The sequence below is a fragment of the Streptomyces sp. NPDC059398 genome (assembly GCF_042751845.1).
GTDB lineage: Bacteria > Actinomycetota > Actinomycetes > Streptomycetales > Streptomycetaceae > Streptomyces.
On the sequence record NZ_JBHYWP010000062.1, the window covers coordinates 1 to 47,497 of the forward strand.

Annotated in this window: 36 protein-coding genes; 12 read left to right on the forward strand and 24 right to left on the reverse strand. The window is 72.0% G+C overall.

The window, feature by feature from the left end; genetic code table 11:
* Positions 1–44 precede the first annotated feature (44 nt).
* The 4 genes from ACFXBC_RS21500 to lipB all read right to left on the reverse strand — a co-directional run bounded on the left by ACFXBC_RS21500 (position 45) and on the right by lipB (position 3,323).
* Positions 45–740 (reverse strand): DUF4191 domain-containing protein, encoded by a 696-nt coding sequence (locus ACFXBC_RS21500; protein ID WP_385026603.1) that lies wholly within the window; start codon positions 738–740, stop codon positions 45–47.
* Between the two features lie 19 nt (positions 741–759).
* A complete protein-coding gene (locus ACFXBC_RS21505) occupies positions 760–975 on the reverse strand; it encodes a hypothetical protein (protein WP_385026606.1) in 216 nt (71 codons plus the stop codon).
* A gap of 405 nt (positions 976–1,380) precedes the next feature.
* Entirely contained in the window at positions 1,381–2,334 is a 954-nt protein-coding gene (gene lipA / locus ACFXBC_RS21510) for a lipoyl synthase (protein ID WP_266857759.1), read from the reverse strand.
* Positions 2,335–2,525: 191 nt separating this feature from the next.
* Entirely contained in the window at positions 2,526–3,323 is a 798-nt protein-coding gene (gene lipB, locus ACFXBC_RS21515) for a lipoyl(octanoyl) transferase LipB (protein WP_385026610.1), read from the reverse strand.
* Positions 3,324–3,544: 221 nt separating this feature from the next.
* Here lipB and ACFXBC_RS21520 point away from each other — a divergent pair, with 221 nt between their 5' ends.
* Complete coding sequence (locus ACFXBC_RS21520) at positions 3,545–5,041, forward strand: regulator (RefSeq protein WP_385026614.1); 1,497 nt, start codon at positions 3,545–3,547, stop codon at positions 5,039–5,041.
* A gap of 131 nt (positions 5,042–5,172) precedes the next feature.
* Here ACFXBC_RS21520 and ACFXBC_RS21525 read toward each other — a convergent pair whose 3' ends face one another.
* Positions 5,173–6,639, reverse strand: coding sequence for an FAD-dependent oxidoreductase (locus ACFXBC_RS21525; RefSeq protein ID WP_385026617.1), 1,467 nt, complete (start codon positions 6,637–6,639; stop codon positions 5,173–5,175).
* A gap of 357 nt (positions 6,640–6,996) precedes the next feature.
* Positions 6,997–7,884 (reverse strand): TIGR01777 family oxidoreductase, encoded by an 888-nt coding sequence (locus ACFXBC_RS21530; RefSeq protein WP_385026620.1) that lies wholly within the window; start codon positions 7,882–7,884, stop codon positions 6,997–6,999.
* Between the two features lie 70 nt (positions 7,885–7,954).
* Here ACFXBC_RS21530 and ACFXBC_RS21535 point away from each other — a divergent pair, with 70 nt between their 5' ends.
* Positions 7,955–8,473, forward strand: coding sequence for a GNAT family N-acetyltransferase (locus ACFXBC_RS21535; protein ID WP_385026623.1), 519 nt, complete (start codon positions 7,955–7,957; stop codon positions 8,471–8,473).
* A gap of 101 nt (positions 8,474–8,574) precedes the next feature.
* Here ACFXBC_RS21535 and ACFXBC_RS21540 read toward each other — a convergent pair whose 3' ends face one another.
* Positions 8,575–9,093 (reverse strand): DUF4240 domain-containing protein, encoded by a 519-nt coding sequence (locus tag ACFXBC_RS21540; protein ID WP_385026626.1) that lies wholly within the window; start codon positions 9,091–9,093, stop codon positions 8,575–8,577.
* 161 nt (positions 9,094–9,254) lie between these two features.
* Here ACFXBC_RS21540 and ACFXBC_RS21545 point away from each other — a divergent pair, with 161 nt between their 5' ends.
* Both ACFXBC_RS21545 and ACFXBC_RS21550 read left to right on the forward strand, forming a co-directional pair.
* Positions 9,255–11,249, forward strand: coding sequence for a hypothetical protein (locus ACFXBC_RS21545; protein WP_385026629.1), 1,995 nt, complete (start codon positions 9,255–9,257; stop codon positions 11,247–11,249).
* 93 nt (positions 11,250–11,342) lie between these two features.
* Positions 11,343–12,266, forward strand: coding sequence for an SDR family oxidoreductase (locus ACFXBC_RS21550; protein ID WP_385026632.1), 924 nt, complete (start codon positions 11,343–11,345; stop codon positions 12,264–12,266).
* A gap of 27 nt (positions 12,267–12,293) precedes the next feature.
* Here ACFXBC_RS21550 and ACFXBC_RS21555 read toward each other — a convergent pair whose 3' ends face one another.
* The 7 genes from ACFXBC_RS21555 to ACFXBC_RS21585 all read right to left on the reverse strand — a co-directional run bounded on the left by ACFXBC_RS21555 (position 12,294) and on the right by ACFXBC_RS21585 (position 22,753).
* On the reverse strand, positions 12,294–13,304 hold the full coding sequence (locus tag ACFXBC_RS21555) for a helix-turn-helix transcriptional regulator (protein WP_385026635.1): 1,011 nt from the start codon (positions 13,302–13,304) through the stop codon (positions 12,294–12,296).
* Between the two features lie 146 nt (positions 13,305–13,450).
* Positions 13,451–16,153 (reverse strand): pyruvate dehydrogenase (acetyl-transferring), homodimeric type, encoded by a 2,703-nt coding sequence (aceE, locus tag ACFXBC_RS21560; protein ID WP_385026638.1) that lies wholly within the window; start codon positions 16,151–16,153, stop codon positions 13,451–13,453.
* A 206-nt stretch (positions 16,154–16,359) separates the two neighbouring features.
* Positions 16,360–16,983, reverse strand: coding sequence for a GntR family transcriptional regulator (locus tag ACFXBC_RS21565; protein ID WP_385026641.1), 624 nt, complete (start codon positions 16,981–16,983; stop codon positions 16,360–16,362).
* A gap of 145 nt (positions 16,984–17,128) precedes the next feature.
* Positions 17,129–18,547 carry a 2-oxoglutarate dehydrogenase, E2 component, dihydrolipoamide succinyltransferase gene (gene sucB / locus ACFXBC_RS21570; RefSeq protein WP_385026644.1) on the reverse strand — a complete coding sequence of 473 codons (1,419 nt, stop codon included), beginning with the start codon at positions 18,545–18,547 and terminating at the stop codon, positions 17,129–17,131.
* 71 nt (positions 18,548–18,618) lie between these two features.
* Positions 18,619–20,007, reverse strand: coding sequence for a dihydrolipoyl dehydrogenase (lpdA, locus tag ACFXBC_RS21575; protein WP_385026647.1), 1,389 nt, complete (start codon positions 20,005–20,007; stop codon positions 18,619–18,621).
* Between the two features lie 306 nt (positions 20,008–20,313).
* The gene (locus tag ACFXBC_RS21580; protein WP_385026650.1) at positions 20,314–21,837 is read right to left on the reverse strand and encodes a leucyl aminopeptidase; all 1,524 of its coding nucleotides are present in this window, start codon (positions 21,835–21,837) and stop codon (positions 20,314–20,316) included.
* Between the two features lie 151 nt (positions 21,838–21,988).
* Positions 21,989–22,753 carry an adenosylcobinamide-GDP ribazoletransferase gene (locus ACFXBC_RS21585; protein ID WP_385026653.1) on the reverse strand — a complete coding sequence of 255 codons (765 nt, stop codon included), beginning with the start codon at positions 22,751–22,753 and terminating at the stop codon, positions 21,989–21,991.
* A 79-nt stretch (positions 22,754–22,832) separates the two neighbouring features.
* On the opposite strand from ACFXBC_RS21585, the gene ACFXBC_RS21590 reads away from it, so the two are divergent.
* Positions 22,833–23,612 carry a hypothetical protein gene (locus tag ACFXBC_RS21590; RefSeq protein ID WP_385026656.1) on the forward strand — a complete coding sequence of 260 codons (780 nt, stop codon included), beginning with the start codon at positions 22,833–22,835 and terminating at the stop codon, positions 23,610–23,612.
* Here ACFXBC_RS21590 and ACFXBC_RS21595 read toward each other — a convergent pair.
* The 4 genes from ACFXBC_RS21595 to ACFXBC_RS21610 form a co-directional block, all read right to left on the reverse strand.
* The gene (locus ACFXBC_RS21595) at positions 23,501–24,268 is read right to left on the reverse strand and encodes a hypothetical protein (protein WP_385026659.1); all 768 of its coding nucleotides are present in this window, start codon (positions 24,266–24,268) and stop codon (positions 23,501–23,503) included. The genes ACFXBC_RS21590 and ACFXBC_RS21595 overlap by 112 nt on opposite strands.
* Entirely contained in the window at positions 24,265–26,031 is a 1,767-nt protein-coding gene (locus ACFXBC_RS21600; protein WP_385026662.1) for a phosphatidylglycerol lysyltransferase domain-containing protein, read from the reverse strand. The genes ACFXBC_RS21595 and ACFXBC_RS21600 overlap by 4 nt, the downstream gene beginning before the upstream one ends.
* Before the next feature lie 75 nt (positions 26,032–26,106).
* Positions 26,107–27,387 (reverse strand): nicotinate-nucleotide--dimethylbenzimidazole phosphoribosyltransferase, encoded by a 1,281-nt coding sequence (gene cobT, locus ACFXBC_RS21605; RefSeq protein ID WP_385026665.1) that lies wholly within the window; start codon positions 27,385–27,387, stop codon positions 26,107–26,109.
* Between the two features lie 100 nt (positions 27,388–27,487).
* On the reverse strand, positions 27,488–28,690 hold the full coding sequence (locus ACFXBC_RS21610) for a bifunctional adenosylcobinamide kinase/adenosylcobinamide-phosphate guanylyltransferase (RefSeq protein ID WP_385026668.1): 1,203 nt from the start codon (positions 28,688–28,690) through the stop codon (positions 27,488–27,490).
* A 140-nt stretch (positions 28,691–28,830) separates the two neighbouring features.
* Between ACFXBC_RS21610 and ACFXBC_RS21615 the strand changes: the two genes are divergently transcribed.
* The gene (locus ACFXBC_RS21615; protein WP_385026671.1) at positions 28,831–29,079 is read left to right on the forward strand and encodes a hypothetical protein; all 249 of its coding nucleotides are present in this window, start codon (positions 28,831–28,833) and stop codon (positions 29,077–29,079) included.
* 120 nt (positions 29,080–29,199) lie between these two features.
* On the opposite strand, the gene ACFXBC_RS21620 is transcribed toward ACFXBC_RS21615, so the two are convergent.
* The 3 genes from ACFXBC_RS21620 to ACFXBC_RS21630 form a co-directional block, all read right to left on the reverse strand.
* On the reverse strand, positions 29,200–30,321 hold the full coding sequence (locus tag ACFXBC_RS21620) for a S1C family serine protease (protein ID WP_385026674.1): 1,122 nt from the start codon (positions 30,319–30,321) through the stop codon (positions 29,200–29,202).
* 171 nt (positions 30,322–30,492) lie between these two features.
* Positions 30,493–31,227 (reverse strand): methyltransferase domain-containing protein, encoded by a 735-nt coding sequence (locus tag ACFXBC_RS21625; RefSeq protein WP_385026700.1) that lies wholly within the window; start codon positions 31,225–31,227, stop codon positions 30,493–30,495.
* Positions 31,228–31,286: 59 nt separating this feature from the next.
* Positions 31,287–31,883 carry a DUF3043 domain-containing protein gene (locus ACFXBC_RS21630; protein ID WP_385026677.1) on the reverse strand — a complete coding sequence of 199 codons (597 nt, stop codon included), beginning with the start codon at positions 31,881–31,883 and terminating at the stop codon, positions 31,287–31,289.
* Positions 31,884–32,161: 278 nt separating this feature from the next.
* Here ACFXBC_RS21630 and ACFXBC_RS21635 point away from each other — a divergent pair, with 278 nt between their 5' ends.
* From ACFXBC_RS21635 to ACFXBC_RS21655, 5 genes are all read left to right on the forward strand, one after another.
* Positions 32,162–32,941 carry a PspA/IM30 family protein gene (locus tag ACFXBC_RS21635; RefSeq protein WP_164264226.1) on the forward strand — a complete coding sequence of 260 codons (780 nt, stop codon included), beginning with the start codon at positions 32,162–32,164 and terminating at the stop codon, positions 32,939–32,941.
* Between the two features lie 9 nt (positions 32,942–32,950).
* Positions 32,951–33,229 carry a hypothetical protein gene (locus ACFXBC_RS21640; RefSeq protein ID WP_385026681.1) on the forward strand — a complete coding sequence of 93 codons (279 nt, stop codon included), beginning with the start codon at positions 32,951–32,953 and terminating at the stop codon, positions 33,227–33,229.
* Positions 33,230–33,550: 321 nt separating this feature from the next.
* Positions 33,551–34,885, forward strand: coding sequence for a sensor histidine kinase (locus ACFXBC_RS21645; RefSeq protein ID WP_385026703.1), 1,335 nt, complete (start codon positions 33,551–33,553; stop codon positions 34,883–34,885).
* A complete protein-coding gene (locus ACFXBC_RS21650) occupies positions 34,882–35,562 on the forward strand; it encodes a response regulator (protein WP_385026684.1) in 681 nt (226 codons plus the stop codon). Before ACFXBC_RS21645 ends, ACFXBC_RS21650 begins: the two co-directional genes overlap by 4 nt.
* Positions 35,563–35,731: 169 nt before the next feature.
* Positions 35,732–38,905, forward strand: a complete 3,174-nt coding sequence (locus tag ACFXBC_RS21655) for an efflux RND transporter permease subunit (RefSeq protein WP_385026687.1) — start codon at positions 35,732–35,734, stop codon at positions 38,903–38,905.
* A gap of 131 nt (positions 38,906–39,036) precedes the next feature.
* On the opposite strand, the gene ACFXBC_RS21660 is transcribed toward ACFXBC_RS21655, so the two are convergent.
* The 3 genes from ACFXBC_RS21660 to nadA all read right to left on the reverse strand — a co-directional run bounded on the left by ACFXBC_RS21660 (position 39,037) and on the right by nadA (position 46,769).
* Positions 39,037–44,079, reverse strand: a complete 5,043-nt coding sequence (locus ACFXBC_RS21660) for a tetratricopeptide repeat protein (protein WP_385026690.1) — start codon at positions 44,077–44,079, stop codon at positions 39,037–39,039.
* The gene (locus ACFXBC_RS21665; protein ID WP_385026693.1) at positions 44,069–45,478 is read right to left on the reverse strand and encodes a hypothetical protein; all 1,410 of its coding nucleotides are present in this window, start codon (positions 45,476–45,478) and stop codon (positions 44,069–44,071) included. The genes ACFXBC_RS21660 and ACFXBC_RS21665 overlap by 11 nt, the downstream gene beginning before the upstream one ends.
* A gap of 100 nt (positions 45,479–45,578) precedes the next feature.
* Entirely contained in the window at positions 45,579–46,769 is a 1,191-nt protein-coding gene (gene nadA / locus ACFXBC_RS21670) for a quinolinate synthase NadA (RefSeq protein ID WP_385026696.1), read from the reverse strand.
* 324 nt (positions 46,770–47,093) lie between these two features.
* On the opposite strand from nadA, the gene ACFXBC_RS21675 reads away from it, so the two are divergent.
* Positions 47,094–47,450 carry an iron-sulfur cluster assembly accessory protein gene (locus tag ACFXBC_RS21675; protein ID WP_164264231.1) on the forward strand — a complete coding sequence of 119 codons (357 nt, stop codon included), beginning with the start codon at positions 47,094–47,096 and terminating at the stop codon, positions 47,448–47,450.
* The last annotated feature ends 47 nt before the right edge of the window (positions 47,451–47,497 follow it).

The window sequence follows — 47,497 nt, forward strand, 5'->3', positions numbered from 1 at the left end:
GACCAAGCTGGTCCGGGCCGCCCCGTCGTCGCGTATGGCGTGGGTCAGCGCATCTTTCCGCCGCGCGGGGCGCGGGCGCTCTTCGGCATGGGGCCCTTCGGGAGCGGCATGTTCGACATCAGGTCGCCCATCGCGCGCAGCCGGTCGTTGGCCGTGGTCACCTGGGCGCCGGTCAGGACGCGCGGCAGCTTCAGCAGCGTGGTGCGCACCTTCTTCAGCGGCACCTGGCCCTCGCCCTCGCCGACGATGATGTCGTGCACCGGCACATCCACCACGACGCGCGCCATCTTTCGCTTCTCGGCGGCCAGCAGGGACTTCACCCGGTTCGGGTTGCCCTCGGCCACCAGGACCACACCGGCCTTGCCGACCGCGCGGTGTACGACGTCCTGGCTGCGGTTCATCGCGACGGCCGGGGTCGTGGTCCAGCCGCGGCCCACGTTTTCGAGCACCGCCGCCGCGGCACCGGGCTTTCCTTCCATCTGTCCGAAGGCCGCTCGCTCGGCGCGGCGTCCGAAGACGATCGCCATCGCGAGGAAGGCCAGCAGGAAACCCAGGATGCCCAGGTAGATGGGGTGACCGATCAAGAAGCCGACACCGAGGAGGACGCCGAAGACGACGATTCCCAGGCCACCGACGACAAGACCGACCTTGGGATCGGCCTTGCGGGTCATCTTGTAGGTCAGGGCGATCTGCTTGAGTCGCCCGGGATTCTCAGAGTCTGCGTTTGCCTTCCTCGCCATGGCCAGAAGTTTACGCGGACTAGGAAGTGCGGGCCGCCACGGCCTCCAGTACGTGTTCGGCGTCGACCCGGTCCCTGGCCCGGCGTCGGTCCTCCAGGACCGACGTCCAGGCGTTGCGGCGGGCGGTGCGCTGCCCGTTGCTCAGCAGCAGGGACTCGACCGCGCGGAGAGCTCCGGCGACGGTCGGGATGGCGGTGGCGCGTACGGACTGGGTCGACTGGGTCGCGGCCTGCATGGTGGGGCCCCTCGGGACGGCAGCGGATACACGGCGGATACAGCGGGTGAAGCGGTACGGCGCGTAGTGCGGCGTGCTGCGCGCAGGGGTGCTGCGGGCGCACGCGGGACCGGCGGGTGAAACGTTGCTTCCCGGCCGGCGCAGACATCGCAACCGCTGTTCCGGGCCGGCACCGTGCCGCTCCCCGCATCGCTCCCCGGTCCGGTGTGCGGTCCGACGGCGCGGTGCGTCATTAAAGAGTCACTGATTGTTGTTACCAAGGCATGTCCGGGCGGTCAAACGCGCATGAAGGCCAGGCGCTCCCGGCGGAACGGCCGACGCGGCCCGTACCCGTCCCCGACCTGCGAGGACCGTACGAGCCGCGTCACACGGCGACTACCACACCGTAGGTGCTTGTGCGGAGATTCACACGGCGGCGGCGCCGCGCCGGTCCATCGCCTGGCGGAAGAGCCGGCCCGCCCGGTACGAGGACCTGACCAGCGGACCCGACATCACACCGGAGTAGCCGATCTCCTCGGCCTCCTTCTGGAGCTCCACGAACTCGGCCGGCTTCACCCACCGCTCGACCGGGTGGTGGCGCGGCGAGGGGCGCAGATACTGCGTGATGGTGATGAGCTCGCAGCCCGCGTCGTACAGGTCCTGAAGCGCCTGGCTGATCTCCTCGCGCTCCTCGCCCATGCCCAGGATGAGGTTCGACTTGGTGACCAGACCGGCCTCACGGGCCTTGGTGATGACTTCGAGCGAGCGCTCGTAGCGGAAGCCGGGGCGGATCCGCTTGAAGATGCGCGGCACCGTCTCCACGTTGTGCGCGAGGACCTCCGGGCGGGACGAGAAGACCTCGGCCAGCTGCTCGGGGACCGCGTTGAAGTCGGGGATCAGCAGCTCGACCTTGGTACGGCCTTCGGCCCGCTCGGCCGTCATCGCGTGGATCTGCCGCACGGTCTCCGCGTACAGCCAGGCGCCGCCGTCCTCCAGGTCGTCGCGGGCGACGCCGGTGATGGTCGCGTAGTTCAGGTCCATCGTGACGACGGACTCGCCCACCCGGCGCGGCTCGTCCAGGTCCAGCGCGGCCGGCTTGCCGGTGTCGATCTGGCAGAAGTCGCAGCGCCGCGTGCACTGGTCGCCGCCGATGAGGAAGGTCGCCTCGCGGTCCTCCCAGCATTCGTAGATGTTGGGACAGCCCGCCTCCTGGCAGACCGTGTGCAGCCCCTCGGATTTCACCAGGGCCTGCATCTTGGTGTACTCGGGGCCCATCTTCGCGCGGGTCTTGATCCACTCGGGCTTGCGCTCGATGGGGGTCTGGCTGTTCCGGACCTCCAGACGCAACATCTTGCGCCCGTCGGGTGCGACAGCGGACACGTCCGGCTCCCTACAGCTTCGATTCTTCGGCGAACACCAGGGTACGCCCGTCATATGTATGGCTTGTCTCTGGCCAAACCCTTGGCCGCTGAGGCGCATTCCCCCCAACGGCTGGAGCCGCCCCTTTTCCGGACGGGGACGGACCGTCCGGACGGAGCCCGCCGGGGCGGCCGGGGCCGCCGCCGACCGCGTTACGCGGTGGCACCCTCGACCGTACGCGGCGCCAGGGCCGCGTTCTCCAGCACGTCCCGCAGATGCTTCTCCACGACGGGCAGGACCTCGGCGATCGTGACCTCGCGGCCCAGTTCGTACGAGAGCGATGTCACCCCGGCGTCCCGGATCCCGCACGGCACGATCCGGTCGAACCAGGTGGTGTCCGGGTTGCAGTTCAGTGCGAAGCCGTGCATGGTCACGCCCTTCGCGACCCTGATGCCCATGGCGGCGATCTTGCGGTCCTCGCGGCGCTGACCGGCGTTGGACGGAGCGTACTCGGGACCGTTCATCCGCGGGTCGAACTCCTCGTCGTGCAGCCGCGGGTCCAGATCGAGCGAGAGCCCGCCGAGCGACGGACGCTGCTCCACCGGGTCACCGAGCACCCACACACCCGCACGCCCCTCGACCCGGCTGGTCTCGACGCCGAACTCGGCACAGACCCGGATCAGCGCCTCCTCCAGGCGGCGCAGATGCGCGATCACGTCCACCGGGCGCGGCAGCTTCTGGATCGGGTAGCCGATCAGCTGGCCGTAGCCGTGCCAGGTGATCTTGCCGCCGCGGTCCACATCCACCACCGGCGTCCCGTCGAGCGGGCGCTCGCTGTCGTCCGTGCGCCGCCCCGCGGTGTAGACGGGCGGATGCTCCAGGAGCAGCACGGTGTCCGGGGTCTCGTCGGCGAACCGCGCCGCATGCACCTCGCGCTGCTTCTGCCAGGCCTCCCGGTACTCGACGGCCTCTTCGCCGAACCCCAGACGGACAAACCGCAGCTCGCTCACGGCAGCTCCTCATCGCATACGGACAGCAACGCCCCGAAGGGCGCTCCCGGCAACTGTACGACCCGCATCGAACGGCACCTCTGGGCGGGCAGAAACGACACCTCCTCACACGATCGGATGAATCCGGGGCGAAGGTGGCGGAACGAGCTCCTGGGCCCGCTAAATTCGCGCCGTTCCATGAGGGCTGCTCCCGGCCCGGAAGGCAGGAGACCGCACAGCTGATGACGGAACGAACCCCGCAGCGCACGTCCAACCGCCAGCTCGCCGCGCTCATCGGAGAGGCAGGATTCTCCAACGCGGGACTGGCCAGAAGAGTCGACCAGCTCGGCCTTGAGCACGGTCTCGACCTGCGGTACGACAAGACGTCGGTGACCCGCTGGCTGCGCGGCCAGCAGCCGCGGGGCACCACACCCGCGCTGATCGCCGAGGTCTTCACCAGACGGCTGGGGCGCAGACTCTCCGCCCAGGACCTGGGGCTCGACGCATGTGCGCCGGTCTACGCGGGGCTGGAATTCGCCGGTACGCCCGAGGAGGCCGTCGACATCGTCAGCGGTCTCTGGCGCAAGGACTCCGGCAGCCATGCCGAACTGCGCAAGATCGCCTTCACCCCGGCGGGGCTGGTCGTACCCAGCAGGGACTGGCTGATCGGGCGCCCCGACGACTGGAGTGCGGCCGGTTCGGCGGGTCCGGCCGGTTCGGCCGGTGGAGTGAGGCCCGGGCAGGGCGGCCGCGCCGAGCCGCAGCGCCCCGGCGCGCGGGTCCCCTCGCAGTCCCGTCCGACCGTTCCCCGCCAGCGGCAGACCGACCGGCCGGGGCAGCGGGTCGGCGCCGGGGACATCGCCGCCCTGCGTTCGGTGGGCGAGCTGTTCCGCACCCTCGACCACGCGTACGGCGGTGGCCACGCCCGGCAGGCCCTGGTGCGCTATCTGGAGCACGAGGCGGAGCCGATGCTCCGCGGGTCGTACGGCGAGGCCACCGGCCGGCGGCTCTTCGCAGCCGCCGCCGATCTGACCCGTCTCGCGGGCTGGACCTCGTACGACATCGCGGCCCACGGGCTCGCCCAGCGCTACTTCGTCCAGGCCCTGCGGCTCTCGCAGGCGGCCGGTGACCGGGCGTACGGCTCGTACGTGCTCGTCACCATGAGCCGCCAGGCCGTCTATCTCGGGCACGGCCGGGAGGCGGTCCAGCTGGCGCGGGTGGCCCAGCAGGGCATCGGGACCTCGGCGCCGCCGGTCGTCCAGGCGCTGCTGCACGCCGTCGAGGCGCGCGGTCACGCGGTGCTCGGTGAGGTACGGGCCTGTACGGCGTCCCTGGCACGGGCCGAGCGGGTCATGGAGGCGGTGCGCCCCGGCGACGAAGTACCGTACTGGGCACGGTTCTTCGACGAGGCACAGCTGACGGACGACTTCAGCCACTGCCACCGGGATCTCCAGCAGTACCGGCCGGCGGCGCAGTACGCGGAGCGCTCGCTCCAGCTGCGGGCCCCCGCCTTCGCGCGTTCCCGGCTCTTCTGCCGGGTCGTGCTGGCCACTGCCCGGCTGGGCCTCGGCGAGCTGGACCAGGCGTGCCTGCTGGGGGCCGAGTCGGCGCAGCAGGCGGCGGAGATGCGGTCGGCGCGGGCGGTGGAGTACGTGCGCGAGTTCGAGCGGCGGCTTGAGCCCTACCGTGACGCGGCGGCGGTACGCGGATACCGGGACCGTGTCGCGGCGATGGGCTGAGGCGGGGCGCCGGGGTGGAGCAGGGCGCCGGGGTGCGGTACTGGGCTCAGGCGGGGTGCCGGGCCGAGGCGGCACTGCCGGGCTGAGGCGGTGCTGCCGGGCCGGGGCGGGGCGCGTCCGTCGCACGGGTGTCACGCGGCGAGCGGGAACCCGTCCACGGCGGCGTCCGGCTTGATGCCGAAGTCCCGCATGACCGCCTGCGCGGCCCGGCGGCCGGAGACGAGCGCGCCCTGGGCGGTGCTGGTGTCGCGGTGGTCGCCGCACACGTACAGCCCCGCGAGCAGCCGTACCGGACGGCGTACGTCGTGCGGCGGTGGCATCGCGGGGACCGCGTCGGGGGAGTGGTGGACGGCGAGGAGCTCCCAGTCGTCGGTCGGGGTGCCGTGGAGCGCGGCCAGCTGGCTGCGGGCCGCACGCTCCAGGCCGGACCAGGGGGCGCCGAGCACCGTCGACGAGATCAGCGCGCGGCCGTCCGGGGCCCGTGCGGGGTCGACCTCGCTCATCACCACGCTGTGCGAGACGGGGCCCGAGCGGTCGGCGTCCAGGACCAGCGACCGGCCGGTGCGCGGAGTCACCGGAGCGGAGTGGTGAAGGACCGTCACCGGGTGGAAGGCCGGGACCCGGAGTCCGGGCAGCAGCCGGGCCGCCGAGCGGGCATCGGTGGCCACGATGAGCGCACGGCAGCCCAGCGTGGACAGTTCAGCGGTGCTGACCGTGCTGATGGAGGCGGCGGTGACGGTCACCCCGGTGGTCACCGTGCCCGGCGGCAGCGTCGCGGCCAGCCGCTCGGGCAGCACGGACGCGCCGCCCGCCGGTACGCAGAGCCGGCCGCGGGCGAATCCCCGCAGGGCGAGATCGGCGCAGCGGCTCGACGTGGTCAGCCCGGGGTCGCTCAGCAGCGCGGCCAGCAGGGGCCTGAGGAAGGCGGCGGCGGCCCGCGGCGGGAGGCCGTACGAGCGGAGCGCGGCCAGCGCGGTCTGCTCGGGGCGGGCCAGCAGCCGCTCCACCGGGGTGGCCGCGAGACGGGCCAGCGCGGCGCCCAGCCTGGCCCGGTCGAGTGCGCTGCTCATGAACGCCCCGCTCACGAGTGCGCCGCCGGTCAGTCCGCCGGCGCGCAGTCCTGCGCCCGTGAGCCCGGTGCCCGGAAGCCCGGCGCTGGTAAGCCCGGCACCCCCGAGGCCGGCACCCCCGAAGCCGCTCAGGGGGCCGCCGTTCGACGCGCCACCGCTCAAGGGGGCGCGTGCGGCGCTTCGCAGGGCGCGTGCGGCGGTGAATGCGCCCCGTGTGCCCCGGGCCTCGCCCGTCCGGTGCAGACGGCCTCCGCTGTGCACGAGGACGCCCGGGGCGAACAGCCTGAGTTCCGCCTCGCCCAGACACGGGGCGCGGAGCAGTTCCGGGTACGAGGTGCTGAGGAGCCCCCCGGCGCGGTCCAGGCGGAAACCGTCGCTCACCTCGGTGGACATACGGCCGCCCGGCGACGGGGCCGCCTCCAGGACGCTGACGGACACACCGGCGCTGGTCAGCCGGTGAGCTGCTGACAGGCCGGCGAGTCCGGCTCCGACGATGATCACGTCGGCGTGGTGCGCGGTACTGAGCACGTGCCCCTCCCCGAGGTCGGCCCGGCCGCGGCGTTCCGTACAGGGGCTGATTCCCCCAACGGGCCGCGGAAATGCCCTGGTTCGGGTCGAGCGTAGGGAGTGGCGCGGCGCGGGGCAGGCGCGCGGGGCGGGGGCACGGGGGCGTGGGGTCGCACAGGTGGCACGGCGGCGCGATGGGGGGCGTGCGGGTGGGTGGTGCTGCGCGGCTGCGCTCCACGGGGCTCCGCCCCGGACCCCGCCCCTCACGGTCCGGCGAGGCCGACCGGGACCGGCTTCCGACCGGAAGGGGCTTCCGGCCGGAACCGGCTTCCGGTCAAGCGGGGTCCCAGCGGCCCCAACCGGCCCCGGGGCCGGTTGTCAGAGCGCCGCCCGGATCGCCTCGTCGACGTCCGGGAACGCGAAATCGAACCCTGAGTCCAGGAGTTTCCGAGGCAGGACCCGCTGGCTGCCCAGGACGTCTCCCGCGAACTCGCCCAGCGCCAGCCGCAGTGCGGGCGCCGGCGCCGTGAACAGGGTGGGGCGGTGCAGGACCCGGCCCATGGCCGCTGTCACCTCGCGGTTGGTGACCGGCTGAGGGCCTGTCAGGTTCACCGGCCCGGACAGTGATTCCGTGTCCAGGATGTGGCGCAGCGCCGCGACATGGTCGTGCAGCGCGATGAAGCTCCAGTACTGGCCACCGTCGCCCATCCGGCCGCCGAGACCCGCCTTGAACAGCGGGAAGAGCCTGCCCCAGGCCCCGCCCTCCTTGGCCACCACCAGCCCCGTACGTGCGAAGGCCGTCCGGATGCCCGCCTCTTCGGCCGTGTGCGCAGCGTCCTCCCACTCGACGCAGAGCGAGGCGAGGAATCCCTCACCTGGGGGTGCGCTCTCGTCGACCGGCTGGTCGCCCGTGTCCCCGTAGTACCCGACCGCACTGCCGCACAGGAACACCGCCGGCGGTACGTCGAGCGAGGCGACGGCATCGGCGAGCGTCGCGGTGCCCAGCACCCGGCTGTCCCGCAGCTCCTTCTTGTACGCGTCCGTCCAGCGATGGTCGCCGACCCCGGCCCCGGCCAGATTGACCACCGCGTCACAGCCGGCCAGACCCGCCGTGTCCACATGTTCCCGGCCGGGGTCCCACTCCACCTCGTCAGGCGCCTCGGCCGTACGGCGGACCAGCCGCACCACCTCGTGCCCGTCGGTGCGCAGGGAACGGCCCAGCGCCGTACCGATCAGTCCTGATGCTCCGGCAATCGCGATACGCATGGGCCCATCCTCACGCACCCCGGCGAAATCGCGCAGCGCCCTCGCGCGCGCCCGTGGCAGAGTGGCCCGCATGCCTGCCCCGAACACCCGTATGCCCGACCCGAACATACGCCTGGCCGTACCCGAGGACGGTGACGCCCTCGGCGAACTCGACCGGGCGACCTGGTCCACGCTGCACGCGGTCGTGCCGCCGCCCCGGCCCCCGTACCCGCCCTTCTTCGACGAACGGCACAGCCCGGCGGACCATCTGGTCGCCGAACTGGCGGGCGCGCTCGTGGGCTATATCCGGCTGGTGCGGCCCATCCCGATCGCCAGCAACGCCCATGTCCGCCAGATCCAGGGCCTGGCCGTCGCCCGCACGGCGCGCGGGCACGGTGTGGGCCGGGCGCTGCTGCGGGCCGCGTGCGCCGAGGCGAGGCGGCAGGGCGCCACCCGGATCACCTTGCGCGTGCTCGGGCACAACACCCCCGCCCGCGGGCTCTACGCCGCTGAAGGGTTCACCGTGGAGGGCGTGCTGCCGGGCGAGTTCCATCTGGCCGGCCGGTATGTCGACGACGTACTGATGGGCCGCGCTCTCACGCCGTACTGACCGGGCCTCCAGCGCACGCCGTACTGACCGGGCCCCCGGCGCACCCCGAACTGGCCGGCCCCGGCGCACCCCGAACTGGCCGGCCCCCGCCACGACGGGTCTCAGGAGCCGAACCGCTCCCACAGCCGGGGATACCGCTCGGCGAGCGCCTCGTCGTCGAAGTCGACCGGTGGGCCCTCCGGGTCGGCGGCCTGCGGCGGGATGCCGAGATCGGGCGTGGGCGCCCCGGTGAGCTGCTCGTACGCCTCGTCGGCCGCGTACCCCAGGTCCTCGCCGTCGCCGTCGATCTCCTCGTCGAAGTCGTCCAGGAGATCCGCCAGGGCGTCCGGGTCCTGGAGCGCGCCCTCGAAGATCTCCCGGCCCTGGCCGATGAGCCAGCAGCGGAAGTAGTCGAAGGAGTCGCTGTCGCTCTCGCGGAGCAGCACCACCGCCGCGCCCCACAGATCCCAGCGGTACGCGCGGTTGTAGCGGGCCTCGAAGTACCGGGCGAACTCCAGCACGGACTCCGGGTCGAGCTGCGCCAATCGCTCGGTGAGCAGGTCGGCATGGTCCTCGGGGTCGCCGTCGGCGGCCGCCCGAGTGCTGTCGATGGTCTCCCAGAACTCCGTCTCGTCCCTCACGCGTCCAGCATCGTGGTTGGCGGGGCGCGGCGCACGCGGAGCGCCGATCAGCGGCCCTCTTGTTACCAGGCGATGTGACCGTCCGATCATTCACTCGTTTGACGGTGCAGCGATTCCGATCACTCGCCCCGATCACTCACCCCAAAGGGGTCACCCCCGTCATGCGAACGCAAGAGCAACCGGAGAGTGCGAGGTCCGGCGCCGCCCGAGTGGGCGTGGAGCAGGCCGAGGCCGCACTCGTCGAGCACTATCCGCGGCTCGTCCGCCTCGCCTACATCACGCTGCCGCCGTCCCTGGGCCGCCACCGCCGGGTCCTCGCCGCCCATGCGACCGTCCAGCGCGCACTGCCCGCATCACGCGGCGGCGGACCGGACGGGCCGCGCGTGCCCGTCCAGCGCGGCGCCCCCGAAGACCCCGGGTACGCCCTGGTCAGACGGCGGGTGCTCACGGCCGTCCTGGCCTACGGGCAGCGCCCCGGCTGGTGGCCCCGGCGGCTGCCGGCGCCGCGCGCGCTGCGGCCCGCGCTGCCCGCCGTGTTCGGGCTCCGGGTCTTCCCCCGGTCCGGTGGCGCCGATCAACTCGCCCTGGAACAGGCCCTGTCGGGGGCCACGCCGGCCGCCAGAGCCGCGCTCGTACTGCACCGCGTCGAGGGCCTGAGCGAACAGGCAACCCGTACGCTGCTGACCGAGGCGGGCGCCACCGACGCCGGGTCCGCGCTGCGCACTGCGGCCCGGCTGGCCCGTACCCCGGCGGAGACCGGCGCCGACGCGCTGCTGGCCTCCGAGGAGTTCGACCCCTGTCTGGTGCACACCCGGCCCACCGATCTGATCCGGCGCAGACAGCGGATCAGGTTCGCGCGGTGCGTGGGCGCCCTCGTGACCGTGCTCGCGGTGGCCCTGGTGGTGGTGGACCGCGACGGCGGTTCACAGCCGTCCGCCGCGACCGGGCCGTACAACCCCGCCGTCGCCGCCCGCGCGCTCGATCCGGCGCTGCTGCTGCGCGCCCCGGCCCAGGAGTGGGCCGACACTTCACGCGTCGACTTCACGGTCTGGCCCGCCCGCGGGGCCCGCAAGGACGACAGCGCGCTGCTCGGCCGGGCGCTGAAGGTCTGGGCGAGCCCCGCCCGTACGGTACGGATCTCCGCCACCCCGGGCGCCGCGACCGTGCCGCCCGCACAGCCGCCCCGGCTGCTCTACGCGGGCGATGTGGACGGTACGGCCGTGGTGCTGTTCGCCGACGGGGACCGGGTCGTCCGGTACGCCGAGCCCACGCGTGGCGCGGGCGCGCCCGCGCTGGACTTCGCCCGCGCCGACGACGCCGACATCACCACCGGGGCCGCGGTCGTCGTCGGCCGCACCGACGGCAACGCCCGGTTCCTGCTGGCGCCGTGGGTCGCCGAGTCCGCCACCCGCGACCTCCTCGCCCCCGACACCCCGGCACGCCCGCTCGACGAGGGCAAGGACGGAGTGACCTCCCCGGTGTCGAGCCCGGCCATGGTCGTGGGCGGCAAGGGATGCGGCTCCTGGCCCGCGCTCCAGCTCCGCTCCTCCAGCAGGGTCGCTGAGAAGCACGCGTTCCTCCTCACCGACCTCGGTGACCTCACGCCCGTCCACCTCACCTACACCCCGCCACCGGGCGGCGGGGCCCCGGCACGCTCGCCCAGGGAGGCGACCGGCAGCCAGGCGCTGGTCAGCTGGGCGCACACCGCGTGTTCGCTGACCGGGGTACGCGGCAGTGGCGTACGTGCCGTGAACAACTGGGAGTACGCCCGCCAGCAACTCCCCGAAGACGGCGGCCACGCCTCCTGGGTGTGTACCAGGGCGGACACCTGGCAGGGGCCCGGCAGGGTCTCCGTACAGCTCCAGCTCCCGGGTGGCCCCGCGTCCAGGCCGGGCGCCCTCGTGGCGCAGCGGAAGAACACCGCGCTGTGCAGCCGCTTCGGCCAGAACGTCCTGGCGGGCGCCAAGTGGAAGGCGGAATCGGGCCGGTGGTATCTGCTCGCCGCGGGCAGCAGGGAGGTCCGCGAGATCGACGCGACCGGAGGCGTACGGGCTACGGCGCACGGTACGACGATGGCGGTACGGGCGGGCAAGGACGACCGGGCGGTCATGACGGCCCGGCTGGCGGACGGGGACACGCTGAAGGCACTGGGCTGAGGGACTGGGCTGAGCACCTGGGCTGAGCACCGGATCCGGAATTCCCCGGAAATCCGGACCGGGGTTGTCGGGTATGGGTGGCACGGTGGCCGTATGGAGACAGACAAGCCTTTGACGGGACGAATCGCCCTGGTCGCCGGAGCCACCCGGGGCGCCGGCCGGGCCATCGCCGTACAGCTGGGAGCGGCGGGCGCCACCGTGTACGCGACCGGGCGCACCACCCGCGAGCACCGCAGCGAAGTGGGCCGCTCCGAGACCATCGAGGAGACCGCCGAACTGATCTCCGCCGCGGGCGGGACCGGGTTCGCCGTGCCCACCGACCATCTGGAGGAGGAGCAGGTCCGCGCCCTGACCGAGCGGATCGACCGCGAGCAGGGACGGCTGGACATCCTGGTCAACAACATCTGGGGCGGTGACCATCTCGCCGGGATCGGCGAGGCGAGGAAGATGTGGGAGATCCCGCTGGCGGACGGGCTCCGGATGCTGGAGCTGGGCGTCAGGAGCCACATCGTCACCAGCAGCGTCGCGCTGCCGCTGCTGGTCCGCACCCGGGGCGGTCTTGTGGTCGAAGTGACGGACGGGACAGCTGAGTTCAACCGGGACTACCGGGAGAACTTCTACTTCGGCCTGGCCAAGAACGCACCGATCCGGATGGCCTCCGACCTGGCCCACGAGCTGACGTCCCTCGGGGGCACGGCGGTCTGTGTCACCCCCGGCTTCCTGCGCTCGGAGGCGATGCTCGACCACTTCGGGGTGACGGAGGCGACCTGGCGCGACGCCATCGCCGAGGAACCGCACTTCGCCATCGCGGAGTCCCCGGTGTTCGTGGGCCGCGCGGTGGCCGCGCTCGCGGCCGACCCGGACCGGGCCCGGTGGAACGGCCAGTCGCTCTCCAGCGGACAACTGGCCGCCGAGTACGGTTTCACGGACGCGGACGGCAGCCGGCCCGACGCCTGGCGGTACATCACCGAGGTCGCACTCGGCGGCGCGGACCGGGCCGCGGAGGAGTACCGGTAGCCACCGGCAGCGCGGGGGCGGCGCCGCTCACTCGTACAGCCGCGCCGCCGCCCGCAGCGCATCGGCGAACCGCGCCCGCAGCTCCGGCGGCTCCAGGACCTCCACATCCGGCCCCAGCGACAGCAGCTGCGCATACGCCACATCCAGCGACTCGACCGGCAGCGCGACCGTCACCCGGCCCAGCTCGTCAGGGGCGGAGGCCGCGGTCAGCGCCTCGTTGGCCGCCGCGCGGTCCACCGCGTACGGAAGGGACTCGGCGCCCGGCGCGGAGAGGCGGACCACCACATCGGCCGCGAGGAGCGACCGGGCGAAACCGGCGGCCCGCTCCTCCCAGAAGGCGGGCAGGTCGAACTCCTCGTCCCGGACGAAGGAGCCGTCCTCATGGAGCGTGAGGGCGGTGAAGCGGTCGATGCGGTACACCCGGAAGTCCCCGGGGCCGTCGTCGACGGAGCACCCGTCGCCGGAGCGGGGCTCCGCGCGGGCGCAGAGATACCAGACCCCGGCCTTCAGCACCAGGCCGTACGGCTCCAGGGTGCGCTCCACGGCCGAGCCGTCCCGGCGGCGGTAGCGCGCCGATATCCGGCTGTCCGCCCAGACCGCGCGGGCCAGCGGGGCCAGCAGCTCAGGGGTGCTCGGCTCCTGGTACCAGCCGGGCGCGTCCAGGTGGAAGCGCTGGGTGGCCGATGCCGGTGCGTCGCGCAGCGAAGGCAGCAGCGCGGCCGAGACCTTCAGCCGGGCGGCCGACGCGGCGTCGTCGAGCCCCATCTCCCGCAGCGCGCCCGGCAGTCCGGAGAGGAAGAGCGCCTCGGCCTCCGAGCGGGCCAGACCGGTCAGCCGGGTGCGGTAACCGCCTATCAGCCGGTAACCGCCCGACCTGCCACGCTCCGCGTAGACCGGGACGCCCGCCTCCGAGAGGGCGAGCGCGTCCCGGGTGACGGTGCGCTCGGACACGTCGAGCTCCTGCGCCAGCTCGGCCGCAGTCATCATCGGCCGGGACTGGAGCAGGAGCACCATCTTGATCAGGCGGGCAGCGCGCATGGCATCAGCATGCACGCCACCACTGACAACGGGCGTGTGACCTCGGGTACCCCCGGATCACACGCCCGTTGTCAGGACATCACCCCTGACGCGCGACGCTCACAGGCCGTAGCGCTCACAGGCCGTAGGGCTCACAGCCGTAGCGCTCAGAGGCCGTAGCGCTCGCGGGCCTCCTTGACCGCCGACACGGGAACCTCGCCCCGCTTGGCGAGCGAGGCCAGCGCCGCGACGACGACCGACTGCGCGTCGACACCGAAGTGACGGCGGGCCGCCTCCCGGGTGTCCGAGATACCGAAGCCGTCGGTGCCGAGCGAGGTCCAGTCCTGCTCGACCCACTGGCTGATCTGGTCCGGGACCTGCCGCATCCAGTCGCTCACCGCGAGCACCGGACCCGGGGCGCCGGCCAGCGCCTGGGTGACGTACGGGGTGCGCTGCTCACCGCGGAGCAGCGCCTCGTCGCACTCCAGCGCGTCACGGCGCAGCTCGCCCCACGAGGTCGCCGACCAGACATCGGCCGTCACACCCCAGTCGGCCGCCAGCAGCTCCTGGGCCTCAAGGGTCCAGTGGATCGCCGTACCCGACGCGAGCAGCTGGATGTGCGGGGAGCCGGCTGCCGCCGCGCCCTCCTTGAAGCGGTACAGACCGCGGCGGATGCCCTCCTCGACGCCCTCGGGCATCGCGGGCTGCTGCTTCGGCTCGTTGTAGACCGTCAGGTAGTAGAAGACGTTCTCCGCGTCCGGACCGTACATCCGGCGCAGACCGTCCTTGACGATCACGGCGATCTCGAAGGCGAACGCCGGGTCGTAGTTGAGCGACGCCGGGTTGGTGGAGGCGATCAGATGCGAGTGGCCGTCCGCGTGCTGGAGCCCCTCACCGGTCAGCGTGGTGCGGCCCGCGGTGGCGCCGACGATGAAGCCGCGGCCCAGCTGGTCGCCGAGCTGCCACATCTGGTCGGCGGTGCGCTGCCAGCCGAACATCGAGTAGAAGATGTAGAAGGGCACCATCGGCTCGCCGTGCGTCGCGTACGACGTGGCGGCGGCGATGAAGTCGGCCATGGCCCCGGCCTCGGTGATCCCCTCGTTGAGGATCTGGCCGTCGCTGGCCTCCTTGTAGTACATCAGCTGGTCGCGGTCGACCGGGTCGTACGTCTGGCCCTTCGGCGAGTAGATACCGGCCGACGGGAACAGCGACTCCATACCGAACGTACGGGCCTCGTCGGGGACGATCGGCACCCAGCGCTTGCCGGTCTGCTTGTCCCGCATCAGGTCCTTCATCAGCCGGACGAAGGCCATCGTGGTGGCCATCTCCTGCTGGCCCGAACCCTTGATGAGCGCCTTGAACGCACGCTCCTCGGGCTCCGGCAGGACGACCTGGTGCACCCGGCGGGCCGGGGCGGGGCCGCCCAGCTCGGCGCGGCGCTCCTGGAGGTAGCGGACCTCGGGCGAGTCCGCGCCGGGGTGGCCGTAGGGCACCAGGCCCTCGTCCAGCTTCGCGTCCGGGATCGGCAGGTCCAGCAGATCGCGCATGGCGCGGAACTGCTTGCCGTCCAGCTTCTTCATCTGGTGGTTGGCGTTGCGGGACTCGAAGCCCTCACCGAGGGTGTAGCCCTTCACGGTCTGCGCGAGGATCACGGTCGGGGCGCCCTTGAACTCCAGGGCCGCCTTGTACGCCGCGTACACCTTGCGGGCCTCGTGGCCGCCGCGCGAGGAGTGGAAACACTCGGCGATCTTCGCGTCGGTGAGCAGCTTCGCCAGCTCGGCGAGGGCGGGCTCGGCGCCGAAGAAGTGCTGGCGGATGTAGGCCACGTCGCGCGTCGCGTACGTCTGGAACTGCGCGTCCGGCACCTCGCGGAGGCGGCGGACCAGTGCACCCGTGGTGTCGAGCTGGAACAGCTCGTCCCAGGCGGACCCCCAGAGCGTCTTGATGACGTTCCAGCCGGCGCCGCGGAACTGCGCCTCCAGCTCCTGCACGACCCGGAAGTTGGCCCGCACCGGGCCGTCGAGGCGCTGCAGGTTGCAGTTGATGACGAAGGTGAGGTTGTCGAGGCCCTCACGGGCGGCCAGGGTGAGCGCGGTCGTCGACTCGGGCTCGTCCATCTCGCCGTCGCCGAGGAAGGCCCAGACGTGCGAGTTCGAGGTGTCCTTGATGCCGCGGCCGGTCAGATAGCGGTTGAACCGCGCCTGGTAGATCGAGGAGATCGGGCCCAGGCCCATCGAGACCGTGGGGAACTCCCAGAGCCAGGGCAGCCGGCGCGGGTGCGGGTAGGACGGCAGCCCGTCGCCGCCCGCCTCCTGACGGAAGTTGTCGAGCTGCTGCTCGCTGAGGCGTCCGTCGAGGAAGGCACGGGCGTAGATGCCGGGCGACGCGTGGCCCTGGACGTAGAGCTGGTCGCCCGAGCCTCCCCCGTTCTCGGCTCCGCTCGAACGGGAGGTGCCCCCTCCCTCCTTGCCGCGGAAGAAGTGGTTGAAGCCGGTCTCGTACAGCCAGGCGGCCGAGGCGAAGGTGGCGATGTGGCCGCCGACGCCGAACCGGGAGCCGCGGGTGACCATCGCGGCCGCGTTCCAGCGGTTCCACGCGGTGATCCGGCTCTCCATCGCCAGGTCGCCGTCGAAGGCGGGCTCGGCGGAAGTCGGAATGGTGTTGACGTAGTCGGTCTCCAGCAGCTTGGGCAGCGCGAGACCGGCGCCGTCGGCCCGCTCCAGCGTGCGGCGCATCAGATATGCGGCACGGTGGGGGCCTGCGGCCTTGGTGACGGCGTCCAGGGATGCCGCCCACTCGGCGGTCTCCTCGGGGTCGCGGTCCGGGAGCTGGTCGAGCTCACTGTGAAGCTTGCCTACGGGGTCGGTCATGGTCGCCGCCTTCCGGACAGAACAGGGGGTGAAGAAAGGCCCGGTCTGGCAGGACAGGGCGACGGGCTGGGTGAAGCCCTCCGGAGACTGTAAATCGCTGATCGATGATCGATCAAAGGGTAGAAGGAAAAATCTTTCCGTAACGTAAAAAGTCGGCATGCGGTGTCAGCAATGGGGGCACCCGGTGCCGCGAAAAGGGGCTCTGATCAGGCCCGCGGTGCACATCCGAGCACATGGTCCTTCACCAGAGGGCCGATCTGCGGGTCCCTCCGCCGGAACGCCTCGACCAGCTCCTCGTGCTCCTCCGCGTAGGACTTCTGCACCGTCCCCAGCCAGCGGATGGAGAGCGTGGTGAACACCTCGATGCCCAGCGACTCCCAGGTGTGCATCAGCACGCTGTTCCCGGCCGCCCGTACCAGCTCCCTGTGGAAGGCCACGGTGTGCCTGACCTGGGCGGCGCTGTCCTTCACCTGGTCGGCCCGGTAGAGCGCGGCCACCGAGGGCTCCAGGACGGAGACATCGGCGGCCAGCCGGTCGACGGCCAGTTCGGCGGCGATCTGCTCCAGACCGGCCCGGACGGGGTAGCTCTCCTCCAGGTCGGCCGCGGTCAGATTCCGTACGCGTACGCCCTTGTTGGGGGCCGACTCGATGAGCCGCAGCGACTCCAGCTCCCGCAGGGCCTCACGGACCGGCGTCTGGCTCACCTCCAACTCGACGGCGATCCGCCGCTCCACGATCCGTTCGCCCGGCTGCCACCGGCCGCGGACGATGCCCTCCACGATGTGCTCGCGAATCTGCTCGCGCAGGGAGTGGATGACGGGCGGCGTCATGGTGAGCTCCTTCGGACCGTATGGGTCTGGGCGGGGACGGTCGCACGGGCCCAGGGGCCTTTCGTCCGGCCCAGGCCCCCCAAGACAATACGGCGGCGCCCCCGTCCGGAAGGAGTCCGGACAGGGGCGCCGCAGGTGAGGCTGGTTACAGGCCGAGCTCGACCTCGAACTCGCCGGCCTCCAGGATCGCCTTGACCGTCGTCAGGTAACGGGCCGCGTCGGCGCCGTCCACCAGGCGGTGGTCGTAGGAGAGAGCCAGGTACGTCATGTCGCGGACGCCGATGACGGTGCCCTCGGCGGTCTCGATGACGGCCGGACGCTTCACGGTCGCGCCGATGCCCAGGATGGCGACCTGGTTCGGCGGGACGATGACCGTGTCGAACAGCGCACCGCGCGAACCGGTGTTGCTGATCGTGAAGGTCGCACCGGACAGCTCGTCCGGGCTGATCTTGCTGGACCGGACCTTGCCCGCCAGCTCCGCGGTCTTCTTCGAGATACCGGCCAGGTTGAGGTTGCCCGCGTCCTTGATGACCGGGGTCATCAGGCCCTTCTCGGAGTCCACCGCGATACCGATGTGCTCGGTGTCGAAGTAGCTGACCGTGCCCTCGTCCTCATTGATCCGGGCGTTGACGACCGGGTGGGCCTTCAGCGCCTGGGCGGCGGCCTTGACGAAGAACGGCATCGGGGACAGCTTGACGCCCTCACGGGCGGCGAAGGCGTCCTTGGCCTGGTTGCGCAGCTTCATCAGCTTGGTGATGTCCACCTCGACCACGGTGGTCAGCTGGGCCTGGCTGTGCAGCGCCTTCATCATGTTGTCGCCGATGACCTTGCGCATCCGGGTCATCTTGACGGTCTGGCCGCGCAGCGGGGACGCCTCGAGCTTGGGCGCCTTGGCGGCGGCCGGAGCCGGGGACGGCGCCGGGGAGGCGGCCTTGGCGGCCTCCGCGGCGGTGATGACGTCCTGCTTGCGGATACGGCCACCGACGCCGGTGCCCTTGACCGAACCCAGCTCGACACCGTTCTCGGCGGCGAGCTTGCGGACCAGCGGGGTCACATAGGCGCCGTCGTCACCGGAGGTCGCGGCGGGCGCCGGGGCCGGGGTGACGGGGGCCGGAGCCGGCGACGCGGCCGGAGCGGGCGCCGGTGCCGCCGGGGCGGCGGGAGCGGCCGGGGCCTGCTGGGCGGGCGCCGGAGCCGGGGCGGCCGGAGCCGGAGCCGCGGCGGGAGCCGGTGCCGGAGCGGCAGGGGCAGCCGGAGCGGCCGGAGCCGGGGCCTGCTCGGCGGGGGCCGGTGCCGGGGCGGCAGGCGCCGCGGCCGGGGCCGCACCCTTCGCACCGACGACGGCGAGCCTGGCGCCGACCTCGGCGGTCTCGTCCTCGCCGACCAGGATCTCCAGCAGGGTGCCCGCGACGGGCGACGGGATCTCGGTGTCGACCTTGTCGGTCGAGACTTCGAGCAGCGGCTCGTCGGCCTCGACGCGCTCACCCTCGGCCTTGAGCCAGCGGGTGACGGTGCCCTCGGTGACGCTCTCGCCGAGCGCCGGCAGGGTTACGGAAACCGACATGGTTTCAGTTGCTCCTAACGGAAAGTGAAGTGGTCGTCGCGGCCCAGGGACTCAGTGCCCGGGAGGGGCTGCTAGTCGTGGGCGTGCAGGGGCTTGCCCGCGAGGGCCAGATGGGCCTCGCCGAGCGCCTCGTTCTGCGTCGGGTGCGCGTGGATGAGCTGCGCGACCTCGGCCGGCAGAGCTTCCCAGTTGTAGATCAGCTGGGCTTCGCCGACCTGCTCGCCCATCCGGTCACCGACCATGTGGACGCCGACGACGGCACCGTCCTTGACCTGGACGAGCTTGATCTCGCCCGCGGTCTTCAGGATCTTGCTCCTGCCGTTGCCCGCGAGGCTGTACTTGAGTGCGACGACCTTGTCCGCGCCGTACACCTCCTTGGCCTTGGCCTCGGAGAGCCCCACCGACGCGACCTCGGGGTGGCAGTACGTCACCTTCGGCACACCGTCGTAGTCGATCGGCACGGTCTTCAGACCGGCCAGCCGCTCCGCGACGAGGATGCCCTCGGCGAAGCCGACGTGCGCGAGCTGGAGGGTCGGGACCAGGTCACCGACGGCCGAGATCGTCTCGACGTTCGTCCGCATGTACTCGTCGACCAGGACATAGCCCCGGTCCATCGAGACGCCCTGCTCCTCGTAACCGAGGCCCTGCGAGACCGGTCCGCGGCCGATGGCCACGAGCAGCACCTCGGCCTCGAACTCCTTGCCGTCGGCCAGCGTGACCTTGACACCCTTCTCGGTGTACTCGGCCTTGTCGAAGAAGGTGCCCAGGTTGAACTTGATACCGCGCTTGCGGAACGCGCGCTCAAGCAGCTTCGAGCTGTTCTCGTCCTCGACCGGCACCAGGTGCTTCAGCCCCTCGACGACGGTCACCTCGGTGCCGAAGGACTTCCACGCCGAGGCGAACTCGACGCCGATGACGCCGCCGCCCAGGATGATCGCGGACTCCGGGACCCGGTCCAGCGTCAGGGCGTGGTCGGAGGAGATGATGCGGTTGCCGTCGATCTCCAGGCCGGGCAGCGACTTCGGTACGGAGCCGGTGGCCAGGAGGATGTGGCGGCCCTGGACGCGCTTGCCGTCCACATCGACGGAGGTGGGGGACGAGAGACGCCCCTCACCCTCGATGTAGGTCACCTTGCGGGAGGCGACCAGTCCCTGAAGGCCCTTGTAGAGGCCCGCGACCACGTCGTCCTTGTACTTGTGCACCCCGGCGATGTCGATACCGTTGAAGGTGGCCTTGACCCCGAACTGCTCGCTCTCGCGCGCCTGGTCGGCGATCTCGCCGGCGTGCAGCAGGGCCTTGGTGGGGATGCAGCCGTTGTGCAGGCAGGTGCCGCCCAGCTTGTTCTTCTCGATCAGGGCGACGTCGAGACCAAGCTGCGCCCCGCGCAGCGCCGCGGCGTAACCGCCGCTACCGCCGCCGAGAATCACTAGGTCGAAAACGGTGCTGGCGTCGTTCGCCACGTCACGTCCTCCATGCATGGTGCGCCGGTGCCGGTCTTCCCTGACCGGGCGGCGGCGGGTGTACGGCCGCTTCTGTTCGGCCCTGTGGTGGGGGCCCTGTCCTGCCGAAGACCCATCTTCGCACTTGTCGGCCGCCGACGGGACGCCGGGCCGTAGTGCGGTACGTCCCATCCGCCGTCCGGGCCCCTCACCCGGGCGTACACACGTACGGATTTCGTTCAGGGCGAACACCGGCAAAGGCAGGGCAAAGCCGTACGGCCCCGGGCCGGGGAGCCGGGGGCCGTACGGGAGGAGCGGTGGTGCCGGTCAGCCGAGGTCGCCGTCGGCGGTGCGCTCCGCGAGGCGCACCAGGGTACGGATCGCCGATCCCGTGCCGCCCTTGGGGGTGTACCCGAAGGGGCCCGCCTCGTTGAAGGCCGGACCCGCGATGTCGAGGTGGGCCCAGGTGATGCCCTCGCCGACGAACTCCTTCAGGAAGAGACCCGCGACCAGGCCGCCGCCCATCCGCTCGCCCATGTTGGCGATGTCGGCGGTGGGGGAGTCCATGCCCTTGCGCAGGTCGGCCGGGAGCGGCATCGGCCAGGACGGCTCGCCGACCTCCTCCGCGATCTCGTGCAGCTCGGTACGGAAGGCGTCGTCGTTGGACATGATGCCGAAGGTGCGGCTGCCCAGCGCCATCATCATCGCGCCGGTCAGCGTCGCCACGTCGACGATCGCGTCGGGGGCGTCCTCGGACGCCTTCGCGATCGCGTCGGCCAGCACCAGCCGGCCCTCGGCGTCGGTGTTGAGGACCTCGACGGTCTTGCCGCTGTACATCTTCAGCACGTCACCCGGGCGGGTGGCCGAGCCGGACGGCATGTTCTCGGCGAGCGCCAGCCAGCCGGTGACGTTGACCCGCAGGCCGAGCCGGGCCGCGGAGACGACGGCGGCGAACACGGCGGCGGCGCCCGCCATGTCGCACTTCATCGTCTCGTTGTGGCCGGCCGGCTTGAGCGAGATGCCGCCCGAGTCGTAGGTGATGCCCTTGCCGACGAAGGCGAGCGACTTCTCCGCCTTGGAGTGGGTGTACGAGAGCTTCACCAGCCGCGGCGGGGCCTCCGAACCGACACCGACGCCGAGGATGCCGCCGAAGCCGCCCTTGGTGAGCGCCTTCTCGTCGAGCACCTGCACCTTGATGCCGTGCTCCTTGCCGGCCGCGGTGGCGACAGCGGCGAAGGCCGCCGGGTTCAGCTCGTTCGGTGGGGTGTTGACCAGGTCGCGGGCGCGGTTGATCTCCTCGGCGACGGCCAGGGCGCGCTCGGCTGCGGCCTTGTGCGCCTTGTCCCGCGGCTTGGCGCCCAGCAGGGCGGCCTCACCGAGCGGACCCTTGGCGTCCTTGGGGACGGCCTGGAACGCGGTGAAGGCGTACGCCCCGAGCAGCGCGCCCTCGCCGATCGCCTGGACGTCCTCGGCGGAGGCGACGGGCAGCGCGAAGGCGGCCTTCTTGGCACCGGCCAGCACCCGGGCGGCGACACCGGCCGCGCGGCGCAGCGTCTCCTCGGCGTACTCGCCGTCCCCGGCGTCCGTCTTGTCCGGTACGGCGCCGAGCCCGACGGCCAGGACGACCGGGGCCTTGAGACCGGCGGGGGCGGGGACCTTGATGGCCTCGCCCTCGGCGCCGGTGGCACCGAGGGTGTCCAGAACGCCGGCGAGCTTCCCGCCGAACGCCTTGTCCACGGCTTCGGCGCCGGGTGCGACCACGGGGCCCTTGGCGCCCTTCGCCACGCCTACGACGACGGCGTCGGCGCGCAGCGTCGCGGCGCCGGCCGTGCTGAGAGTGAGAGCAGTCACGGTGGTGAAATCTCGCTTCCGTTGAGTGTGTCGGTGGCCGGTGGATGGGGCCGCCCCGCCGCAGAGCCTACGCTCGGTGACGGAAATCGCCCACGCGGGCCGCTTATTAGACAGAGCGGTAAACACGGCGGGGACCGCGGGGCCGCTCGCGCTACCCGAACGTCAGCACCACCAGGGCCGCCGTCCCCGCCGTCTCGGCCAGCGCCCCGAAGACATCACCGGTCACCCCGCCGAACCGGTGTACGCAGTGCCGCAGCAGGAGTTGGGCCGCGCCGAGCGCCAGCAGCACCGCCAGCGCCTGGCGCAGTGCGCCGTACGTCCCGAGGCACGCGCCCGCCGCCGCGCACCCCGCGATGACGGCAACGGCCGTACCCAGCGCGGCCCCTGCGGGCACGGCCCCGGCCACCGCGGCGCCCAGGCCGTCCGGGCGTGCGGCCGGGACGCCCCTGCGGCAGGCGAGGGTGAGCGCCAGCCGGGCGGTGAGCGCGCAGACGACCGCGCCGACCGCTCCGTACGCCCAGCCCTCCCCGTACAGCCGGGCCAGCGCCGCGATCTGGGCGAGCAGGACGAGGACCAGGGCCACCACACCGAACGGCCCGATGTCCGACTGCTTCATGATGCGCAGCGCGTCATCGGCGGGCTTCGCGCTGCCCAGCCCGTCGGCGACGTCCGCGAGGCCGTCCAGATGCAGACCGCGGGTGAGGGCCGCGGGGACGGCCGTGCTCACCACGGCGGCCAGCAGCGGCCCGGGGCCGAGCAGCAGCACCGGTACGCCCAGCGCCGCCGCGCACACCCCCACGACCAGCCCGGCAAGCGGGGCGCAGAGCATGCCCGAGCGGGCCGCTGTGCGGTCCCAGCGCGTGACACGGACCGGGAGGACCGTGAGCGTGCCGAAGGCGAAACGTATGCCGTCCATGGCGCGCAGGTTATCCGCTGCCGGGGGCGGATAAGTGGGGATAAGTTACGTACAACAGCCGGAAAGGGAAGCGGGTGACATGGGTCACTGGTGGGCGCGGAACATCGTGGAACCGGGCAAGCTCCCGCTGACGCTGGCGCTCTTCTCCTTCATCCTGTCCTTCGTGGTGGTGCGGTCCATCGCCCGGCTGATCCGCGCGGGCCGCGGCCCGTTCCGCAATGTGACACCCGGCGGTCTGCACATCCACCATGTGGTGCCCGGCGTCGTCCTGGTGGTCATCGGCGGCTTCGGTGCGGTGTCCAGCGGCCGGTACGGGGTGGGCGCCGCGGTCTGCGCGGTCCTGTTCGGCACCGGCGCGGGCCTGGTGCTCGACGAGTTCGCCCTGCTGCTCCATCTCGCCGATGTGTACTGGAGCGAGGAGGGCCGCAAGAGCATCGAGGTCGTGGTGCTCACCGCCGCCCTGGTGGGGCTCGTCCTGGGCGGCTTCCTGCCGTTCGGGGTCAATGAGCTCTCGCCCCAGGAGGCCCGGGGCCGGGGCCTGTTCGCGGGGGACGCAGCGCTCAACTTCCTGTTCGCGATCGTCGCGCTGAGCAAGGGGAAGCCCAGGACCGCCCTGATCGGCGCCGTGGTCCCGTTCGTCGCTCTGGTCGGCGCCGTCCGCCTGGCCCGGCCGGTCTCCCTGTGGGCCAGGCGGTTCTACCGCCGCAGATACCGGACCCGCGCGCGGGCGATCCGGCGCGCCTACCGTCACGACAGACGCTGGGCGGGCCCCCGGCGCCGGCTCGGGGAGTTCATCGGCGGCGCCCCCGACCCGGGGCGGAGCGCGCTGCCCGGGGGCGACGGCGGACCGCCCCGCTGAGACCGGCGGTCCCGCCAGGCCGTCAGGGCGCAGAGCGCCAGCGCCGCCAGGATCGCCGCCAGATGCTCCTTGCCCGCCAGGTTGTCCTTGAGTACCAGTTCCAGGACCATCCCCACGATCACCGCACCGGCCGTCCACCGGGCGCCGAGACGCCAGCAGACATAGACGGCGAGACCGACCACGGCGGCCGACGGGCCGGTGTCGACGATCAGCGCGTCCGACGCCTTCACACCGAAGGGGCTGCCCGGCCCCAGCGAGATCGCGACGCGGGCGTACAGCGTCCCGGCGAGCGTGGTGACGTACGAGATCAGCAGCGTCCGCCGCCAGCCGATGCAGATCTCCGCGATACCGAACACCAGGAGCACCTGGATCAGGGCGCCCCAGACCGGCAGGTCCAGCGCCGGAACGAACAACGAGAGGGGGGTGCGCAGCAGCGCCACCCAGAGCGGATCCGTCGCCCGTACGAACCCGACGTCGGTCACCGGACCCAGCCCCCACGACTGGTTCTGCACGATCTGGAAGCACGCGGTCAGGGCGACGGCACTGAGCGTCAGCGGGACGGCACGCCACTTCCTGGCGACGAGCGCCGTCCGTACGGCGGTGAACAGCGGCCCCCACTCGCGGCGGGCCGCGGTGCGCAGGGCGCGGCGGTTCACCGTCTGGTCCCGAGCGGCTTGCGGTGCAGCCACCCGGGCAGCCCCGGGGCCTCCAGGAAGCCCTCGGCGCGCGCCGAGGCGACGGCGATGCGCAGCAGGTCCGCGCTCTTCTCGAACAGCATGAATCGGGGCTCCCAGATCGGCCGGTACTTGGCGTTGGCGCGGTACAGCGACTCGATCTGCCACCACCGTGAGAAGAAGGTGAGGAAGGAGCGCCAGAGCCTCAGTACGGGGCCGGCCCCCAGCTTCGAGCCACGTTCGAAGACCGATCTGAACATCGCGAAGTTGAGCGAGAGCTGAGTGATCCCGATCTCCTTCGCCCGCCGCAGGAGTTCGATGATCATGAACTCCATCAGTCCGTTCTCCGCCTCCCGGTCACGGCGCATCAGATCCAGCGAGAGCCCTTCGGGGCCCCACGGGGCGAAACTCAGCACGGCGCGCAACTCGCCTTCGCCGTCCCGGCATTCGAGCATCATGCAGCGCCCGTCCGCCGGATCGCCGAGCCGTCCGAGCGCCATCGAGAACCCCCGCTCGGTGGCGCCGTCGCGCCAGTCGTCCGCCCGGCGCACCAGATACTCCATCTCGGCCCCGGGGATCTCCTCGTGGCGGCGGATCCGGACCGTGTACCCGGCGCGCTGCACCCGCTTGTACGCCTGGCGGACGGTCCGCATGGCCCGGCCCTCCAGGGTGAACTCCGCGGTGTCGACGATCGCTTCGTCACCGAACTCCAGCGCGTCGAGACCGTGCCGGGCGTAGACGGTGCCCGCCTCCTCGCTCGCCCCCATCACCGCGGGCAGCCAGCCGTGCTCGCGCGCCTCGGCCAGCCACGGTTCGATCGCTCCCGGCCACGCCTCCGGGTCGCCGATCGGGTCACCGGATGCCAGCGATACGCCGCCCAGCACCCGGTAGGCGACGGCGGCCTTGCCCGTGGGGGACCAGACGACGCTCTTGTCGCGGCGCAGCGCGAAGTAGCCGAGCGAGTCGCGTTCGCCGTGCTTGTCGAGGAGGGTGCGCAGCCGCTCCTCGTCGTCCGGGGTGATCCGGTCGACGGCGCGCCGGGAGCGGAAGGCGGCGAAGAGCACCGCGAGGAGCAGCACCGTGGAGAGCACGTTGATGAAGACGTCCACCCAGGAGGGGGTCCGGATGCCCGGGATGACGGCGTCGCCGGGGACCAGCGAGACCAGCCGCGTCACGCCGTACCGCCAGCGGTCCAGGAACGTCGAACGTGAGGTGTCGTGGGCCGTGTTGGTGAGCGTGACCAGCAGCGTGGCCAGCAGTGAGCAGACCAGCAGCCCGCCCACGGCCACGGCGGCGGCCAGCTTCGGGTTGGAGCGGTCGCCCTTGGCGTAGTACTCCCGCCGGCCGATCAGCAGCGACGCCACGAAGGCCGCGGTCAGGATCAGCGAGATCCAGTTCTGGGCGTACCTGCGGAACTCCGGGAAGCACATCGCCAGGACCAGCACCAGCAGGAAGAGTCCGCTCATCACGAGGTTGAGCAGCCAGGCGGCCCGCTTGCGGCGGCGCATGGTGATCGCCAGGAAGAGGCTGAAGGCGCCCGAAGCGAAGCCCGCGGTGAGCAGATAGGGCGTGAAGAAGTACTCGGTGTTGTGCCGCCGCAGATCCTGGCCGAGGGAGACCCATACGGCGCCCAGCAGGTTGATGAACGTCACGGCGCGCAGGTACCAGACCGTGAACGCGGCGCAGCGGCGCGACCTGAGCGAGGTCAGGGCGGTGCTCCCGGCAGATGTACGGACTTCTCCCATGAAACGCGATGATATGGGGCGCCGCGTGTCCTGCCGGGACCTGCTGGGACCGGCGGCAGGCCGCCGGTCCCGGTGCTACTCCCCACTGTCTCCCGCGGAGGGCCCCGGCACCATCGAAGTCACGTCATTCCGGCCCGCGTTCGGTGTGTTTCCGGCCGGATCCTCTGTACCGGATGCGTCTTCGGCGGCGGTCGCGGCACTCCCGGCGTCCACGGCGTGCGCGGCGTCCGCGGCGGAGCCGGTGCCGTCCGTCCCGGTGGCGTCGGCGCCCCCGTCCGTCCCGGCGGTCGGGTCCGCCTCTCCGGACCCGTCCGCGCGCTCCGGCAGCTCCGCCGCCAGCGCCGCAGCGGCCTGCACGAACGGCAGCGCCAGCAGTGCCCCCGTCCCCTCGCCGACCGTCACACCGTGGTCGAGCAGCGGGGTGAGCGCCATCCGGTCCAGCGCCTTCGCCTGGGCCGGTTCACCGCTGACCTGGCCCGCCAGCCAGGACTCCGGGGCGCGGAAGGCGGCCCGCTGGCCCACCAGCGCACAGGCGGCCGAGACCACACCGTCGAGGATCACCGGCAGCCGACGTACCGAGCACTGGAGCAGGAACCCGGTCATCGCGGCCAGATCCGCGCCGCCCACCGCGGCGAGCAGCTCCAGCTGGTCGCCGAGGACCGGGCGGGCCCGGCGCAGCGCGTCCCTGACCGCCGCGCACTTGCGCATCCAGACGAGATCGTCGATGAGCGCTCCGCCGCGCCCGGTGACGACCGAGGCGTCCGTGCCGCAGAGCGCGGCGATCAGGGTCGCGGCGGCCGTGGTGCCGCCGACGCTCAGATCGCCGAGCACGACCAGATCCGTTCCCGAGTCGGCCTCCTCGTCGGCGATGGCCATGCCGAGACGTACGGCCTGCTCGGCCTCGTCGAGGGTGAGGGCGTCCTCGATGTCGATCCGCCCGGTGCCACGCCGCACCCGGTGCCGTACGACCTCGTCGGGCAGCAGCGCGGGGTCGCAGTCGAGACCGGCGTCGACGATCCGCACGGGCAGCCCCTGCCTGCGGGCCAGCACGGCCACCGGGCTCTCCCCGTCCAGCACGGCCCGCACCAGCAGATGCGCGCTCCCGGCCGGCCGCGCCGAGACCCCGAGGCCGGCCACACCGTGATCGCCCGCGAACAGCACCACACGGACGTGGTCGACGGGCCTGACCGGCACCGCGGACTGCGCGGCCGAGAGCCACTCGCCCAGCTCGTCGAGCCGGCCCAGCGCGCCGGGCGGGACGGCCAGCCGCTCCCGTCGTTCCTCGGCTTCACGCCGTACGCCGCTGTCGGGGCGTTCGATCAGATCGGAGAAGTCGTCGAGATTCAGCGCGCTCATTCGCCGAACAGTACCGGCAGCCCCGCCGGACGGGTGCCGTGCGGGCCCCGCATTCCTCCGTCGGCACCCCTCCACCGGGCGGATCGCCGGGCCGTGGCGTTCAGGCCCGCACCACGATCGCCTGTCCCGCGACCACCAGGAGGACGTGTTCGCACTCGGCGGCGAAGGCCGCGTTCAGCCGGCCGAGTTCGTCGCGGAACCGCCGGCCCGACGCGGTCGCGGGCACCACCCCGGAGCCCACCTCGTTGCTGACGGCGACGACCATCCGCCCGGTGGCCCTGACCGCGCCGACCAGCTCGTTCACCCGGTCGCGCAGGGCCCGCTCGCCGCCGTCCGCCCACCGCTCGTCGTCCCAGGCGCCCACCCGGTCCATCGCGTCGGTCAGCCACAGCGACAGACAGTCGATCAGCAGCGGCGGCCCGTCGTCCGCCAGCAGCGGCACCAGTTCGCAGGTCTCCTCCGTACGCCAGGAGCCCGGCCTGCGCTCCCGGTGCAGCCCCACCCGGGACGCCCACTCGGCGTCGCCGTCACGGCTGCCGCCGGTCGCCACGTACACGACACCGGGAAAGCCCTCCAGACGCCGTTCGGCCTCCACCGACTTCCCCGAGCGGGCCCCGCCGAGCACCAGGGTGCGGCGCGGCAGATCGGGCACCGCGTGGTACTCGCCGACGAGCAGTGTCGTGCCGTCCGGCACCGCGCGGGCGCCCGCGGCGGCCAGCCGTCTGGACAGCTCGGGGCCGGGCGGCACCTCATGTCCGATGTGCACGGCGACCAGGTCGGTGGTGCCGTCGACGGCCCCGGTCGCGCGCAGCCTGGCCAGGGCGTCCGGCCGCCCGACGACATCGGCCAGCACCATGTCGTACGGCGCGGGCCCGTCGTCCGGGAGCCCGGCCGGTGAGCCGCCGGGCGGCAGATACAGCAGCCGGTCGCCCTCCGGCGACGTCACCTCGTACCCCGTCCCGGGCGAGTCCATCGGCACCGCCCGCACCCGGTGCCCGCTGAGCAGCGTCAGCACCCGCCCGTCCGCCACCCGCCCGGCCTGCGGCAGCCCGGCCGGCAGCTCCACCGGCGGTCCGCCGTGCGGATGGGTCAGCAGCACCTGGCGTACACCGGCCAACGAGTGTCCGGCGCGTGCGGCGGCCAGCGCGGCCCCCGGAGTGAGATCGAGCAGGAGGACGCCGTCGACGAGCAGCGCGGTCGCCGCCCGCGCCCGGTCGCCCCTGGCGGCCGCGCAGACGGCGCACGGACAGTCGGGGCGGGGGAGTCCTTCGGGGGCACCGGTGCCGAGGAGAGTGAGTTCCACGAGAAGATCCTCCCGCGCCGCCGCTCCCGGTGCTCGCCCGGCTACGCTGCCAGCAGGCCGTGGGCCCGCGGGGGAGACCCGTACGGGACCGGGACCGGCCGAAGACAGCGTGGCATCAGCGTGGCATCCAGGAGGCGGACATGGCATGGACGTGGCGGTTCGAGAAGTCCGACGGTACGGAGACCGAGCCGGCGGTGGCGCCCGACGAGTTCACCACGCAGGGTGATGCGGAGTCCTGGGTCGGCGAGGTGTGGAAGGAGCTCGCCGACGGTGGCGCCGACCAGGTGACGCTCTTCGAGGACGGGGCCAGGATCTACGGTCCGATGAGTCTGCACGCGCAGGACGTGGCGGGCGACGCGGACGCGGCCGGTCCGGCCGACCCTGCCTGAAGCGCGCTCCGGCGGCGGTGGTGGGGGCGGCGCCCTTACGGGTCCCGCTCCCGCCCACTCCTGCGGGGCCTGGCCGCAGGGCGGCCGGGCCCCGCGCCCCGCTCCGAGCCCGGCCCGGCCCTACATCGTGCCGAGCGTGACCTCCGCCGACTTCGTCCTGCCGTCGCGCTCGTAACCGACCTTGACCTTCTGCCCCGGCTTGTACGAAGCGAGCGCCTCGGAGAGCGCGGTCAGCGACTTGACCGGCGTGGAGGCCACCCGGACGACGACGTCCCCGGTCCGCAGTCCGGCGGCGCTCGCAGCGCCGCCCTTGGTGAGGGAGACCACCGCGACCCCGGCGGGCTGGAAGTTGGCGCCCACGACGGTGCGCCCGGTGATCCCCAGTGCGGCCCGGCCCGAGTTGGTGACCTTGCCGTTCTTGATGATCTGGTCCGCGATGTTGGTCACCATCGACGCGGGGATCGCGAAGCCGATACCGGGTGCGGCGCCGTTGCCCAGCTGCGGGTCGGTCGCCGCCAGGGTGGGGATGCCGATGACCTTCCCGTCCAGGCCGACCAGTGCGCCGCCGCTGTTGCCGGGGTTGATCGCCGCCGATGTCTGCACCATGTTCCCGATGGTCGCCCCGGTGCCGCCGCCCGAACTGCCCTCGCTGACGGTGCGTCCGGTGGCCGACACGATCCCCTGGGTGACGCTGCTGGAGAGTCCGAGCGGCGAGCCGAGCGCCAGCACGATCTTCCCCATGTCGACCTTGGACGACCGGCTGAAGGAGGCGGCCTTCAGCCCGGACGGCACCTTGTCGAGCTTGATGACCGCCAGATCCTGGGCCGGGTAGCTGGAGACGAGCCGGGCGTGCAGCTGGCCGCCGCCGGTGGCCGATGTGACCTTGAACTGCTTGCCCTTGCCCACCACATGGGCGTTGGTGACGATGTCGCCCTTGCTGTCGTAGACGATGCCCGAACCGAGGTCCTTGCCCGACTCGATCTGGACGACCGACGGCAGGACGTTCTTGATCACCTGCTCGTAGTTGCTCTGCAGGGCGTCCCCACCGGTGGCCGGATCGGCGGCGGCCCGGGAGTCGGCGGCGGGCGATGAGGAGGGACCGGAGACGGCGTCGGGGGCGGACGGAGAACCGGAACCTGAGCAGCCGCCCACCAGGGCGACGCCACAGATTCCTGCGGTCAGTGGCAGCAACAGCCGGTGCGCACGGCTATGGACACGGCCACGGGTACGGGAGGAATCCATGTCCGTAGTGTCGCTTTCGGCAACCGGGGTCTGCCTGCGGTGCGCCGCCGATCAGGGGAAACCGATCAGGGGAAACCGGCCAGAGGAAACCGGTCAGGGGCAACGATCAGGAGAAGGCGCCGCAGGGCAGCCCCGTACACCGAAGGGCATCAGCCCCGTACCCCGAAGGCGTCAGCCCCGTACACCGCACAGATGGAGCAGCGCCGCCACGCTCTTGTACGGCTCGGTGCGCCCGGCGCGGTCCTCGGCCGCCAGCAGCTGGTCCAGCTCATGGGCGGACGGCAGCTCCTCGTCGTTGCCCACGTTGTCCGTGAAGACCCGGACCCCGTACCAGGCGTGCAGGGGGGCGGCGATCCCCGCCAGCGTGGCGGTGACCGCTTCGAGCCGGTCGGCGCGCACGGTGAGGCCGAGCCTGTTCTCGTACGTGGCGCTGTCGAAGGCGGCCAGCGCGGTGGGCCAGTCACCGGCCATCCCGGGCCGCATGGCCAGCGCGTCGGCGTTCCGTACGAGCAGCGAGAGCAGCCCGCCGGGTGCCAGCATCCGGGCGAGGCCGGCCAGCATCGCGTCCGGCTCCTGGACGTACATCAGGACGCCGTGGCAGAGCACCACGTCGAAGCTGCCGGGCAGGAAGTGCGCACCGGTCTCCCGGCCGTCGCCGTCCAGCAGCCGCATCCGCTCACGGATGCCCTCGGGCTCGGTGGCCAGTGCGTCACGTGCCACCTTGAGCATCGCGGGGTCGGACTCCATACCGGTCACCGTGTGGCCGGCGCGCGCCAGGCGCAGGGCCTGGGTGCCCTGCCCCGTCCCGACATCGAGGATCCGCAGCCGCTGCCCCACCGGGAATCGCGCCGCGAGCTGTTCGTCGAGCTGACGCGCGACGAGCTCCTGGCGGACGGTGTTGCGCAGCCCTCCCAGGCCCTTCAGCCATGCGGCCGAAGCGCCGTCGAACCCCGAGATGCCCGTGCTCAGGGCCGCTCTCCGCGCTTGACCTGCGGCTTCGGCAGGCGCATCCGGCGCATCTGGAGCGTACGCATCAGACCGTAGGCCAGGGCGCCGCCCTTGGGCTCGTTCGGGAAGCGCTCGTTCATCTGCTTCCGCATCCGGAACCAGATGCCGGCCGAGTCGATGATGATCAGCACGATCACGATCAGCCAGAGGAAGAGCGCGATGCTCTGGACACCCGGCAGCTGGATGACGCTCAGTACCAGGATGACCACCGCGAGCGGCAGGAAGAACTCGGCGAGGCACCAGCGCGAGTCCACGTAGTCCCGCGCGAAGCGGCGGACCGGGCCCTTGTCCCGGGCCGGCAGATAACGCTCGTCACCGCTGGCGAGGGCCTCACGCTGCCTCGCCATGTCCGCGCGGCGGGCATCGCGCTGACGCCTGGATGCCTCCTTGCGGTCGGTCGTGGGAGTGACCGCGCGGCGTCGCTGGGACTGCGCCTCATTCCGCTTCGGGGTGGGGCGACCTTTGGGGGCCTGCGGGTCGCGGGGCTGCTTGGAGAGGTCCGGCGTCACCTTGGCGGTGCGGGCCTTCTCTTCATTGGCGCGGCTTCGGAACACAAAACCCAAGGGTACGGGGTGCTGTGCGGGGCAACAGGACCGAGGGGGAACGATCGCGCAACGGTCTGCCGGGCCCGCGCGGGCCTCCGCGCCGTTTACGCCGGTTCTCGGGGCCCTCCCGGGGGTGCTCCTACTCCCTGCGCGGGAGCGGAACCGCCTCAGCTCGTCCTGGAGGAGGAGCGCATCCGTCCCCGAACAGTGCGGTAATGGACGCAGGCCCCGTAGTGTGGGTTCAAGTGCTGGAGCTGAAGTCCGTCAGAAGGGGGCGCGCGAAGCCCATGAGCGGTGTCATGAAGCGTATGGGAATGATCTTCCGCGCGAAGGCCAACAAGGCCCTGGACCGGGCCGAGGATCCGCGCGAGACCCTCGATTACTCGTACCAGAAGCAGCTCGAACTGCTCCAGAAGGTACGCCGTGGGGTCGCCGACGTGGCGACCTCGCGCAAGCGTCTCGAACTGCAGCTCAACCAGTTGCAGGGGCAGTCCACCAAGCTGGAGGACCAGGGGCGCAAGGCCCTCGCGCTGGGCCGTGAGGACCTGGCGAGGGAGGCGCTGTCGCGTCGTGCCGCGCTGCAGCAGCAGGTCACCGACCTGGAGACGCAGCACCAGACGCTGCAGGGCGAGGAGGAGAAGCTCACGCTCGCCGCCCAGCGTCTGCAGGCCAAGGTCGACGCCTTCCGTACGAAGAAGGAGACCATCAAGGCCACCTACACGGCGGCCCAGGCGCAGACCCGGATCGCCGAGTCCTTCTCGGGGATCTCCGAGGAGATGGGCGACGTCGGCCAGGCCATCGCACGGGCCGAGGACAAGACGGCCCAGCTGCAGGCCAGGGCGGGCGCGATCGACGAGCTGCTCGCGTCGGGCGCCCTGGACGACCAGTCCGGTATGGGCAAGGACGACATCTCCGCCGAGCTGGACCGGATCTCCGGTGGTACGGATGTGGAGCTGGAACTGCAGCGCATGAAGGCCGAGCTGGCCGGCGGGTCCTCCGGGTCCCAGCAGGCCATCGAGGGCAGTGAGCCGCAGGACAGGCCCCATCCGAATCTGGACAAGCAGTAGGGACGCGTCATGATCGTACGGATCATGGGTGAAGGCCAGATGGAGCTGGCCGACAGCCACCTCACCGAGCTCAACAAGCTGGACGACGAACTGCTCGTCGAGGTGCAGGGCGGCGACGAAGCGGGCTTCCGTCGCACACTCCACGCCCTGCTCGACAAGGTCAGGGAGCTGGGAACCCCGCTTCCCGACGACTCCCTGGCCCCTTCGGAGCTGATCCTGCCGCCCGCCGACGCGACCCTCGCGGACGTCAGGGACATGCTCAACGACGACGGTCTGATCCCTGGCTGAGCGGCTTCCTGGCTGATCGGCCTCTCGACTGAACGGCCTCCAGGCTGAACTGCTCCCCGGCTGACCGGCCCGGCCGCACGGCCCAGCACTTCCTCCCCGGCGCCCCGTCCCGTACCGCCCCCTCCGGCCGAGGGGAAGGTACGGGACGGGGCGCCGGGCTGTGTCCCGCCGTACGGCCTGGGGCGTACGGCACGCGTACTGGTGGGACCCACTCCGCACCGGGACGGGCCGGTCTCCCGCGCCGCGTCCCCGCGCCCCCGCGCGCTCGCGCAGGCGGGGCTCCCGTGCACCGGCGAGGTCCGGTCCGTGCACGCCGTACCGTTGCTGGACGTGACCCCACCGTCGACCCCGTCGAGAGCCGCCGCCCGCTACACCCGGACCGGCGACTGGCTGCGCGCCCATCCGACGGCGCTCGACGCCGTGCTGGCGCTGGCCGTGCTCGTCTGCATGATCACCGGTTCGTTCGCCGACACCGGCGGTCCCGAAGGGCCGACGTTCGGTGACAGAAGCCCCGAGCTGCGCAGCGTCGTCCTGATGGTGGTGGGCGCCGCCGCCCTGGTGCTGCGGCGGCGGCGCCCGATGGCGGTGCTCGCGGTGACCGGCGCGGTCACCATGGTCGAACTGATCGCGGGGGAGCCGCCCGCGCCGGTGGCGATGAGCGCGGTCATCGCGCTCTACACCGTCGCATCGCGCACCGACCGGCCCACCACCTGGCGGGTCGGGCTTGTGACGATGGCCGTGCTGACGGCGTCGGCGATGTGCTTCAGCCGGACTCCCTGGTACTCGCAGGAGAACCTGGGGATCTTCGCGTGGACCGGGATGGCGTCGGCGGCGGGCGACGCGGTACGCAGCCGCCGCGCGTTCGTCGACGCCATCCGGGAGCGCGCCGAGCGGGCGGAGCGCACCCGCGACGAGGAGGCAAGACGCCGGGTCGCCGAGGAGCGGCTGCGGATCGCCCGTGACCTCCACGACGTCGTCGCCCACCACATCGCCCTGGTCAACGTCCAGGCCGGGGTGGCGGCCCATGTCATGGACAAGCGCCCCGACCAGGCCAAGGAGGCGCTCGGGCACGTACGGGAGGCCAGCCGCTCCGCGCTCAACGAACTGCGTGCCACGGTCGGCCTGCTGCGCCAGTCCGGAGACCCGGAGGCGCCCACCGAACCGGCGCCCGGCCTCGCCGTCCTGGACCATCTCGTCGACACCTTCCGCAACGCCGGACTCCCGGTCGAGGTGGCCTGCGACCCCGGGCAGACCGCCATGCCCGCCGCCGTCGACCTGGCCGCGTACCGGATCATCCAGGAGGCACTGACCAATGTGCGCAAGCACGCGGGGCCCGGCGCGCGGGCCGAGGTCAGCGTGGTGCGGGTGGGCCCGGCCGTGGAGGTCACCGTCCTGGACGACGGTGCGGGCAGGAACGACGGTGCGGGCAGGAACGACGGGGCGGGCCGGGGCGACGATGAGGGCCGGGACGGCGCCGCCGGGCCGGAGGCCACCGGAGACGGCGCGGTGGCGGACGGCGGGGGCCACGGCCTGACCGGGATGCGGGAGCGGGCGGCCGCGCTGCGCGGCTCCTGCTCGGCGGGGCCCCGCCACGGCGGCGGCTTCCGCGTACAGGCGATACTGCCGGTCACGGCCGGAGCGGGGGAGGACGCATGACGATCAGGGTGTTGCTCGCCGACGACCAGGCGCTGCTGCGCAGCGCGTTCCGGGTGCTGGTGGACTCGGAGCCCGACATGGAGGTCGTCGGGGAGGCGGCGGACGGCGCGCAGGCGGTGGCACTCGCCCGCACCCGGGCCCCCGACGTCGTCCTGATGGACATCCGGATGCCCGGCACCGACGGACTCGCCGCCACCCGCCTGATCAGCAGCGACCCCGAACTCGCCGCCGTACACGTGGTGATGCTCACGACGTTCGAGGTGGACGAGTACGTGGTCCAGTCCCTGCGGGCCGGTGCGTCCGGATTCCTCGGCAAGGGCGCGGAGCCGGACGAACTGCTCAACGCGATCCGTATCGCGGCGGCCGGCGAGGCGCTGCTCTCCCCGGTGGCCACCAAGGGGCTCATCGCGCGATTCCTCGCGCAGGGCGGCAGTTCGGACGGATCGGCCCCCGAGGCGTACGCGGGACGGCTCGCCGCGCTCACCGTCCGCGAGCGGGAGGTCCTCGTCCAGGTCGGCGGCGGCCACTCCAACGACGAGATCGCCGAGCGGCTGGCCGTCAGCCCGCTCACCGTCAAGACGCATGTGAACCGTGCGATGGCGAAGCTCGGGGCCCGCGACCGGGCCCAATTGGTGGTAATCGCCTACGAATCGGGCCTGGTCCACCCGAGGGCGTAGCGGCGGCATACTCCAGCTGCGGTATGCGCCGGATAAGTAAGGCACTTGGGAGCGACGAATCCGGCCCGCCGGATGGCCGAAGGTAGGGGTGGGGTGGGCCACGTGCCTCCCCCGGCCTTCCGCATCCCTCTGGCTCCACCTGCCTCGCACGCCACAGAAGAGAGACCCCATGTCCTGGCTGTCCAGATTCAGCCTCGCGCAACGGGCCCTGATCGGGCTGATATCGATCGTCGCCGTCGTCTTCGGTGCGATCGCGATACCGCAGCTCAAGCAGCAGCTGCTGCCCACCATCGAACTGCCGATGGTGTCGGTGCTCGCCCCGTATCAGGGAGCCTCCCCCGATGTGGTCGAGAAGCAGGTCGTCGAGCCGCTCGAAGACACCATCAAGGCTGTCGACGGCATCAAGGGCGTCACCTCCACGGCGAGCGAGGGCAACGCCGTGATCATGGCCCAGTTCGAGTACGGCAACGGCGGCAAGCAGCTCGTCGCCGATGTCCAGCAGGCCGTGAACCGGGCCCGGGTGAAGATCCCCGACTCGGTCGACCCGCAGGTCGTCGCCGGTTCGACCGACGACATCCCGACGGTCGTGCTCGCCGTCACCTCCGACAAGGACCAGCAGGCGCTCTCCGACCAGCTCGACCGCTCGGTCGTCCCGGTCCTGCAGAACATCGACGGCGTCGCCCAGGTCAGCGTCGACGGCGTACGGGACCTCCAGGTCACCGTCACCCCCGACGCCAGGAAGCTGGCCGCCGCAGGGCTGAACGCGGCGACGCTCAGCCAGGCGCTCCAGGCCGGCGGCGCCACGCTCCCGGCCGGTGCGTTCTCCGAGGACGGCAAGAGCCGCACGGTCCAGGTCGGCGGCGGCTACACCTCGCTGAAGCAGATCGAGGACCTGCGCGTCACGGGCCAGGCGGCGCCCGGTGGCGCACCGCAGGGCGGCAAGGCCCCCAAGCCGGTCCGCCTCGGTGACATCGCCAAGGTCGCCGAGCAGCCCGCAGCGGCGGACTCCATCACCCGTACCAACGGGAGGCCCAGCCTCTCCCTCTCGCTGACGATGGATCAGGACGGCAGCGCCGTCGCCATCTCCGACGCGGTCAAGGACAAGCTCCCCGAGCTGCGCAAGACCCTCGGCTCGCACAGCGATCTGACGGTCATCTTCGACCAGGGCCCGTCCGTCTCGAAGTCGATCTCCGGCCTCACCACCGAGGGCGCTCTCGGCCTCCTCTTCGCCGTGATCGTCATCCTCGTCTTCCTGGCGTCGCTCCGCTCGACCCTGGTCACCGCGCTCTCCATCCCGCTCTCGGTGCTCCTGGCGCTGATCGTGCTGTGGACCCGCGACCTCTCGCTCAACATGCTCACCCTCGGCGCGCTGACCATCGCGATCGGCCGGGTGGTGGACGACTCGATCGTCGTCCTGGAGAACATCAAGCGTCATCTGAGCTACGGCGAGGAGCGGCAGACGGCGATCATCGGCGCCGTCCGTGAGGTCGCGGGCGCGGTGACGTCGTCCACGCTGACGACCGTGGCGGTCTTCCTGCCGATCGGCCTCGTGGGCGGCATGGTGGGCCAGCTCTTCGGCTCGTTCTCCATCACGGTCACCGCGGCGCTGCTCGCCTCGCTGCTGGTCTCGCTGACGGTGGTCCCGGTCTTCTCGTACTGGTTCCTGCGCGCCCCCAAGGGCTCGGCCGGCGTCGACCCGCAGGAGCTGCGCCGCAGGGCCGAGGAGAAGGAGGGGCGCAGCCGTCTCCAGCGCCTCTACGTGCCGGTGCTCCGCTTCGCGACCCGGCGCCGTATCACCAGCCTGGTCATCGCGGCCGTGGTGCTCATCGCCACCTTCGGCATGGCCCCGCTGCTCAAGACCAACTTCTTCGACCAGGGCGACCAGGACACCCTCTCGCTCACCCAGAAGCTCGACCCGGGCACCAGCCTGCAGGCCGCCGACACCGCGGCCAAGAAGGTCGAGAAGGTGCTCGACGGCATCGACACGATCAAGGACTACCAGGTCACGGTCGGCTCATCGGGCTTCGCCGCTGCCTTCGGCGGCGGTACGGGCGCCAACCAGGCCTCGTACCAGGTGACGCTGAAGAACGCGTCGGACTACGACAAGACCCAGGACCGTATCGAGAAGGGCCTCGCCAAGCTGCACGGCATCGGCGACGCCAGCGTCGGCAGCGGCGGCGGCTTCGGCGACCAGGACCTCAGCCTCGTGGTCAAGGCGGGCGACGGCGACACCCTCAAGAAGGCGTCCGAGCAGGTACGGGCCGCCGTGGCCAAGCTCGACCACGTCAAGGACGTGCAGAGCGACCTCTCGCAGAGCGTGCCGCGGATCTCGGTGAAGACCAACGACAAGGCGGCCGCGGCGGGTTACAACGAGACGACGCTGGGCGCCGCCGTGGGCCAGGCGGTCCAGGGCACCACGTCGGGCAAGATGATCCTGGACGACACCGAGCGGGACGTCGTCGTGAAGTCGGAGCACCCGGCCACCACCCTCGCCCAGCTGAAGAACCTGAGCCTCGGCCCGGTCAAGCTGGGCGACATCGCCACGGTCAAGCTGGTCCCGGGACCGGTCTCGATGACCCGTATCGACGGCGCCCGAGCGGCGACGATCACGGCGAAGCCGACCGGTGACAACACCGGCGCGGTCACCAGCGCGCTCCAGTCGAAGATGAACGACATCAAGAAGGCGCTGCCCAGCGGTGCGACCGTCGACATCGGCGGTGTCTCGTCCGACCAGAGCGACGCGTTCAAGAACCTGGCGCTCGCCATGCTGGCCGCCGTCGCGATCGTCTTCATGCTCCTCGTGGCGACGTTCCGCTCGCTGGTCCAGCCGCTGATCCTGCTGGTCTCCATCCCCTTCGCGGCCACCGGCGCCATCGGCCTGCTGCTCGTCACCGGCACCCCGATGGGTGTCCCGGCGATGATCGGCATGCTGATGCTCATCGGCATCGTGGTCACCAACGCGATCGTGCTGATCGACCTGATCAACCAGTACCGCTCGCAGGGTCTGGGCGTGGTCGAGGCGGTCGTGGAGGGCGGCAGGCACCGACTGCGGCCGATCCTGATGACCGCACTGGCGACGATCTTCGCGCTGCTCCCGATGGCGCTCGGTGTCACCGGAGAGGGCGGCTTCATCTCGCAGCCGCTGGCTGTGGTGGTGATCGGCGGTCTGATCACCTCGACGCTGCTGACGCTGCTGCTCGTGCCGACGCTCTACGCGCTGGTGGAGCTCCGCAAGGAGCGCCGGGCGAAGAAGAAGGCGGCGAAGCGCGCGAAGAAGTCGGGCGACGCGGACACGGCGGGTGCCGACTCGTCGTCGGACGAGCCGGAACCGGCGAACGTCTGACCCGCCCGGCATGACGAGGGGCCTGTCCCACACGCTCGTGTGGGACAGGCCCCTTCGGGTTTCCGCTCGCTGCCTGAGCCCTTCTGCCAGGAGAGCGGCGGCAACGCCGTCCGACGAGGGCGCGGTGAACGTCAGGCGGCCCCGCTGAGGGCCTCGACGATCCGGAGCCAGGTCCCGCCGTGCGGGTCGGCGTGCCGGACGCTGAGGGCGACGATCTCCCGCAGCAGCCGGATACGGGTCTCCTCGCGGGCGCGGGGGATGAGCGTCGCCAGCTCGTCCGGTTCCACACCGTCGGCGGCTCCGGCGAGCACCATGCCCGCCTGGGCGTGGGTGAGGGAGGACAGCTTGTCGTCGAAGACCTGCCCCTCGACGGCCGCCGCGTGCAGCAGCGCATTGCCGTCTCCGGCGGCCAACGCCCGTTCCACGTAAGCCTGGAGGGCGGTCCGGTCCTCCACGAGGCGGTACGCGGCGTCCAGCCCTTCGGTGCGGGCGATATCGAGGACGGCGACGTGCGCGAGCGGGGTGGTCCTGGACGGCTGGGCCTGGAGGAGGCGGGGGTGGTCCTGGAGAAAGGCCCGTGACTCCGCCCAGTCGGCGCACCCCACCCACTCCGCCAGCTGCTCCGCGAGGATCAGCGGATCGTAGGCGGCGGTCACGCCGTGGACGAGGACGGCCTCGCGGAGCACGGTGTGCCGCTGTGCGGTGCCGGGGTCCAGCAGTGCCAGCTCTTCGAGGGCTGTCGCCGCCTCGTCGCTGCTGAGTGCGTCGGCGTTCCGGGACCAGACATCGCGGGACCGGGGCCAGTCGGGCGCGAACAGCCAGGAACCGACGAGAGCCAGAGTCTCCGGCGACAGGGCGAGCCAGGCCGGTGCGGGGGCACCGGTCTCCTCCTCCCAGGCCGTGCGGACCGCGTCCTGACCGCCGTCCGCACGCAGCGCCCGCCGGGCCCGTACGGCCACCGGGTCCGGCCCTTCCGGCTCCACGGGGGTCCTGTCCAGGCAGGCCACCAGCTCACGCAGACCGGCCTCAGGCCAGGGGGCGGGGCAGGACAGCAGGAAGACACCGCGCTCGACGCCGATACGGCGGGCGGTCGCCGGGTGGACCGTCACGAAACTGTCCACGGCCTCGTCGAATGCGTGGACCGCCGATGTGTGGTCGCCGGTGTGGGCAAGGGACTCGGCCAGGTTGTTGAGAGCGGTGACGAACACGGTCCCGAAGGCGCCCGGATCGGCCAGGGCCAGGCCCCGCCGGATGGCGACGGCTTCCCGGGCCGATGTCACCGCCCCGTCGTAGTCGTGGTTCTGCTCCAGGTACACGCCGAGGTTGTTGAGGGCGGTGGCGAGATCCGGGAGGGAGGTGTCGGCCTGGTCGGCGGCGAGTTCACGCCACAGCCGTACGGATTCGTGCGCGGGAGCCAGTGCCTTCTCCGGGCTGCCGGTGGCGGCGAGACTCTCCGCGAGAGGGAGGAGGGCGCGGGCGAGGTCGGAGCGGAAGGCGGCCGGGTGCTGTGCGAAGAGTTCGCGGTGGATGGCCACGGATTCCTCCGCCGCCCGCAACGCGGCGGCCGGGTCCCCGGCGTCGTTCAGGTGGTTGGCCAGGTTGTTGAGCGTCGAGGCGAGGTCCGGGCGGAAGGCGGGCTGCCGCGCGGCGAGTTCGCGCTGGAGGGGGAGCGCTTCCCGGGTCGATGCGAGCGCCCCTGAGACATCACCCAGGACAGCGCGGACGGTGCCCAGATGGCTGAGCGCCGTGGCGAGCCTGGCGGAGGAGGCGCTCGGGTCCAGCGAGACGAGGCGGCGGCGGACGCCGACCGCTTCCTCGGCCTGCGGCAGGGCCGCCGCGGGCTCCCCGGCGGCGACGAGCGCCTTCGCGAGGTTGTGGAGGAGGTCGGCGAGTTCCGGGAGATGTGCGGTCGGCTGTTCCGCGGCCACTTCGCGCTGGACGCGTACGGCTTCCCGCAGCAACGCCACGGCGGTTCCCCGGTCATCGGCGGAGAGCGTTCCGGCCAGGGTGCTCAGGGACAGCGCGAGGTCCGCCCGGAACGCGCCGGGGTGCTCCGCTGCCAGCTTGGCGTACAGCCGCGCGGCCTCCTGCGCGGGGGCGCGCGCCCCCTTGGGATCTCCGGTCGCGGAGACCCGCTGTGACAGATTGGTGAGTGCGGCGGCCAGACCGGGCAGGAACGCGGTCGGATGACGCGCGCCGAGGTCCCGGTAGATGTCCACCGCCTCCTGGATGGACGCGAGGGCCCCCGCGCGGTCCCCGGCGTCCGCGCGGTGCGCCGACAGGTTGTTCAGGGAGTCGGCCAGCGAGAGCAGGGCATCGGAACCGCCCCCGGCCATGGCCCGCTGGATACGCACCGCCTCCTCCGCGGGCGGCAGCGCGTCCGCGTGGGCGCCGGTGCTGCTGAGACTGCCCGCCAGATTGTTGAGGGCGGTGGAGAGGTGGCCCAGAAAGGCGCCAGGGTGAAGTGCGCCGAGTCCGCGGTAGATGCCGACCGCTTCTTTCGCGTGCGGGAGCGCGGCGCGGTGCTGTCCGCCGGAAACCAGGTGCGCCGCGAGGTTGGTGAGCGTACGGGCGAGACCCGGGCGGAAGGCCTCTGGACTTCGCGTGGCGAGTTCGCGGTAGATGCGTACGGCCTCCCGCATCGGACCGAGTGCGCTTTCGTGGTCGCCGACGCCTGCGAGTCTGTTGGCGAGGGTGCTGAGGGAGTCCGCCAGATCCGGGAGGGCGTCGTAGGCCCCGGAATCTGCCAGTGCCCGCTGAATGACGACTGCCTCGCGTGCGGGTGCCAGAGCCCCTGCGAGGTCACCGGTGGCGGCGCAGTGGCCGGCGACATTCATCAGGCCACGAGCCACCGCGGCACGGTGATTTCCGGGAGATTCCCGTTCCAGCTCCTCCCACAGGGACAGTCCCTCCCGCGCGGTGGAGAGCGCACCGTCCAGGTCGCCCTCCGTCCTGAGCCGCTCGGAGAAGTACTGCAACGCCTGGGCCAGAAACGGCGCCGCGCCCGGCCCGGCCCGCTCCACCAGCCCCCGCAGCATCCCGATCCCCGGAGCACCCGCCAGCGCCGCGTGCCGGGCCAGCCCCCACACCACGTACGGATCGACCGCGCCCCAGTCGCCGCCCACCGCTCGCCGCTCAACGTGCGCGACGAGCGCGGCCACCACCACCTCGCCGGCCTCGGATCCCTCCGGCCCCTCCCGTCCCGCGAGATACGACACGAACGCGTGGTGGTACAGCCGGAACACCGCCTGCCCGTCCTCCGCGTCCTCGACGACATAGCGGCCGTAGGCGGACAGCACCCAGTCCACGTCGCTCTCGTCGTACGACACAGCACCGCCACCCAGCGCTCCGGCGACCTCCTCCCACACACCCCCGGCGGGCATCCCGGGCCCGACCGTCCACGCCAGCGCGGTCAGTAGGTCCCGTGCGGCGTACGGCAGTTCGGTACCGTCCGCGCGCACTCGTACAGGGCCCACCCGCAGGTCCTCGTCGAACGCCGCCCCGATGGAGTCCGGCAGACCGGACAGCCACTGGTCATCCCCGGCGCGGGCCCCCGCCGGCAGCGACCCCGTCACCAGCCGCGCGAAGAGGAACCCGCCGCCCACCGCCGTGGCACGCGCGGCGACCGCATCGCCCGCCTCCCGTGCCCGGTCATCCGGTACACCGGCCGCAGCGCACCGGCGGAACACATACGCACCGATGTCCTCCTGCGTGTGCGGTTCCCGCTCCAGGTCCGCCGTGGTCACCCCCGTACCGGTCAGCCGGGCCAGGGCGTCCGGCAGGGTCTCGTGCACCTGCCCGTCCTCCTCGATCCGGCTGCGGAAGGCACGTTCGCGGGAGCCGAGCAGGACCGGGCCCGTCCGGCTGAGCGGGAAGACCAGCTCCTCGATCATGGCGCGGAGGTGCTCGGCGGGTACCTCGTCCAGGCCGTCGATGACCAGCAACGGCCGTGGCGACAGCCCGCGGAACTCGCCCCGGAAGTCGTCCGCGTTCCGGGGCTCCGGCAGTCCGAGCTGCCGGGCCAGCTCCGATGCCGCCCGCAGAGGGCTCAGGCCGCGCAGATGTACGGAGGCGAGGGAGCGGCCGGGGCGGAGGCCAGGGTCCGGGTCGTCCTCGCGCAGGCCGCCGTGCGCCTCGGTCTCCTTGCGCCGTACGGGATCGGTGAGCGTCGCGACCCGGCCCAGTACGGCCGACTTGCCGCAGCCCGCCGGGCCGGTCACCAGGAAGAGCCCGGCCTCGTCCGCCTCCAGCCATGCGGTGATCCGGCCCAGCACCTCCCTGCGGCCCGTGAAGAACCAGCCCTCCTCGCGGTACCCGGCCCCGCGCGCCGCGAGCACCAGGTGCTCCGCCGGCCGGGCGGGGGAACCGGGCACATGGCGCGGGTTGGGGAAGACCGGCCGCCCGGTGCCGAGGGCGGCCGAGACGGGTGTCTGGCCTTCGCCGTGCCATCGCTCACCCAGCGCGGCCAGCAGATCCGGGCCGCTGACCAGCGCGTTGTGGGCGCTCCAGGCCGAGCGGTACTCGGTGGTGGCAGGGCCGGCCTTCAGCACCTCCGCCAACGCGGTGAGCAGCGGGCCGCCGCCGTCCGATGTCTCGTTGCGCCGGCAACTGGCCATGATGCCGAACCACTTGGCCCGGCCGGGCGGCGTGGACACGGCCGCCCAGCGCCGCAGGGCCTGCTCCAGGCCCCGGCCCACCGCGTCTCCCGCGTAGCAGGTGTCGACGATCAGCAGGATCTGGTCGGCGCCCGAGGCCACCGCGTCACTGACCAGTGTCCCGGCCGTGACGCCCCGCTTGAGGGCGCGCGCGTCGCGCGTCACCTGGTCGGCGTCGAGATCCAAGTCGCAGAGCGCCAGCCGTAGTTCGTCGTCGACCAGCACCCCGTGCCCGGACCAGACGATGACCGCGGGCTTCGCCGCCCCCGTCCTCAGCCAGCTCTCGCTCCACGCGGGCAGCTCCTCGTCGAAGGCCGCCCAGGACGGGTTCCCGCCGCCCACCACCCGCGCCGCGATCCCCAACTCCTCCAGCAGCGCGGCGATCTCCGTCATCTGGGCCGCCGCCCCGGTCAGCCGGGGGAAGCTCCGGCTGTCGGCGTACTCCTCGCACACCACGCACAGCGCCGTCCCCACCGGCTCGCGTCCCCTGTCGCCCGCCGTACCCGTCTCACGCACCATCGCCCGCCCTGCCTTCCTGTACCAACACCAGCGCGGTCATCACGACATGGCCCGCGTTCCCCGTACTCACCCGCACCCGGTGCGGCCCGGCCGGCAGCCCGGCGAGGCGCGCCGCGTAACGGCCCCCGCCCAGGTTGTCCAGCGTCCGCACCGGACCGCCGTCGGCCGCCGCGAAGACGGCCACCCGGTCATGGCCCGGTATGTGCGGCGGGACCGTGGCCCGCAGCTCGTAGACCTCGCCCTCGGTGACCGCGTCCGGCGCGTCCACCGCCAGCGGGACGTCCGGGGCCTGCGGGCCGCGGTGGACCGGCGGGTCCGGGGTGAGCCAGTTGTAGAGCGCCTGGCGCAGCGCCGTGTTGTTCTGGAGCGAGCCGTGCCGCTCCCAGGGCGTGTACGCGGGCCGTCCCGCCACCCCCGCATGGGCGCTGGAGAACCGGGGCACCCGGCCGTCGCCGCCCTCGTCGGCCCCGTCGATGGTGAGCAGCCCGGCCAGCTTCCCGCCCCGGACCTCGGCGGTGGTCGGGGTCGGCTGGAGCACTCCGCTGACCGGTACGTACTCCACTCCGTGTGCGGCCCCCGCCCCCGGCTCCCGCAGCGCCCCGTGGAAGCGGGCGGCGTCCTGGAGCAGTGCCGGGTCGGCCCCGGGCAGGCCGGTCACCTCGCGGGCGTACCGCAGCGGGGCGCTCGGGGCGGTGATCAGCGCGGCGTAGTCGGGGACCAGCTGGTGCAGGGAGGGGAGGCTGCGGGCGAAGGCGGTGAGGCCCTTACCGGCCGGGCCCACCCCGTTGACCAGGGAGAGCAGGGCGTCGAGGGAACCCCGGTACGGCGTTCCGAGCGTGATCACCCGGCGCGTCACCTCCGCGCCGCCGCACCGTTCCACGTACTGCCGGGCGACCAGGCCGCCCATCGAGTGGCAGACGAAGACGACCCGGGCCCCGGCACGCTCCGGCGCCGAGGCCCGCCAGCGGCCGAGCCATTCGCCCACCCGCTCGGCGAGGCGGTCCGCGTTGTAACGGCAGGACAGCCGCCAGTCGTAGGCGAAACAGACCAGGTTGGCCGGGGTGTCCGCCGCGTCCCGCACGTCCCGGCGCCGGAGCGTGAAGTGGTGTTCCAGCCACTCCAGGAAGCCGTCGTAGCCGTCCACGAGCGTCCCGATGCCCAGCAGCCCGTGCAGATCGCGCACCGGACCGAGTGGGCGCACACCGTCCTCCGGGTGGGCGTCACCCAGGTCCCGGGGCAGTGCCAGGCCCCTGACGGAGCGGCCGAACGTACGGATTCCGCGGAGCAGGGCCGGACCCGAGAGACCCCACACCTCGTGCCCGTCCGCATCCATCAGCCGGCTGCCCAGAATGCCCGGGACGACGACCACCAGGTCGTCGACCCGGCTGCGAGACGTCATATGGCGCCGTACCCCCGTCATTGCGCTGCTGCCCTGGAAAGCAGCGTAATGACGGAAAGGGCCCCGCACGTGCCATATGCAGGAATCGCGAGCAGTGCCCCTACGGCAGCGCCAGCATCCGTTCCAGGGCGAGCTTCGCGTACTTCTCGGTCTCCGGGTCGACCTCGATCCGGTTCACCAGGTTGCCCTCGGCCAGCGACTCCAGCGTCCAGACCAGATGCGGGAGGTCGATCCGGTTCATCGTCGAGCAGAAGCACACCGTCCTGTCGAGGAAGACGATCTCCTTGTCCGGGTGCGCGTGCGCCACCCGGCGCACCAGGTTGAGTTCGGTCCCGATCGCCCACTTCGAACCGGCGGGCGCCGCGTCGAGCGCCTTGATGATGTACTCCGTCGAGCCCACCTCGTCCGCGGCGGCGACGACCTCGTGCCTGCACTCGGGGTGGACCAGCACCCGTACGCCGGGGATCCGCTCACGCACGTCGTTCACCGAGTCCAGCGAGAACCGCCCGTGCACCGAGCAGTGCCCGCGCCACAGGATCATCTTCGCGCCGCGCAACTGCTCCGGGGTGAGGCCGCCGTTCGGCTTGTGCGGGTTGTAGAGGACGCAGTCGTCCAGGGACATCCCCAGGTCCCGTACCGCGGTGTTGCGGCCGAGGTGCTGGTCGGGGAGGAAGAGGACCTGCTCGCCCTGGTCGAAGGCCCACTCCAGGGCGCGCTGGGCGTTCGACGACGTACAGATCGTGCCGCCGTGCCGGCCGGTGAAGGCCTTGATGTCGGCGGAGGAGTTCATGTACGAGACGGGCACCACGCGGTCCGCGACACCGGCCTCGGTCAGCACGTCCCAGCACTCGGCCACCTGCTCGGCGGTGGCCATGTCGGCCATCGAGCAGCCCGCCGCCAGGTCGGGGAGCACGACCTTCTGGTCGTCGGTGGTCAGGATGTCCGCCGACTCGGCCATGAAGTGCACACCGCAGAAGACGATGTACTCGGCGTCCGGCCTGGCGGCCGCGTCACGGGCGAGCTTGAAGGAGTCGCCGGTCACGTCGGCGAACTGGATGACCTCGTCGCGCTGGTAGTGGTGGCCGAGCACGAAGACCTTGTCCCCGAGCTTCTCCTTGGCGGCGCGGGCGCGCTCCACCAGGTCCGGATCGGACGGGGACGGCAGGTCGCCCGGACACTCGACACCCCGCTCGCTCCTCGGGTCGGCCTCACGGCCGAGCAGCAGCAGGGCGAGCGGTGAGGGCTGTACGTCGAGATCCTGACGGGGCTGGGCGGTGGTCACGACACGCACCCTTTCTTCTCAAGATTCTTCTCAAGAAATACGTGCGGCTTGTGCCGCTCCGGTGGAACCGGTGCTGCCACCGGGGCCTTCTCGTCTAAATGACGCTATCTATCATAGCCGCTTCACGTCACATTGACGATGTCAATTTCGTCAATGTGACGTATCCCTGGAGGCGTACTTCTGTGACGTGGCTCAAGGGGTGTGCGAGCATGAAGGGGCAAAGAGAAGTGCCCGGCCCGGAATGAATCCGTGGCCCTGCCGGTTGCAGTAGTCGGCAAGCAGTCCGTACTTCCCCTGCCTCGGCGGGGAGACCCCATCCCGGGAGTGAAGCAGATGTCCGTATCGGACGAGAAGACCACGGTGAGCGACGGCATCCTCCTGTCCGACGCCGCCGCGTCCAAGGTCAAGGCCCTGCTCGACCAGGAAGGCCGTGACGACCTCGCGCTCCGCGTGGCTGTCCAGCCCGGCGGCTGCTCGGGCCTCCGCTACCAGCTCTTCTTCGACGAGCGCTCGCTCGACGGCGATGTGGTCAAGGACTTCGGCGGAGTCAAGGTCGTCACCGACCGGATGAGCGCCCCGTACCTGGGCGGCGCCTCCGTCGACTTCGTGGACACCATCGAGAAGCAGGGCTTCACCATCGACAACCCGAACGCCACGGGCTCCTGCGCCTGCGGCGACTCGTTCAGCTGAGCCTTCCCGCACAGCGCACAGCGGCGGCGGCCCCGGACATCCGGGGC

Excerpts from the sequence above, each read along its gene's own strand:
- ACFXBC_RS21590 (WP_385026656.1), top strand. The coding sequence starts at position 22,833 with ATGGGTCACTGGTGGGCGCGGAACATCGTGGAACCGGGCAAGCTCCCG.
- ACFXBC_RS21550 (WP_385026632.1), top strand. The coding sequence starts at position 11,343 with ATGGAGACAGACAAGCCTTTGACGGGACGAATCGCCCTGGTCGCCGGA.
- ACFXBC_RS21615 (WP_385026671.1), top strand. The coding sequence starts at position 28,831 with ATGGCATGGACGTGGCGGTTCGAGAAGTCCGACGGTACGGAGACCGAG.
- ACFXBC_RS21665 (WP_385026693.1), bottom strand. The coding sequence starts at position 45,478 with ATGACGTCTCGCAGCCGGGTCGACGACCTGGTGGTCGTCGTCCCGGGC.
- ACFXBC_RS21635 (WP_164264226.1), top strand. The coding sequence starts at position 32,162 with ATGAGCGGTGTCATGAAGCGTATGGGAATGATCTTCCGCGCGAAGGCC.
- ACFXBC_RS21650 (WP_385026684.1), top strand. The coding sequence starts at position 34,882 with ATGACGATCAGGGTGTTGCTCGCCGACGACCAGGCGCTGCTGCGCAGC.
- ACFXBC_RS21660 (WP_385026690.1), bottom strand. The coding sequence starts at position 44,079 with ATGGTGCGTGAGACGGGTACGGCGGGCGACAGGGGACGCGAGCCGGTG.
- ACFXBC_RS21655 (WP_385026687.1), top strand. The coding sequence starts at position 35,732 with ATGTCCTGGCTGTCCAGATTCAGCCTCGCGCAACGGGCCCTGATCGGG.
- ACFXBC_RS21505 (WP_385026606.1), bottom strand. The coding sequence starts at position 975 with ATGCAGGCCGCGACCCAGTCGACCCAGTCCGTACGCGCCACCGCCATC.
- ACFXBC_RS21535 (WP_385026623.1), top strand. The coding sequence starts at position 7,955 with ATGCCTGCCCCGAACACCCGTATGCCCGACCCGAACATACGCCTGGCC.
- ACFXBC_RS21640 (WP_385026681.1), top strand. The coding sequence starts at position 32,951 with ATGATCGTACGGATCATGGGTGAAGGCCAGATGGAGCTGGCCGACAGC.
- ACFXBC_RS21545 (WP_385026629.1), top strand. The coding sequence starts at position 9,255 with ATGCGAACGCAAGAGCAACCGGAGAGTGCGAGGTCCGGCGCCGCCCGA.
- ACFXBC_RS21620 (WP_385026674.1), bottom strand. The coding sequence starts at position 30,321 with ATGGATTCCTCCCGTACCCGTGGCCGTGTCCATAGCCGTGCGCACCGG.
- ACFXBC_RS21520 (WP_385026614.1), top strand. The coding sequence starts at position 3,545 with ATGACGGAACGAACCCCGCAGCGCACGTCCAACCGCCAGCTCGCCGCG.
- aceE (WP_385026638.1), bottom strand. The coding sequence starts at position 16,153 with ATGACCGACCCCGTAGGCAAGCTTCACAGTGAGCTCGACCAGCTCCCG.
- ACFXBC_RS21675 (WP_164264231.1), top strand. The coding sequence starts at position 47,094 with ATGTCCGTATCGGACGAGAAGACCACGGTGAGCGACGGCATCCTCCTG.
- sucB (WP_385026644.1), bottom strand. The coding sequence starts at position 18,547 with ATGTCGGTTTCCGTAACCCTGCCGGCGCTCGGCGAGAGCGTCACCGAG.
- ACFXBC_RS21585 (WP_385026653.1), bottom strand. The coding sequence starts at position 22,753 with ATGGACGGCATACGTTTCGCCTTCGGCACGCTCACGGTCCTCCCGGTC.
- ACFXBC_RS21500 (WP_385026603.1), bottom strand. The coding sequence starts at position 740 with ATGGCGAGGAAGGCAAACGCAGACTCTGAGAATCCCGGGCGACTCAAG.
- ACFXBC_RS21600 (WP_385026662.1), bottom strand. The coding sequence starts at position 26,031 with ATGGGAGAAGTCCGTACATCTGCCGGGAGCACCGCCCTGACCTCGCTC.
- cobT (WP_385026665.1), bottom strand. The coding sequence starts at position 27,387 with ATGAGCGCGCTGAATCTCGACGACTTCTCCGATCTGATCGAACGCCCC.
- ACFXBC_RS21565 (WP_385026641.1), bottom strand. The coding sequence starts at position 16,983 with ATGACGCCGCCCGTCATCCACTCCCTGCGCGAGCAGATTCGCGAGCAC.
- ACFXBC_RS21530 (WP_385026620.1), bottom strand. The coding sequence starts at position 7,884 with ATGCGTATCGCGATTGCCGGAGCATCAGGACTGATCGGTACGGCGCTG.
- ACFXBC_RS21555 (WP_385026635.1), bottom strand. The coding sequence starts at position 13,304 with ATGCGCGCTGCCCGCCTGATCAAGATGGTGCTCCTGCTCCAGTCCCGG.